Source organism: Pseudomonas caricapapayae (assembly GCF_001400735.1).
Classification (GTDB): Bacteria; Pseudomonadota; Gammaproteobacteria; order Pseudomonadales; family Pseudomonadaceae; genus Aquipseudomonas; species Aquipseudomonas caricapapayae.
This window is the reverse complement of the sequence record NZ_LJPW01000157.1, coordinates 56,918-112,202: the sequence shown is the minus strand read 5'-3', so window position 1 is coordinate 112,202 and position 55,285 is coordinate 56,918. Positions and strand designations below refer to the sequence as shown.

Annotated in this window: 50 protein-coding genes and 3 pseudogenes (1 of these 53 only partly in view); 28 read left to right on the top strand and 25 right to left on the bottom strand. The window is 58.9% G+C overall.

The genetic code is table 11. The features are described 5' to 3' along the window. Both ALO80_RS24220 and hrpL read right to left on the bottom strand, forming a co-directional pair. On the bottom strand, positions 1-2,041 hold a 2,041-nt coding region (locus ALO80_RS24220), incomplete at its 3' end, for a type III effector HrpK domain-containing protein (RefSeq protein ID WP_055010818.1). 85 nt (positions 2,042-2,126) lie between these two features. Beyond that, complete coding sequence (gene hrpL / locus ALO80_RS24215) at positions 2,127-2,681, bottom strand: RNA polymerase sigma factor HrpL (protein ID WP_054984077.1); 555 nt, start codon at positions 2,679-2,681, stop codon at positions 2,127-2,129. Positions 2,682-2,923: 242 nt separating this feature from the next. Between hrpL and sctW the strand changes: the two genes are divergently transcribed. Genes sctW through sctU form a run of 12 tightly spaced genes read left to right on the top strand, consistent with a single transcriptional unit; the run spans position 2,924 to position 13,408 of the window. Beyond that, on the top strand, positions 2,924-4,030 hold the full coding sequence (sctW, locus tag ALO80_RS24210) for a type III secretion system gatekeeper subunit SctW (RefSeq protein ID WP_055010817.1): 1,107 nt from the start codon (positions 2,924-2,926) through the stop codon (positions 4,028-4,030). Beyond that, positions 4,030-6,117 (top strand): type III secretion system export apparatus subunit SctV, encoded by a 2,088-nt coding sequence (gene sctV, locus ALO80_RS24205; RefSeq protein ID WP_055010816.1) that lies wholly within the window; start codon positions 4,030-4,032, stop codon positions 6,115-6,117. The genes sctW and sctV overlap by 1 nt, the downstream gene beginning before the upstream one ends. 33 nt (positions 6,118-6,150) lie before the next feature. Beyond that, entirely contained in the window at positions 6,151-7,122 is a 972-nt protein-coding gene (gene sctD / locus ALO80_RS24200; RefSeq protein ID WP_055010815.1) for a type III secretion system inner membrane ring subunit SctD, read from the top strand. Continuing rightward, complete coding sequence (locus tag ALO80_RS24195; RefSeq protein WP_055010821.1) at positions 7,119-8,468, top strand: FliI/YscN family ATPase; 1,350 nt, start codon at positions 7,119-7,121, stop codon at positions 8,466-8,468. The genes sctD and ALO80_RS24195 overlap by 4 nt, the downstream gene beginning before the upstream one ends. Before the next feature lie 3 nt (positions 8,469-8,471). Continuing rightward, entirely contained in the window at positions 8,472-8,918 is a 447-nt protein-coding gene (locus ALO80_RS24190; RefSeq protein WP_055010814.1) for a hypothetical protein, read from the top strand. Between the two features lie 6 nt (positions 8,919-8,924). Then, positions 8,925-9,494 (top strand): type III secretion system HrpP C-terminal domain-containing protein, encoded by a 570-nt coding sequence (locus ALO80_RS24185; RefSeq protein WP_055010813.1) that lies wholly within the window; start codon positions 8,925-8,927, stop codon positions 9,492-9,494. Beyond that, on the top strand, positions 9,491-10,207 hold the full coding sequence (locus ALO80_RS24180; RefSeq protein ID WP_055010812.1) for a hypothetical protein: 717 nt from the start codon (positions 9,491-9,493) through the stop codon (positions 10,205-10,207). Before ALO80_RS24185 ends, ALO80_RS24180 begins: the two co-directional genes overlap by 4 nt. Continuing rightward, positions 10,197-10,613 carry a FliM/FliN family flagellar motor switch protein gene (locus ALO80_RS24175; protein ID WP_055010811.1) on the top strand — a complete coding sequence of 139 codons (417 nt, stop codon included), beginning with the start codon at positions 10,197-10,199 and terminating at the stop codon, positions 10,611-10,613. The genes ALO80_RS24180 and ALO80_RS24175 overlap by 11 nt, the downstream gene beginning before the upstream one ends. Continuing rightward, positions 10,610-11,263 carry a type III secretion system export apparatus subunit SctR gene (gene sctR / locus ALO80_RS24170; RefSeq protein WP_055005284.1) on the top strand — a complete coding sequence of 218 codons (654 nt, stop codon included), beginning with the start codon at positions 10,610-10,612 and terminating at the stop codon, positions 11,261-11,263. Before ALO80_RS24175 ends, sctR begins: the two co-directional genes overlap by 4 nt. Positions 11,264-11,270: 7 nt before the next feature. Further along, complete coding sequence (gene sctS / locus ALO80_RS24165; RefSeq protein WP_055010810.1) at positions 11,271-11,537, top strand: type III secretion system export apparatus subunit SctS; 267 nt, start codon at positions 11,271-11,273, stop codon at positions 11,535-11,537. Continuing rightward, positions 11,538-12,332: a type III secretion system export apparatus subunit SctT gene (gene sctT, locus ALO80_RS24160; protein WP_055010809.1), complete on the top strand. Its 795-nt coding sequence runs from the start codon at positions 11,538-11,540 to the stop codon at positions 12,330-12,332. Continuing rightward, positions 12,329-13,408, top strand: coding sequence for a type III secretion system export apparatus subunit SctU (gene sctU, locus ALO80_RS24155; protein WP_055010808.1), 1,080 nt, complete (start codon positions 12,329-12,331; stop codon positions 13,406-13,408). Before sctT ends, sctU begins: the two co-directional genes overlap by 4 nt. Positions 13,409-13,669: 261 nt before the next feature. Here sctU and ALO80_RS24150 read toward each other — a convergent pair whose 3' ends face one another. From ALO80_RS24150 to ALO80_RS24085, 14 genes and pseudogenes are all read right to left on the bottom strand, one after another. Next, the gene (locus tag ALO80_RS24150) at positions 13,670-14,029 is read right to left on the bottom strand and encodes a hypothetical protein (RefSeq protein ID WP_054985826.1); all 360 of its coding nucleotides are present in this window, start codon (positions 14,027-14,029) and stop codon (positions 13,670-13,672) included. 2 nt (positions 14,030-14,031) lie between these two features. Continuing rightward, on the bottom strand, positions 14,032-14,235 hold the full coding sequence (gene hrpT, locus ALO80_RS24145) for an HrpT family type III secretion system protein (protein ID WP_055010807.1): 204 nt from the start codon (positions 14,233-14,235) through the stop codon (positions 14,032-14,034). After that, entirely contained in the window at positions 14,232-16,331 is a 2,100-nt protein-coding gene (gene sctC / locus ALO80_RS24140; RefSeq protein ID WP_055010806.1) for a type III secretion system outer membrane ring subunit SctC, read from the bottom strand. Before sctC ends, hrpT begins: the two co-directional genes overlap by 4 nt. A gap of 1 nt (position 16,332) precedes the next feature. Further along, entirely contained in the window at positions 16,333-16,764 is a 432-nt protein-coding gene (locus ALO80_RS24135) for a hypothetical protein (protein WP_054985829.1), read from the bottom strand. Next, positions 16,751-16,975, bottom strand: coding sequence for a type III secretion protein (locus ALO80_RS24130; RefSeq protein WP_055010805.1), 225 nt, complete (start codon positions 16,973-16,975; stop codon positions 16,751-16,753). The genes ALO80_RS24135 and ALO80_RS24130 overlap by 14 nt, the downstream gene beginning before the upstream one ends. 92 nt (positions 16,976-17,067) lie before the next feature. Beyond that, a complete protein-coding gene (sctL, locus tag ALO80_RS24125; protein WP_055010804.1) occupies positions 17,068-17,649 on the bottom strand; it encodes a type III secretion system stator protein SctL in 582 nt (193 codons plus the stop codon). 35 nt (positions 17,650-17,684) lie between these two features. Then, entirely contained in the window at positions 17,685-18,212 is a 528-nt protein-coding gene (locus ALO80_RS24120; protein WP_055010803.1) for a hypothetical protein, read from the bottom strand. Then, the gene (gene sctJ / locus ALO80_RS24115) at positions 18,212-19,018 is read right to left on the bottom strand and encodes a type III secretion system inner membrane ring lipoprotein SctJ (protein WP_055005282.1); all 807 of its coding nucleotides are present in this window, start codon (positions 19,016-19,018) and stop codon (positions 18,212-18,214) included. The genes ALO80_RS24120 and sctJ overlap by 1 nt, the downstream gene beginning before the upstream one ends. 8 nt (positions 19,019-19,026) lie before the next feature. Then, entirely contained in the window at positions 19,027-19,401 is a 375-nt protein-coding gene (sctI, locus tag ALO80_RS24110; RefSeq protein ID WP_054985834.1) for a type III secretion system inner rod subunit SctI, read from the bottom strand. Positions 19,402-19,429: 28 nt separating this feature from the next. Then, the gene (gene hrpZ, locus ALO80_RS24105) at positions 19,430-20,506 is read right to left on the bottom strand and encodes a type III secretion system effector HrpZ (protein ID WP_055010802.1); all 1,077 of its coding nucleotides are present in this window, start codon (positions 20,504-20,506) and stop codon (positions 19,430-19,432) included. A 56-nt stretch (positions 20,507-20,562) separates the two neighbouring features. After that, complete coding sequence (locus tag ALO80_RS24100) at positions 20,563-20,904, bottom strand: hypothetical protein (protein WP_055010801.1); 342 nt, start codon at positions 20,902-20,904, stop codon at positions 20,563-20,565. A 93-nt stretch (positions 20,905-20,997) separates the two neighbouring features. Beyond that, positions 20,998-21,906, bottom strand: a complete 909-nt coding sequence (locus ALO80_RS24095) for a sigma 54-interacting transcriptional regulator (protein ID WP_055010800.1) — start codon at positions 21,904-21,906, stop codon at positions 20,998-21,000. A gap of 11 nt (positions 21,907-21,917) precedes the next feature. Then, positions 21,918-22,876, bottom strand: a pseudogene (locus ALO80_RS24090) (sigma 54-interacting transcriptional regulator). A 1,086-nt stretch (positions 22,877-23,962) separates the two neighbouring features. Beyond that, positions 23,963-25,426, bottom strand: coding sequence for a lytic transglycosylase domain-containing protein (locus ALO80_RS24085; RefSeq protein ID WP_055010798.1), 1,464 nt, complete (start codon positions 25,424-25,426; stop codon positions 23,963-23,965). 252 nt (positions 25,427-25,678) lie between these two features. On the opposite strand from ALO80_RS24085, the gene ALO80_RS24080 reads away from it, so the two are divergent. Then, entirely contained in the window at positions 25,679-30,901 is a 5,223-nt protein-coding gene (locus ALO80_RS24080) for an AvrE-family type 3 secretion system effector (RefSeq protein WP_055010797.1), read from the top strand. 44 nt (positions 30,902-30,945) lie between these two features. Here ALO80_RS24080 and ALO80_RS24075 read toward each other — a convergent pair whose 3' ends face one another. The 3 genes and pseudogenes from ALO80_RS24075 to ALO80_RS24065 all read right to left on the bottom strand — a co-directional run bounded on the left by ALO80_RS24075 (position 30,946) and on the right by ALO80_RS24065 (position 34,115). Further along, positions 30,946-31,335, bottom strand: coding sequence for a type III secretion system chaperone (locus tag ALO80_RS24075; protein ID WP_055010796.1), 390 nt, complete (start codon positions 31,333-31,335; stop codon positions 30,946-30,948). A gap of 77 nt (positions 31,336-31,412) precedes the next feature. Continuing rightward, positions 31,413-33,624, bottom strand: a pseudogene (locus ALO80_RS24070) (restriction endonuclease). Next, positions 33,621-34,115 (bottom strand): CesT family type III secretion system chaperone, encoded by a 495-nt coding sequence (locus ALO80_RS24065; RefSeq protein ID WP_055010820.1) that lies wholly within the window; start codon positions 34,113-34,115, stop codon positions 33,621-33,623. Before ALO80_RS24065 ends, ALO80_RS24070 begins: the two are co-directional and overlap by 4 nt. Before the next feature lie 301 nt (positions 34,116-34,416). On the opposite strand from ALO80_RS24065, the gene ALO80_RS24060 reads away from it, so the two are divergent. Continuing rightward, a complete protein-coding gene (locus ALO80_RS24060) occupies positions 34,417-35,727 on the top strand; it encodes a pectate lyase (RefSeq protein ID WP_055010795.1) in 1,311 nt (436 codons plus the stop codon). 85 nt (positions 35,728-35,812) lie between these two features. Here ALO80_RS24060 and ALO80_RS24055 read toward each other — a convergent pair whose 3' ends face one another. Then, the gene (locus tag ALO80_RS24055) at positions 35,813-37,282 is read right to left on the bottom strand and encodes a hypothetical protein (protein ID WP_055010794.1); all 1,470 of its coding nucleotides are present in this window, start codon (positions 37,280-37,282) and stop codon (positions 35,813-35,815) included. 327 nt (positions 37,283-37,609) lie between these two features. Between ALO80_RS24055 and ALO80_RS24050 the strand changes: the two genes are divergently transcribed. Beyond that, a complete protein-coding gene (locus ALO80_RS24050) occupies positions 37,610-38,554 on the top strand; it encodes a bestrophin family protein (protein WP_055010793.1) in 945 nt (314 codons plus the stop codon). Between the two features lie 106 nt (positions 38,555-38,660). Here ALO80_RS24050 and ALO80_RS24045 read toward each other — a convergent pair whose 3' ends face one another. After that, positions 38,661-39,578: a LysR substrate-binding domain-containing protein gene (locus ALO80_RS24045; RefSeq protein WP_055010792.1), complete on the bottom strand. Its 918-nt coding sequence runs from the start codon at positions 39,576-39,578 to the stop codon at positions 38,661-38,663. 187 nt (positions 39,579-39,765) lie between these two features. On the opposite strand from ALO80_RS24045, the gene ALO80_RS24040 reads away from it, so the two are divergent. The 9 genes from ALO80_RS24040 (at position 39,766) to ALO80_RS24000 (ending at position 47,835) form a co-directional block, all read left to right on the top strand. Then, complete coding sequence (locus ALO80_RS24040) at positions 39,766-40,515, top strand: SDR family NAD(P)-dependent oxidoreductase (RefSeq protein WP_054985848.1); 750 nt, start codon at positions 39,766-39,768, stop codon at positions 40,513-40,515. Between the two features lie 100 nt (positions 40,516-40,615). Then, complete coding sequence (locus ALO80_RS24035; protein WP_055005275.1) at positions 40,616-41,917, top strand: MFS transporter; 1,302 nt, start codon at positions 40,616-40,618, stop codon at positions 41,915-41,917. 18 nt (positions 41,918-41,935) lie between these two features. Then, complete coding sequence (locus ALO80_RS24030; RefSeq protein ID WP_055010791.1) at positions 41,936-42,784, top strand: transketolase; 849 nt, start codon at positions 41,936-41,938, stop codon at positions 42,782-42,784. Further along, positions 42,781-43,803, top strand: coding sequence for a transketolase family protein (locus tag ALO80_RS24025; RefSeq protein ID WP_055010790.1), 1,023 nt, complete (start codon positions 42,781-42,783; stop codon positions 43,801-43,803). The genes ALO80_RS24030 and ALO80_RS24025 overlap by 4 nt, the downstream gene beginning before the upstream one ends. 52 nt (positions 43,804-43,855) lie before the next feature. Beyond that, a complete protein-coding gene (locus tag ALO80_RS24020) occupies positions 43,856-44,809 on the top strand; it encodes an alpha/beta hydrolase (protein WP_055010789.1) in 954 nt (317 codons plus the stop codon). 41 nt (positions 44,810-44,850) lie between these two features. Next, positions 44,851-45,138, top strand: coding sequence for a YceK/YidQ family lipoprotein (locus tag ALO80_RS24015; protein WP_055010788.1), 288 nt, complete (start codon positions 44,851-44,853; stop codon positions 45,136-45,138). 75 nt (positions 45,139-45,213) lie between these two features. Next, complete coding sequence (locus ALO80_RS24010) at positions 45,214-45,699, top strand: AAA family ATPase (protein WP_055010787.1); 486 nt, start codon at positions 45,214-45,216, stop codon at positions 45,697-45,699. A gap of 162 nt (positions 45,700-45,861) precedes the next feature. Further along, positions 45,862-47,607: an OPT family oligopeptide transporter gene (locus ALO80_RS24005; protein ID WP_055010786.1), complete on the top strand. Its 1,746-nt coding sequence runs from the start codon at positions 45,862-45,864 to the stop codon at positions 47,605-47,607. Between the two features lie 66 nt (positions 47,608-47,673). Continuing rightward, entirely contained in the window at positions 47,674-47,835 is a 162-nt protein-coding gene (locus tag ALO80_RS24000) for a DUF2986 domain-containing protein (protein WP_083493395.1), read from the top strand. Between the two features lie 84 nt (positions 47,836-47,919). Here the strand turns inward: ALO80_RS24000 and ALO80_RS23995 are convergent, their stop codons facing one another. The 3 genes from ALO80_RS23995 to hmpA form a co-directional block, all read right to left on the bottom strand. After that, complete coding sequence (locus tag ALO80_RS23995; protein ID WP_054985856.1) at positions 47,920-48,546, bottom strand: glutathione S-transferase family protein; 627 nt, start codon at positions 48,544-48,546, stop codon at positions 47,920-47,922. 96 nt (positions 48,547-48,642) lie between these two features. Further along, entirely contained in the window at positions 48,643-49,059 is a 417-nt protein-coding gene (locus ALO80_RS23990) for an ester cyclase (protein WP_055010784.1), read from the bottom strand. A 78-nt stretch (positions 49,060-49,137) separates the two neighbouring features. Continuing rightward, positions 49,138-50,325, bottom strand: a complete 1,188-nt coding sequence (gene hmpA, locus ALO80_RS23985; protein ID WP_055010783.1) for an NO-inducible flavohemoprotein — start codon at positions 50,323-50,325, stop codon at positions 49,138-49,140. Between the two features lie 311 nt (positions 50,326-50,636). On the opposite strand from hmpA, the pseudogene ALO80_RS23980 reads away from it, so the two are divergent. Then, positions 50,637-52,066 (top strand): annotated as a pseudogene (locus ALO80_RS23980) (sugar porter family MFS transporter). Positions 52,067-52,114: 48 nt separating this feature from the next. On the opposite strand, the gene ALO80_RS23975 reads toward ALO80_RS23980, so the two are convergent. Further along, positions 52,115-52,735 carry a LysE family translocator gene (locus ALO80_RS23975; RefSeq protein WP_055010782.1) on the bottom strand — a complete coding sequence of 207 codons (621 nt, stop codon included), beginning with the start codon at positions 52,733-52,735 and terminating at the stop codon, positions 52,115-52,117. Positions 52,736-52,906: 171 nt separating this feature from the next. Here ALO80_RS23975 and ALO80_RS23970 point away from each other — a divergent pair, with 171 nt between their 5' ends. The 3 genes from ALO80_RS23970 to atzF all read left to right on the top strand — a co-directional run. Further along, complete coding sequence (locus tag ALO80_RS23970) at positions 52,907-53,386, top strand: Lrp/AsnC family transcriptional regulator (protein ID WP_054985861.1); 480 nt, start codon at positions 52,907-52,909, stop codon at positions 53,384-53,386. A gap of 93 nt (positions 53,387-53,479) precedes the next feature. Continuing rightward, positions 53,480-53,860: a glyoxalase superfamily protein gene (locus ALO80_RS23965; protein WP_055010781.1), complete on the top strand. Its 381-nt coding sequence runs from the start codon at positions 53,480-53,482 to the stop codon at positions 53,858-53,860. Between the two features lie 223 nt (positions 53,861-54,083). After that, positions 54,084-55,285: the 5' portion of an allophanate hydrolase gene (atzF, locus tag ALO80_RS23960; protein WP_055010780.1), read on the top strand. Its footprint extends 604 nt past the window's final position; only the first 1,202 of its 1,806 coding nucleotides appear in the window; its start codon is at positions 54,084-54,086; its stop codon lies beyond the right edge, outside the window.

Sequence of the window (55,285 nt, the reverse complement as noted above, 5' to 3'; positions counted from 1 at the left end):
TTGCCCCGGCATCGATGCCGCCCTTGATCGCCTCGCCGCCCAGTTTCGCGCTGTCGATGATGGTTTGTGCGGCACCGACCTTATTGCCCTGGGCGAGCATGTCGGACACCGACGCAAAGCCCATGACCGATTGAAGCGCGCGAGGCCCCATTTCCGCGGCGACCTGACTGACGATTGACGGGCCCTGGTTATCCTCGTTCTTGCCTTCCAGCAGCTTGCGACCCTTTTTCGAATCCTGAAGCTGGGTGACCGTGGCGTTCAGGTAGTCACTTTGCTGGCTCTGGGTAAAATCGCTGGGCAATACGCTGTCGTAAATCGCTTTCTGATCATCAGCCGATTGCAGCGATTCACCGGCGTCGGCTTTCTTTTGGCCGAGCAGTTGTTTCAGTGCGCCGCCCTCGCTGAAGTTGCGAACGTACGAATCAGCGATCTTCGATTGAAGCTCGGGACGATTGCCGATGACCTGATCGGCAGTCGGCACCTGGGTATCGGGAAACAGGTCTTTCTGTAACTGCAACTGAGCGGACAGCCCGCTGATGGCACCGCTGTAATCGGCATTCGGTTTGTGCTTGTCGACGGCCTTGTCAGCGGTCGCCATATCAGTCTGAAGCGCCTGACCGCTGTTAACGTTCTTCGCCTGTTCGGTCACTGCTTTTCGCAACGCAGCGTCGCTGTTTACCAGCTTGCGCTCCTGATCAGGTATGGACTTGTTCAGGTAAGCCTGCACGTCGGGGTCAGACTGCAGCGTTCTGATCCTGTCGTTCAGCTCCGACTCGGTTTTTTCGGTATTGCGTAATTGTCGCCCGGCAATGACGCTCTGCTGGGTTTGCTGCAGCTTGACCATGACTGCGGCTTTTTGCGCGCCGCTGTAGGACTTGGACTTGTTGGGGTCGAACACATCCGCGTTGAGTTTGCTGATATCGATGCCTGACACCGCATTCAGCGTCGCAGCATCGCTGAGCATGCTGGCGAACTGGCCACCATTGGTGGGCGCACTGGTCTTGATCCATTCACTGAGGTTTTTGGCGTCGAATAACTGGTCGGGACTGTGCGCCGCCTTTTTGCGCCCCGACATTCCCGCCTCGTCAAGCTGACCGAGAAAGCCGGCTTGCGACCAAGTGCTGCAGGATTGCTTGAGTGTTCCCGACAGCCCCGGATTACCTTGCGCCAGCCCCTTGAGGTCATCGGCGCTGACGTTGCCATCGACCTTGTCTTTATCATTCGCATCGGCGGCATGGTGGGGGTCGGCAGCCCTGACCAGAGGCATATTGGCCTGCATGACCGAAGCGTTACGAACCATTTCCAGCGACTGGGGATCAGCGTCAGGGTTGTTCTTGATGTAGTCAGCCAGATCGTCGTCGGCCTTGTCTGCGGCCTTCTCCATGTTTTTGGCAAACGCCTTGAGGTCCTTGTTTGTGATCTTGCCGTCGGCATTGCCGCCATCCTTGCCAACGTCCACGGCAGTCTTCAACGCAGGATTGGCATTGATGAACTCCATCGCTTTTGCGGCATTGGGGCCATCTTCACGGGCCATCCATGCTGCTGCGATAGGACGGTTCAGCTCCTTTTCAGCTTGCAGACGTTGCTCGGGCGGCAAATGCGCGACCATCGGTTCCCAGCGTTTCAAGGCTTCGGGCGACGAGTATTCCGAATCGTCGAGAAACGCTGCATCTGCCGCCTTCGGCGCATTGGCCGGGTCGGATGCATCAGTGCCCTGCGCAGCCTCAGTGGGAGCGACGGGCGCAGCAGGCGCGACTTGTGCGGGCGTCTCGCCGCACGGCTGAGGCTGTGCCTGCGGGCCGGCAGTAACTGGCGTGTTTTCGCCACCGCCCTTCAACAGCAGGGCCAGGATCGATGACGCGGCTTGCTCGGTTCCGGCGGGTGTGCCTGCCGGATTTGCAGCCGACTGACCGAACTGTACGCCGGCTTGAGCACCTCCGGCTGGCGTCAGCAGGGCCTTGGCAAGCGGCGACTCACCAGCCAGTTCGCCAGGGTTGGGTTGATTCACGATACCGCTGAAGGGAGAACTGGATATACGCATGGTAAGTTGCCATCCGAGAGTGAGCGATGGCAACTGTGTGGCTGCAGGGTCGGGTTGGTTCCAGAAAATTTATCGAAACCGTCAGTCATGCAAACGGATCGATCTGCTGCTTCAACTGCACCCGCGCCCGCGAAAGGCGTGAACGGACGGTACCAATCGGCACGCCAAGACTGTTGGCGGTTTCCTGATAGTTGCCGTCCATTTCCAGAGAAACTTCCAGCACCTTCTGCATGTTCGAAGGCAGGCAGTCAATGGCCTGGATGACACGTGCCAGCTGTCGATGGCCGTCTACCTGATGACTGACATCGCGGTGTCCATCAAGCTCGGAATGGACGTCTTCCTCCCAGCTTTCCTGGTAAGGCTGGCGATACATTTTACGGAAGTGATTGCGGATCAGGTTCAACGCAATGCCACACAGCCAGGTCTGCGGTTTGCTGGCGTGCTGAAACTTGTGCTCGTTGCGCAGGGCTTCCAGAAACACGCATTGCAGGATGTCATCGACATCATCGGGGTTCATCACGCGCTTCTGGATGAAAGCCCTGAGCATCTGTATCTGATCAGCGGTGAGCTGACGAATGCCGGCTGAGGAAGAGGACTGACGTGGCTGGGTTGCATCAAGGATCACAAGGTTCGGAAACATGGGCTTGTCCTAAGTCAATAGTGTGCAAGCCCTATAGCGATAACTATGCCATCTCAAAAAAACTTATAACTAGTTGATTTATATAACAATTAATAAATGTGTAATTTTTTGTAATACAAATTCTTGCGCAAACCTTTTTTTACGACAACAGCTTTTGGCACAAACCCGCCTCCTCCCTTGCCAAGGGAACCGAACCGGTCTGTGGCCCACTCAGAGGACATGACCCGGCTTAGAACTGCCCTATGAAAATCGTCGCTCCGCCTCCCATGCAGACACTCCCGGTCGCGCCGACCCGCGTCGTGCCGCCTGTTGCGCCGCCGACTCCCGGTGTCGCTGCACAAGGCTCCGGAACCTCTCAACAGCAGGTTTCCCGCTTCGCTGCGGCGCTTATCCAGCACAGCCGCATCCTCCACCAGCGCGAGCTGATTGCCAGCAACAATGCCCTGCAGTCCCGCGCAGTCAAACTGGGGGAGCTCTATCAGTTACTGATGGGAGCCCAGGACACCGGGCTGGATAACGCCGCCAAAATGCTGCGCAAGAAGCTGATGCAGGAAGACTCGTCCAACGATCTTTCGCTGGTCCTGGCTTTTACTGACGGCGATGCCGCCAAGGCTCACGTGGTATTGCAGGCTGCCAGAAAACAAGCCGAAGCCGATGGTGCTACAGGCGAACATGTGGTCCTGACCCAGAAGCTGAAGCTGCTGCGACGGAAATACGGTCCACGTGCGCGCGCGGGGATCAATACCGCAAGAGCTTTCGCCCGTCCGAACATCGATAACAAACGCCGGGCTTCCCTGCGCAATCTCTACAACGTGGCGGTATCCGGGCAGCCGAACATTACCGGCCTGATAGAGGCGCTGCTCAGCGATCAGCAAGAAGCGGGACAGTTCAACCTCGACCTGCGAGACATGCGTATCGCCATCGCCGATGACCTGTCAGCCATGACCCCGTCGGCCTCCCATGAGCAACTGCGCACACTGATGCACGGGCTCAATACCGCACGCCACGTCACCACATTGCTGAAAGGCTGCGAGCACCTGCTGGGGCGCATGCGCAACAAGAACCCCGATCTGAAAGTCGATCCGCCAGCCTTTCTCAAGCACTTGCTGACCCTGACAGCCAACGGAATGAATGTGAATCAGACCCTGCAATTGACCCAACACATCGGTGGCAAACAACTCAAGCACCAACTGGCGTTTCTCAACGGCTTGCGGCCGATGTTGCTGCAATTGCCGATTTTGCTCTGGCGCGACATGAAAAGCCGCCAGACCGCGCTGAGTAACCTGCTCGTGCTGATGGCCGAGCTTACCCAGCAGGAACAGAAGCAGCTTTATGTGGGGCTTGCCTGATGAACAGAGTCATCAACGTACTGAACATGGTCGCCTTGTCGGCCATGCGCCGCTCGGAAGTCGTCGGCGCATTCTTTGTGATTGCCATTGTGTTCATGATGATCACGCCGCTGCCCACCGGGCTGGTCGACGTACTGATCGCCGTGAACATCTGTATTTCCTGTCTGCTGATCATGCTGGCCATGCACCTGCCCAGGCCTCTGGCCTTCTCGACCTTCCCGGCCGTGTTGTTGCTGACCACCATGTTTCGTCTGGCGCTGTCGATTTCCACAACCCGATTGATCCTGCTCAACCAGGATGCCGGGCACATTGTCGAGGCGTTCGGTCAGTTCGTGGTGGGCGGCAACCTGGCGGTAGGCCTGGTGATCTTCCTGATCCTGACAGTGGTCAACTTTTTGGTAATCACCAAGGGCTCGGAACGGGTCGCCGAAGTGGGCGCACGATTCACACTCGATGCCATGCCCGGTAAACAGATGTCCATCGACAGCGACTTGCGGGCAAACCTGATCACTGTTCATGAAGCACGCAAACGACGCGCCGAGCTGAACAAGGAAAGTCAGCTGTTCGGCGCAATGGACGGGGCGATGAAGTTCGTCAACGGCGATGCTATCGCCGGTTTGATCATCGTCGCCATCAACATGATCGGAGGCATCTCGATCGGTGTCGTGCAGCATGGCATGAGTGCTGGCGACGCGTTGCAGTTGTACACCGTGCTGACCATCGGTGACGGCCTGATCGCACAGATTCCGGCGCTGCTGATCTCTGTGACATGCGGCATGATCATCACCCGCGTTCCCAACACCGAAGCCGGCGTGGAAGCCAACATCGGCCGGGAAATCGCCGAGCAAATCACCAGCCAGCCGAAAGCCTGGATCATCGCCGCCGTCGCCATGCTCGGTTTTGCCGCGCTGCCCGGCATGCCGACGGGTGTGTTCATCACCATCGCGATCATCTGCGGCGCGGGCGGGATGCTGCAATTGCAGCGGGCCAGGCCCAAAGCCGAGGAGCAAGGCACCGTCGCAGTGGCTCCGGAAATGAATGGCAAGGAAGACCTGCGCACATTTTCTCCGAGTCGCCAGTTTGTCATGCAGTTTCACCCTGCTCAGGACAGCACGCAGATCGAGGCGCTGATCAGCGAAATACGCCAACGCCGCAACCGGCTGGTGGTGCAGTTCGGCCTGACCCTGCCTTCTTTCATCATTGAGCATGTCGATCATCTGCCACCAGACGAATTTCGCTTCATGGTGTATGACGTGCCCATGCTCAGGGCGACATTCAGCCAGACCCACGTTGCGGTAGATGTCCGCCAGTTGAACGGAGAGACGCTACCTGCTGCCGTGTCCGGCACGACGGATCGCCAGGAAGATCAGTGGGTCTGGCTGCCTGCCGAGCACAGCGACGGCCTTCCTACAGTCGATTCAATGACGCTGATTGTCGAGCGCATGGAGCGCGCACTGCAGGCATGCGGGCCGCAATTCATCGGCTTGCAGGAAACCAAAGCCATTCTCGGCTGGCTGGAGTCCGAGCAGCCGGAACTCGCTCAAGAGATGCAGCGGGTACTCACACTGACACGCTTCTCGGCGGTTTTGCAGCGGCTGGCGTCGGAGTGTGTGCCGCTGCGCGCCATCCGCGTGATCGCCGAAACACTGATCGAACACTGCCAGCACGAACGCGATACCAGCGTGCTGACCGATTACGTGCGCATCGCGCTCAAGTCGCAGATCTACCACCAGTATTGCGGTGCCGAAGGCCTGCAGGTGTGGCTGCTGACGCCGGAAAGTGAAGGCTTGCTGCGCGACGGCCTGCGCCAGACACAGACCGAAACATTTTTCGCATTGAGCAACGAGGTCAGCCAGATGCTCGTGCAGCAAATGAATATTGCGTTTCCGGTGCGTGCGCCCGAGCAGGCGGTTCTGTTGGTCGCGCAGGACCTGCGCAGTCCGCTGCGGACCTTGTTGAGGGAAGAGTTCTATCACGTTCCCGTACTGTCTTTTGCGGAAATCAGCAATGCAGCCAAGGTCCGGGTCATGGGTCGATTCGACCTTGAAGACGACCTTGAACCGCTGGACAACGAGCATGCCGCTTGAGCCTTCAAGGGTTGAGCACAGGGAGAGGGTCAGATGTTTGAATTACGCGTACTGAATGGCCTGCATCAAGGCGCCGCTCTGCCACTGGTGGGCGAGGAGTGGTCGATCGGCTCTGCCGAACAGCAGGATCTGGCGCTGGACGATCCGGGCGTGGAAAGCCTGCATTGCCGTCTGCAGCGCCTGGGCGACAGCTGGACCCTGAGCGCTGAAGAAGGAGCGGTGCACGATGAAGATGGCAATGCCCGGCATGCCCCTGACTTGAACCTCAACAGCGCCTTCATGCTGGGTTCGGTATGGCTGTGTGTTTCCTCCGCTGACGACGCGTGGCCCTCCGTGCCGGCCGTTATACCCGAGCAGCCGGCACAGCCTGATACCCCACGCAACGACCCGCCCCTGAAGAAGGTCAAGTCGCGCTCGCAATGGCTCAATCGCACCACGGGGATCATCGCCGGGTTGCTGGTCGGTGTGATTGGCAGTGCCTGGAGCCTGACTCGCCCTTCACCGGTCACCCTTGATCAGGGGCCTGCGCACATTGCCTCCGCCACCCCGGCCGCACAGGATAAAACACACCCTGCGTCAGAGAAGACCGCCCGTCCTGCGACTGATAAACGCGTACGCCTGAGCAGTGCCGATGCCGTCAGGCATCAGCTCAACAGCATGCTCAGCGATCGTCTGCTGACCGACGTGAGCATTGAGGAGACACCGGACGGGTTGATGCTCAACGGCAATCTCAAGGAAGAATCGCTGCTGGTTTACCAGCGCATGCTGCAACGTTTCAAGGACCGCTACGAATCGCCTGTGACCGTCCTCGACAATGTTTCCGGCAAGCAAAATACCCTGCCGTTCGTGGTCGTGCAGATCATGACCGGGCCACATGCACACCTTGTCACCGCCGATGGTCGGCGCGTGTATGTCGGCGATGAAGTGGACGGCCTGCGTCTGACCAGAATCGACGATCAGCATCTTCAGTTCGACGGTGATCGTCATATAGAGGTGACGTGGTGAACGCCGCGCTGAGCCAATGGAAAGCGACCCATGCAGCACGCCTGAGTCAATACTCCGCAGTTCGCGTCAGCGGGCGGGTCAGCGCCGTACGGGGCATCCTGCTGGAGTGCAAGATTCCCGCCGCCAAGGTCGGCGACCTTTGTGAGGTGAGCAAGGCTGATGGCGGTATGTTGCTGGCTGAAATCGTCGGTTTCACTCAGGAATGTACACTGCTCAGCGCCTTGGGCGCACCGGACGGGATTCAGGTCGGCGCGCCGATCCGCCCGCTTGGCATGGCCCACCGGATTGGCGCTGACGACAGTTTGCTGGGCTGCGTGCTGGATGGTTTTGGACGACCGCTGCTCGGTGATTGTCTCGGCGCCTTCGCCGGTCCGGACGATCGTCGCGAAACACTGCCGGTGATTGCCGACGCCCTGCCACCCACCCAGCGCCCGCGCATCACCAACGCCCTGCCCACCGGAGTACGCGCCATCGACAGCGCCATCCTGCTGGGCGAAGGTCAACGCGTGGGGCTGTTCGCCGGTGCTGGCTGTGGCAAGACCACACTGATGGCCGAACTGGCCCGCAACATGGGCTGCGACGTTATCGTCTTCGGACTGATCGGCGAACGGGGCCGCGAGTTGCGCGAGTTTCTCGACCATGAACTGGACGAAACCTTGCGCGCCCGCTCGGTGCTGGTCTGCGCCACGTCCGATCGCTCAAGCATGGAGCGTGCCCGCGCAGCGTTCACCGCGACCGCCATCGCCGAAGCGTTCCGCGCACGAGGCCAGAAAGTGCTGTTGCTGCTCGACTCCCTGACCCGGTTTGCCCGTGCGCAGCGAGAGATCGGGATTGCGTCGGGCGAGCCGCTGGGCCGTGGCGGCCTGCCGCCCTCGGTGTACACCTTGCTGCCACGTCTGGTCGAGCGCGCCGGTATGAGCGAGAACGGTTCGATCACCGCCCTTTACACGGTCCTGATCGAACAGGACTCGATGAACGATCCGGTAGCGGATGAAGTGCGCTCACTGCTCGACGGACACATCGTGCTGTCCCGCAAGCTGGCCGAGCGCGGGCATTACCCCGCCATTGACGTGTCCGCCAGCATCAGCCGGATCCTCAGCAACGTCACGGGCCGCGAACACCAGCGAGCCAACAATCGTCTGCGCCAGCTACTGGCCGCCTACAAGCAGGTGGAAATGCTCCTGCGTCTGGGCGAATACCAGGCCGGGGCAGACCCGGTGACCGATTGCGCGGTACAGCTGAATGACGCCATCAACGCCTTTCTGCGCCAGGACCTGCGTGAGCCTGTGCCCTTGCAGGAAACCCTGGACGGCTTGCTGCGGCTGACCGCCCAACTGCCGGAGTAGGACATGGACGAAACACTCGAGGAAGACCCGCAGCGGGCGGCGCTGGAACAGGTAATCGGCCTGCTGACGCCCCTGCGCCAACACCGTCAGGCGAGTGCCGAGCGGGCGCATCGCCAGGCGCAGGTGGAACTGAAATCAATGCTCGACCACTTATCAAAGACCCGGGCATCACTGGACCAGGAACGTGACAACCACAAACGACGTCGCGAGAGCCTGTCCAGAGCGCACCTGGCAAAGACCATCAGCCTGAACGATGTAGACCGGTGGCACGAGAAGGAAAAAAACATGCTCGACCGCCTGGCCCATATCCGTCAGGACGTGCAGCAACAGCAATTGCGGGTAGCCGAACAGCAGACGTTGCTTGAACAGAGACGCCTGCAAGCCAAAGCGTCTCAGCGCGCAGTCGAGAAACTCGCCTGCATGGAGGAGACGCTCAACGAAGAAGGTTGAGTGACGATGACCGCACCGATCAAATCCCCTGCCAAGGCACCAGCGCCACCTGTACGCGAAAAACCGGCGGAGTCTCTGCCAACAGCATTCAGCGCCAGGCCGGCAGGTGACAAACGCGCCGCTTCTGGCGGTGCGCTACGCAGCGATCTGCAGGCAAGTCGTTCGGCATTCAACAGATCGACGGCGGACACACCGATAAACGCCGATGGCCTGTTCTTTTCACAACTGCTGGTGCCGCCGGTAGGTGCCCAGTCTGATCAACAGAGCTTCGCAGGCGGCGCAATCGCCTTTTCGGTCAGAGCAGAAAATGTACCGACCGAGTTGATCGATGAGGTCGTACAGCGCCTGCCCGATCAGCCCGAAGGCCCGCTCGCCTTCACCCTGCTGATGCCTAATCTGGGCAGCGTTCGGGTCAACGCCAGCAAAGCCGACAATCGTTGGAGTATCCAGCTGGGCTTTGCCCGGCGCGATGTGCTCAAGCGCCTGCACGGCCACGCAGGCGCATGTCGCGAATCGCTCTCGGAGGCACTGGGCCAGGACGTTGACCTGTCGATGCACGAAGACTTTGCAGCATGAGTGCGCTGCTCCTGCGCAAGGTCGCCCCGCTGTTTGCCCAGGCCACACGCGAGCTGGGCGCCGGTCAGCGTCTGGACTTCGACGTTAAGGGCGGTAACGCCGAACTGACACTTCTGCCACTGCTGGCCGATGTTGTTACACCGCGTGTCGGTGCCTGGCTGAGTACCGCTGCGGGGCCTGTGTGCCTGAGCGATGCCGAGGCAGTGCTGAGCCTGCTCGGCGAGGTGCCTCTTACCCTGGCTGGCGATCAGCAAGCCTGGTACTGGCAGTTGTTCAATCAGTGCCTGAGCCCGGTCATTGCCGATCTGCTCGCCCCCATCGAACCGCTGTCCGACCGCACGCAAGCGTCTTTGATGGCTTGCCGGATTCAGGTCCGGCTCGCAGGGCAACAGGTTCATGCCCACCTGCACGCAGCACCAGAGACGCTTATCAGGATATTGCGCTCGGCGCGCTGGCACCCAGTTCAAAAGCCGGTCGATGAAGACTTTTGTGTGATCACGCCGCTGATCATTGGCGAACTGTCGCTGACGCTGGAACAACTTGCTTCGCTGCGGCCAGGTGACGTGGTACTGCCCGCCCGCTGCCGGTTCGACAGCGCCGGACAAGGCGTGCTGAGCCTTGCCGGGCGGCAGTGGGAGGCACAGACCGAGCTTCAGGCACAGCATCTTTTTTTGCGGCTCAGCCACGAGGAACACAGTCACCATGAGTACTGAAGATCTGTATCAGGACGATGTCGAAAGCCTTGACGATTACGACGAACAAATCGGTGAGCAGCAGTGGGCGGATGCGGACGTCGAAGAACAGCCCGGCCTCTCATCCGATGAGCCCGATGAGCCCGATGAGCCCATTGGACCTGATGAACAGGACGAGCAGGATGAGCACAGTCCATTGTCCGCAGTCGATTCGCTGCCACTGGACCTGACCCTGCGCTGCGGAGAACTCAGGTTGACCCTCGCCGAACTGCGCCGACTGGACGCGGGCACGGTCCTTGAGGTCAGCGGCATTGCGCCAGGCTACGCCACACTGTGCCATGGCGAGCGCGTGGTGGCCGAAGGCGAACTGGTCGATGTAGACGGTCGGCTGGGCCTGCAAATAACCCGACTGGCAGCTCAGCCATGATTATGGAAGGGGCCAACCCGCTCCTTTTGGCACTGTTTCTCGGCGCGCTGTCGTTGATTCCGTTTCTGCTGATCGTCTGCACCGCCTTCCTGAAAATCGCCATGACTTTGCTGATCACCCGCAACGCTATCGGGGTTCAGCAAGTACCGCCGAACATGGCGCTGTATGGCATCGCACTCGCCGCCACGCTGTTCGTCATGGCGCCGGTCGCCCACGAAATGCAACAGCGCGTGCACGACCATCCGCTGGAGCTGGGCAATACCGAGAAGCTCCAGGCCAGTGCCAGAACAGTGATAGAACCGCTGCAACGCTTCATGACCCGCAACACTGACCCCGATGTGGTTGCCCATCTGCTGGACAACACACAGCGCATGTGGCCCAAGGAAATGGCCGATCAGGCAAGCAAAGAAGATTTGCTCCTGGCAATCCCTGCCTTTGTCCTGTCCGAACTGCAAGCCGGTTTCGAGATCGGTTTCCTGATCTATATCCCGTTTATCGTCATCGACCTGATTGTCTCCAATCTGCTGCTGGCGCTGGGCATGCAGATGGTCTCGCCCATGACCCTGTCGCTGCCGCTCAAACTGCTGCTGTTCGTACTGGTGTCAGGCTGGTCGCGCCTGCTCGACAGCCTGTTCTATTCGTATATGTGAGGCGGTCATGGAAGCATTGGCACTGTTCAAGCAAGGCATGTTTCTGGTCGTCATCCTGACCGCACCGCCTTTGGGTGTTGCGGTACTGGTCGGGGTCATCACCTCGTTGTTACAGGCGCTGATGCAGATTCAGGACCAGACGCTGCCCTTCGGCATCAAGCTGGCTGCCGTGGGCATGACGCTGGCGGTTACCGGGCGCTGGATCGGCGTGGAGCTGATTCAGTTCATCAATATGGCCTTCGATCTGATTGCCGGGTCCGGAGTTGCGCACTAGATGCCTCTGCACGCCCAGGATTTCTTCGAATTCATACTGGGCATGGGCCTGGCGATGGCGAGGCTGGTGCCGTGCATGCTGCTGGTGCCGGCCTTCTGCTTCAAATACCTCAAGGGACCGCTGCGCTACGCGGTAGTCGCCGTGGTTGCGATGATTCCTGCGCCGGGCATCAGCCGCGCGCTGACGTCACTTAATGAGGACTGGTTTGCCATAGGCGGTCTGCTGCTCAAGGAAGCGGTACTCGGCACCCTGCTGGGCATGCTGCTGTACGCGCCGTTCTGGATGTTTGCGTCCGTGGGCGCCTTGCTGGACAGCCAGCGCGGCGCACTCAGCGGCGGGCAGATAAATCCGGCGCTGGGGCCGGACGCAACGCCGCTGGGCGAGTTGTTTCAGGAAACACTGATCATGTTGGTGATCCTTACGGGGGGGCTGTCGACGATCACCCAGGTCATCTGGGACAGCTACAGCGTCTGGCCGCCGACCTCATGGCTGCCAGGCATGACGGCGAACGGCCTGGACGTTTTTCTCGGCCAGATCAACCAGACCCTGCAACACATGATGCTGTACGCCGCGCCCTTCATTGCCCTGTTGCTGTTGATCGAGGCGGCGCTGGCGATCATCGGCCTGTATGCGCAGCAGTTGAATGTCTCGATTCTGGCCATGCCCGCCAAGAGCATGGCCGGTCTCGCGTTCCTGCTGATCTACTTGCCGACGCTACTGGAACTGGGCACAGGTCAGCTATCGAAGCTGGCTGATCTCAAGTCGATACTCGGCTTTATGGTGCAGGTGCCGTGAGCGAAAAAACAGAAAAGGCGACGCCCAAACAGATTCGCGACGCGCGGGAAAAAGGTCAGGTCGGGCAGAGTCAGGACCTCGGCAAACTGCTGGTGTTGCTGGCCGTCAGCGAAGTCACCCTGGGCCTGGCCGACGAAAGTGTGAATCGCCTGCAAGCCTTGCTGGGGCTTTCGTTCAAGGGTATCGACCGGCCGTTCATGGCATCGGTGGAACTGATCGCCAACGAAGGCTTTTCCGTGTTGCTCAGCTTTACGTTGTGCAGCGTCGGCCTGGCAATGCTCATGCGCCTGATCAGCAGCTGGATGCAGATCGGCTTCCTGTTCGCCCCCAAGGCCTTGAAACTCGACATCAACAAGATCAACCCCTTCTCCCATGCCAAGCAGATGTTTTCCGGGCAGAACATTCTCAACCTGGTGCTCAGCGTAATCAAAGCCCTGGCGATCGGAGCGACGCTGTACTCACAGGTCAAACCGGCGCTGGGCACGCTGATCCTGCTGGCCAACAGCGACCTGACGACCTACTGGCATGCACTGGTCGAGCTGTTTCAGCACACCCTGCGGGTGATTCTGGGTTTGTTGCTGGTCATTGCCATGGTCGACTTTGCCATGCAGAAGTACTTCCACGCGAAAAAACTGCGCATGAGCCATGAAGACATCAAGAAGGAATACAAACAGTCCGAAGGCGATCCGCACGTCAAGGGCCACCGTCGGCAGCTGTCCCATGAAATCCTCAACCAGGAACCCAGTGCTGCGCCCAAACCGGTGGAAGAGGCGGACATGCTGCTGATCAACCCGACCCACTACGCGGTGGCGCTGTATTACCGGCCGGGGGAGACGCCACTGCCGATGATCCATTGCAAGGGTGAGGACGCGGACGCACTGGCGCTGATCGAGCGGGCCAAGAAGGCTGGCATTCCGGTTGTTCAGAGCATCTGGCTGGCGCGCACCCTGTACAAGGTCAAAGCCGGCAAATACATCCCCCGCACCACACTGCTGACCGTCGCTCATATCTACAAGGTCGTCCGTCAACTGGACGAAGTCACCAGCGAAGTGATTCGCATCGAAGACGAGCAGTAGCCCCGCAGAGCATCACACACCGCAAACCCGCACTGAACGCAGGAATCCACCGGCATGAACACGCGCGTGCAGGGCTATGGCGTTTTGTGCTGGTGTGATGGGCAGCTCATGAAGAACCCGCAAGACAGGGCTCAAACCACGAGAAGTGCCGTGACCATACGGGTAGGGACATGAGTGCGAAGAGGCATTACGAAGGGGGAAATCCGGAAGGCCGTGTTGATGGGCCCTGATCGGGCCCACCCACACGGGTAAATCAGGCGGTCAGTGCAGCTCCTCATTCAAATGTTCAAGCCCCGCCAGCATCAACTCGTGTCGACGGATTTCATCCAGGCTGGCGAACGAGTCGGGCGTGTCGTTCACTGCGTGCCACACCACAAAGTCGCGCCGTACATCCAGAAACAGAAAGTAACGACTAAACCGTTCGGCTTCCATGAAGCGGCGTTGCAGTGCCTCGCGCAATTGCTCGGGGCGCAGCGCGCGGCCTTCGATATGCAACGCTATACCCCAGTCGTGGTGCTCACGCCGGCTGACGAAAGCGACACCCTTGGCGACCGGCCATACGGCCGGGCTCTGGGCGGCGACCTGGGCGTAGAACGCTGCTTTTTCCATTACCTCGATCATCTTCAGTCCTTTAACTGCACAACGGTGTAATCCAGCTCATGATCACGATCATCCAGCCCCTGACGCATGTCAGGCGGCCACCAGATCACCAGCTCGCGGCTGTTCGAGTCGGGACGCTTGCACGCATACCCGGCGCAACCATGGGTAGCACAACCCGTCAGAGTAGCGACCAGCAAAAACATGACAGCAAGATGACGCATACTCATGGTGTCGCTCCCTTTAGCAACGAAGGTCGGCTTTCTTTGGCCATTTTCGATATCTGTGGCTGGCGTACAGCGATATACACCTCGCTCTCCTCGCCCGGCTGCAGCCATGCGTGAGGCCACGCGGCAACGCCAATGACCCAGCGGCCACCACAGCGACTTTCGTCGATCCGTACCGGCTTGTCGGTATTGTTGCGTGCGACCACCACTGCAACGCCCCAGTCTTTCTTGACGAACCACTGCGAACGTTGGCGATCGAGCGTCAGTCCTTCGCCCGGGTCACACAGGCTGTCGGTTTCAAAGGGCAGTGTTTCGCCCGTGCGCATGCCTACCGGCGCGGCACCGTCGACCATCTGGGTGAAGACCTTCTGGATGTCACCACGGGTCGGCAATTCTCCCCCGTCACGACGGTCCTTGATCTTCTTCATCTGGTCATCGATGTCATGCGGGTTGCCGTTTTCCACATAGCGGGCCGGATTGACCTGATCGCCGATCAGACGCGGAGTCAGGATGAACAGACGTTCACGCTGGCTCAATTCACGGCTGCGGGACTGGAACAGCAGCTTGCCGATGTACGGGATGTCGCCCAGCAACGGAATCTTGTGAATCCGGTCATTGGCCTCCAGCCCGTGGAAGCCGCCGACCACCAGCGAGCCATGCTCGGCGATCACTGCCTGGGTGCTGACGTTTCCTCTGCGCACACTTGGCTGCGTGTCATTGATGGTCGAAACATCGATCTGACCGTCTTCGATGTCCACGATCATTTGCACCTGGGGCTTGCCGTCGTGGTCCAGCGAACGGGGGATGACCTGCAAGCTGGTGCCGGCAGTGACCGGCAGAATTTCAGCCGCGCGTTCGGACGTGGCGGTCAGGTATTCAGTACGGCTCAGGTCGATTACCGCTGGCTGATTCTCCAGTGTCAGGATCGACGGATTACCGATGACCGACGCAGAACCATTGCCTTCCAGCGCGTGCAGCTCGGCGGAAAACTTGCTGGCGTTCTGAATGAACATGGTCGAACTGGTCCCGGCGTCAAACAGGCTGGCACCGCCACTTACATTGCCTGCATTGAAATTCCAGCGGCTGGACAGCTCCGCCAGCTCGTTGCGGTCGATGTCGAGAATAACCGCATCGATTTCGATCAGGTTGCGAGGAACATCGAGCTCCTTGACCAGCTTCTCGTACATGGCCTTGCGCTCTGGCAAGTCATAGATCAGTACCGCGTTGTTACGCACGTCGGCGCTTACCCGAATGCTTGTGCGCCCTGCGGAATGACCTTTACCGGATCGTTTGCTGCCGAAACTCAATACGCGGTCAATGCCTTGCTGCAAGGCACCTGTATCGATCCCGTTGGAACCCAGGTTGTAAGGCAAGGCCGCTGCCGAAGCCCCGGCACCGCTCGAAATGCCACCGCCCTGCCCCGGCAGCAGGTTCACACTGTCGATGCTCTCGCCACGTGCACGACTTTCCAGCAGGTCCTGAAGAATACTGGCAACACCGGCCACGACCAGTTGCTGGTCGCGATAACGAATAGTGCGATCGGCGGCGTTGGCGTACCTGAGCGGCAGGACGACAACGTCCTGCTTATCGGCTTTTTTATCCGGCTTTTCGACTTTCTTGCTGTAGTCGCGCACGAACTCCACATATTTGGCCGGACCGCGGACCAGCACCACACCTTCATCGGGCAGAGCGCCCCAGCCGAAGCGTTTGTCCAGCAGGCCCACGTCGGTCAGGGCCGTCTGCAGGTCATCCACGGCATCGGGAGAAACCTCGATACGCGCCGATGTGCGCTCGCTGGAAGGACTGATGTACAGCGTGTCGTTATAGACGAACCACTGAAAGTGATACTCCTGACCCAGACGGTCGAGAAATTCCTCGGGGTTCTGGGCGCGAATCCGGCCATCCAGCTTTCCCGGCATTGATGGCATATCCAGTGCCATGCCGAACTCTTTGGCAAAGTCAGCCAGTGCCGTACCCAGCTCAGTCTGCCGGGCATCGTAGGCGTAGGCAGTGTGCTTCCAGGCTTCGGGGGTGACCGCCCAGGTAACAGGGGTCACCCCGATCAACAGTAAAGGCAACCACATTAAGGCCTTGCGCATTTCACACTCCCGGTTGCCGGTTGTTGAGGTTCGCACGCCCGAGCAGAGTGGGCGCCGTATTGCGAATTGAGGTCTGCATCAGGCTGAGCAAGGCCGCGCGCTGATTGGCCAGGCTTTCCAGGCGACTGAGCAGGTCGTTGAGATGAAAGGGGTCGGGGATCCAGCTGACCAGGACTACACAACGTGTTTCTGGATCGATACCCAGTGCGCCCTCGCAGGCACACGCCAGGCTCGCCCCGCCTTCACTGAGCAGGGCTTCCAGACGTTGCGGATCAGCGGCATCGTAGGGATCGAGCAGCTCGATGCTGCAACATATCCCGTTGACGTGTGCCGCAAGACGCACGTTGGCATCATCGATCCAGCAATCCAGCGGAGTCGCCGGACGCTGTTCAGCCCACTGGCCGAGGATCTCGGTGAAGTCACTGAATTCCATCGATGATCGCTTTGGTAATGCCGTGTTTGGCGCGCAAGCTTTCGTTGACGGCAATACCTGCGACGTCCACCTGCTGCTGCGCATCGTTGAAAGCCTGAAGATCATCGATGGAGCCACTTTCCGAGGCGTCCATTGCCGCGTCTTCCATGTGGGTCTGCGCGCGGCTCGCGGAGTTGTCGAGATGGCGTTGCAAGCTGTTGAAACTGATCATGTCCTGGTGCTCCAGCAAAAGGGTTCATACCTTGAGTGGAGCAAACCTGCGGCACGGTTCCATCTTCGACTCTGCGTGCGCTCAAACCTGTGTCAGGCAGACTGTTCGGCCCCCAGCAGGCCATTGCGCAACGTCATCCAGTCGATATCGAAGGCACCGTTGGCGTCGCTCAGGCGCAGGCTGCCTGATGCTACCGATGCATCTCGCTTGAGCTGCCAGTGCTCGGCGAAACGGCTTTCCGCCAGCCACTCGGCGACCGGTTCAGCCATGTCGGGGTGCACGCTGAGCGTTGCGATTGCCTGGTTGAGCTGGCTGGCAGCCAGGTTTCTGGCCAGAGCCCGCGCCCGCTCGGCCAGCGTGGTGTCGTCCAGCAAGTGCCGCAGTGACTCGCTCAACAGCGCCTCCACGGCAACCATCGACTCCTGTTGCAGGGTTTCGCGCTGCTGCTGAAGCTCGCAGAGAAATGCATTGGCGTTTTCCCAGAACTGCGCCAGCGCCTGCTGGTTGAGACGATCGGCCTCCTCCTGCGTGCGGACAAGCATCTGCTCGGCCTGCTGACGGGCGTCAGCGAGGATGTCGCGGGCCAGCAGACTGTCGGCGATGTCTTCGCGACGCAAGATCGGTTCAGGCAGCAGCGACGCGGTCGTCAAGGCAATACTGCGTTTGGCAAGCATGGGCAATTCCTGACGCAGAAGGTATGAGGTTCAATTCAGGCTGCCGTGACGCGCCACAGGATGGCGCGCCACAGTGTCTGAAGCTTGTTCTCCGGTGCCTCGCAGGGCACATCGGCAACTTCGCCCGGAGGCCAGGCCAGCCGCAGACGCGACCAGTGCTGCGACCCGAGCCAGGCACCTAACAGCAAGCGCGCATCGTAGACATCGGCGGGCAGCCATACCGCCGGACGCAGCGCCTTGGCGAGCGCCCAACACCACGGCCCGTCCGGCCCGTCACTTTCATAGCGGGTAAAACAGATCAACTGCGCCAGGCCTATGGCCTGTTCACGCTGAACGGGTGTCAATGTCAGCCAGTCCAGCACCGCCGTGTCGGCAACGGCCGGTTGAGCGGGCGCAATCCCCACGCTCTCCAGGAACACGCTGTGGCGGCAAGCCATGAGCGCGTCGCATTCGCCCACCGTCAGTCCGCAAGACTCGGCGAATCTGTGCTGCCGGACCGGATGAGCCCACGACCAGGGATTGCACCACCAGCGAACCCAGAGCGCTTCGACCGTCGGATCCATTACGTACGCGCCGGCAGGCCGGTACGACTGCGCGCGCCGAAACCTGTGCGGCGCAGCAACCCGTTACGCCAGTCACTGCGTACTGCCAGCAAGACAATCAGCAGCAAAAGAGCAAAACCTGCCGGGATGACCCAGAGCATGACGTTCCAGAATGGCAGGTTTGCGCTGTCCAGCTTGAAAGGCCCGAAACTCACCCATTGGGTGGTTTCCTGAAACTCGACAGCGGGCACGAACACGATGGAAAACTTCTTCGAATCCGCAGACTGGGTAGACATGCCAGGAATACTGCTGGCGACCATCTGTTGAATTCGCCCACGCACACTGTCGGGGTCAAGCGATGCAGAATGCTTGATGAACACGGCTGCGGACGCAGGTTGCACCGGCTCGCCCGGCGCTATGCGCTCCGGGAGCACCACATGCACCCTGGCGACAATAACGCCGTCGATTTGCGAAAGAGTTGCCTCAAGCTCCTGAGACAAGGCATAGATGTAACGAGCACGTTCTTCGAGCGGCGTCGAAATCACGCCTTCCTTCTTGAAGATTTCGCCCAGGCTGGTGCGCGAATGCCGCGGCAGACCGGCAGCGTCCAGAACACGTACGGCGCGGTTCATGTCGCTGGTAGCGACAGTGACCACCACACCGGTTTTTTCCAGGCGTTTGCGCGCATCGATATGCTGATCCGCAAGCCGCGCCACGACTTCGTTGGAATCCTGTTCGGAGAGTCCAGTGAACAAATCGGTGTCATCACTGCAGCCGCCGAGCATCAGAATGCACATCAGCAGCAGACCTGCGCTGAGAAATTTCACGTAGACCTCTACTGCAGGTTGGTCAGCTTGTCGAGCGCCTGAGCGCTCTTGCTCACAACTTTGGTTGTCAACGCCATCTGTAACGAGCATTGCGACAGCGCACGGCCCATCTGAACAATATCAGCACCGTCTTCGGAACCTGCGACTCTCTTCATCTGGCGCAGCGCCTGTTGGGAAAGTTTTGCGGTATCGCCCAGGCGCTCGGACAGCGCACTGGCAACCTTGTCTGACAGATGAGAAGACGAAGGCCCACTGTCCGGGCGCATGGCCGCCGTAAAAAGATCGACATCCGCCTGAACGGGCTCGGAAACGAGCTCCTGATGCACATTGGGCCCAAGCTCTGAAGACAGGCTCTTGAGGTGGCTGATATGGGAAATGCTCATACAGGTTTCTCCGTCAGGCGGCGGTCGGTCAGGCAACAGCCTGGTTATTGCTGCTTTGCAACAGGGCATTGAGGATCTGGGCAACAGTCTGCGCAGCGCTTGCCTGCAAATCATTGCCAGCGCCGGTAGCATCCTTGAGCGTGGCCTCCAGCCCCTTCTGCAGCAAGCCTTCCAACAATTGCCCCAAGTCCTGATTGGACAGGTTGCCATTGGTGGTGCCCGGCTGCGTAGAGTTGTCAGTCGGCGTACCCAGACCTCCGCCAGACGCCTGCAGACCGCGGTCGATCAGTTGCCCGATCAACTGGCCCACATCGATGTTGCCGTTGCCGTTCGCGGCAGGCCCGGTGTTGGCATCGATTGCAGGATCGCCCAGCGAAGCCGGAGCGCCTGCCGAATCACTCACGGGTGACCCCAGGCCACCGCCGCCACTGCCCGAAAGGCCGCTTGCATCACTCTGTTGCTGGCCAAGCTGCTGACCGAGAATGTCGAGGGCCGAGCGGAATTGGGCGGTTTCCTGACCGTCAAGACCATTGTCTTCCTTCAACTCGTCCATCCAGGAACCACCGTCACGGGTGGGGAACTGGGCCTTGTTGTCGTCCATGAACTGAGCGACTTTTTCCAGAATCGGCATATCGTCGCTGGAGAACGTTGTTCCGCCTTCCCCGCTAGGAGTCAGCAGATTGTCCAGCACGGCTTTGCCGAGGCCATTGAGCACCTGATTCATCAGGTCAGACTGTCCACCACCCGCGCCGTCCAGCTGGCCGCCACCAGCACCCGAACCTGAACCCGCGCCACCACCGATGCCTGCGGAAGCGCCGAAGTTGTCACCGAGCTTTTCGTGGATCAGTTTGTCGAGCGCTGCCGTGATATCGGCAATGCTACCGCCCGACTTGCCGTCCGCAGCCATGGCCTTGGCGAGCATCTTGCCGAGCGGCGAGGTGTCATCCAGCTGGCCATTTTTGGTCAGGGCCTGAACCAGTTGGTCGATGACGGCCTTGAGTTCCTTGCTGGAGGTGCTGGTGCTGCTGGTTGCGTCGTTGTCGAGCGACACAGGGAACAGTGAAGCCGAGGTTTGCAGGGAATTGAAGCTATTGAGAGCTTGCATAGAAACGCCCGTCCTGAGATAGCGGCCCCCTCTGGCGAGGGGGCAATCAGAAATAATTAGTAACTGATACCCTTAGCGTTCTGCGCTGTGGCACTGATCTTTTTGTTGGTGGAGTCTTCCTTGCCCGCTTCGATGGCGTTCAGCACGTCCATCGTCTGCTTCTTCTTGGTTTCTTCGGCTTGCATGGCAATCAGTTTCGCGCCATTGGCGTCGGTCTCTTTACTGGCCTTGGCCTGTGCGGCAACCGACAGACTGTCGCCCGTGCCCGAAAGAATATTGCTCTGCAGGCTGGCGTTGGACGCAACGGTGTTGGCGCCTTGCAACGCGCCACCGACACCGTTGACGGCACCGTTGCCGAGGTTGGTGAGTTTCGAGGTTAGACTTGAAAATGCGACCATGACGTGATGCCCCTTTTATCTACACCAGCGTTATTGCTTGGTACAGCTAGGTGGCAACGACCCGCAGATCGGTTCCAGCGGGTTTGCAAAAAATCAGATCTGCAATTCCTTGATACGTCGATAAAGCGTACGCCGAGGCATATCCAGCTCCAGGCTTGCGGCGTCAATGCAATTGCGGTGACGCTTGAGCGCCTGTTGAATCAAAGCCTTTTCAATCGCCCGCAACTGGGATTTGAGACCGCAGGCCAGGTGTTCTTCACTTTGCGGATCGACGCCCAGCACGGGGAAACCCAATACATGGCGCTTGGCTGCCGCCTTGAGCTCACGGATATTGCCAGGCCAGTCATGCCCCAGTAACACCTGCTGAAGCAGGGGGCAGACATCGGGCGGGACAGCCTCCAGTTCTTTGGCGGCAGCCGCAACGAATCGCTTGAACAAGGGCAGAATACGCTCAGGCTGGGTACGCAACGCCGGCAGCTGGAGGGTCAGCACGTTGAGGCGAAAGTACAGATCGCGACGAAACCTGCCCTGCTCGACGGCATCGTCCAGACACGACTGAGCCGACGCGATCACGCAAACGTCCAGCTTGATCGTCGACGTTGAACCCAGTCGTTCCAAGGCGCGGGTTTCCAGCACCCTCAACAGCTTGGCCTGCAGGCTGAGCGGCATGCTATCGATCTCATCCAGATACAGCGTACCGCCTTGCGCCGCTTCGATGTAACCGACCCTGGAACGGTCGGCACCGGTGTAGGCACCGCTGACCACGCCAAACAGCTCGCTCTCGGCCAGTGACTCCGGAATCGCAGCGCAATTCATCGCGACCAGGCGGCCTTTACGGCCAGACATTGCATGAATTCGCTGGGCGATAGTGTCTTTGCCGGTCCCGGTCTCGCCTGACAGCAACACATCGATGCCGAGTTGCGAAATGCTTTCAGCAACGATCCCCAGATTCGGCACACACTCCTGGTCCAGATCATCATCAAACCCATCATCAAGCTCCATCCCACAACTCCCTAGACATCAGCTTTTCGGACTCCAGCCGTTGCTGCAATCAAGCAGCAACTCCCAACTCCTTCATGCGGTGGTAAAGCGTACGTCTGGGCAGTTCAAGCTCCTGAAGCACGGCGTCTACATTGTGTCGGTGCCGCTTGAGTGCGTCCTGAATAAGCATTTTCTCGATCACGCGCATTTGCATGCGCAGACCTGTCGCGGGGTCGCGTGCGTCCACCGGCTCGGCGCCCAGCAGAGGGAACCCCAACACAAACCGCTTGGCTGCGGACTTCAGCTCACGTACGTTGCCCGGCCAGTCATGGCTGAGGAGGATCTGCACACGACCGTTGTCCAGTACAGGAACGGGACGTTGGAACTCAGCGGCAATCTCCTGGGTGAACTGGTCGAACAACGGCAGGATCTGCTCGCGACGTTTGCGCAAGGCTGGCAAGTGAAGCGTCAGCACGTTGAGCCGAAAAAACAGATCGCGACGAAAAAGTCCTTGTTCCACCAGTTCATCCAATGGGCGCTGGGCTGAAGCAATCACGCGCAGATCCAGTGGAATGAACTCGGTCGAGCCCAGCCGCTCGACTCCCCGGCTCTCCAGCACGCGCAGTAATTTGGCCTGAAGGCTCAGCGGCATGCTGTCGATTTCATCCAGGTAAAGCGTGCCGCCGCTGGACGCCTCGATGTAGCCCTCACGAGCGCGGCAGACACCGGTAAATGCGCCATTGACGACACCGAACAACTGGCTTTCTGCCAGCGACTCCGGAATGGCGGCGCAATTCATGCCGACAAAAGGCCCGGACCGGCTGGACAGCTCATGAACACGATTGGCCAAGGTGTCTTTGCCGGTTCCGGTTTCCCCGCACAGCAACAAATCCATATCCAGAAACGCGCTGTTCATTGCAATTTGATGACCAGCGGATAATGCAGTTACGTCCCAACACTCTCGGACGTCCTTATCAATGCCTGTGCTCATCGTTCACTCTCACTGTGGGTGGCAAGCGGACTATTAATACCACGTCTTACAAGGCAGACATATAGTAATTTAGTTCCCCTGCGAATGAGAAAAAGCTCACAAAGTTGAGAATTATTATCATAGTAATACCATCATCTTATGGAAAAATCTGGCATAGAGCCACTCTGTTGGGATGATTACTTTAATCTATCGTTATTCCATCCTGATCAAGCATTTACGACCAGAAAAATCCGCTTGCCCTCCTGCCTGCGGGCTTCAAGACCGGATGCCCTGTCTTGGAGCCAGGCAAAAAACCATGTAACCGCACGGTTTTATTATTTAAAAAACAACCGACGCAAGAACAGGTTTAATCGAACCTGTTTAAAAGCCAGGACACTACCCAGATGGAACACTCAATCACCACATCACCTGAACAGGCACAACGGACATGACGCGTACAAAAGACACTTCTTACAGACTAAACAGACTAAGCGATGCACACACTAAAATAAGAAAGTGCTTAAGAAAACTTGTTACTTTGAGCGTTAAAACAGAGGGCTTGTCCGGCACCTTGAACAACAAGACTGCCACGGCTCTTTTCATTCGGTTTTCCGAACGCCGCCCACACTCCGTTCTGGAGGCCGCACAAACCTCCCGTATTCCGGGCACAAGCTTAGGCGGCTTTATGCCATCACCCCATTCGGCTATCCGAACGAGTGGGCGCATACGCATACAAGCAAAAAAAGCGGCGAGGTAAATAGCCAACTGAAAGGATTCAGTGTAGGACAATCCATCAATCGTCAGCTTAGGCATCGATGGAAGTGACGACCATAAAGATCACTGATACCCGGTCATGGCGCTAGAATGTTTCTAAATGTGTGTAAGAACTAGCTTACAAATATTTACAAAAGTTCAGTGAAAATAGAGACGGCACGAGTAGATAGTTCATGGCGACCTGCCACGAGCGAGAACAAAAAAAGGGGAAATCCGCGTAAAGATAGAGCACTTTGAGACTGGATCAAGTACGCGTGAAAACGAGAAAAAGCACCAAAAAAGCGCATTTTAAAGGGGATTTGCGCAGTCGTAGCGCCTCAAGACCGCAGATTTTTAGCGCGATTCGCTGGCGTAGACCACCACTCGCGGTCCGCTCGGCAGCTCGCGCGGACCGTTGCGATCCTCGATATCATCGCGCTTGCGCGGCGACGAACGGTCATCTATGTAATGCCGGGCTTGTACGCCATTTGATACCAATGATGGGTTGCCTGCCGGAACCGGCGCTGTGATCGTCGGCAACTCTTCAGGCTTCACAGCCTGCCCTGAGGGCTGTATCTGCGCTACGGATGCCTGTTCTGCTACCGGCGCGGATTCCACCGGGCGTGGCGCAGGCACCTGCTCAGCCGTTTGTACTGCCTGGACAGGCTTTGGCACAGGTGTTCGTTCGACCACTTGCACCGGCCGTGCAGGTGGGGACGTGGGCAAGCGTTCGATCACAGGCTTCTCAACGCGTTGAGGGCCTGTCGTCACTGGCGACTCACCCGTTATTCGCGCAATACCCGCTGTCAGCACCTGCTTCTGAGTCTTGGGCAGCAGCAACCGCCCCGGTCCATCCGGCGTTTTTTTGCGCAGAAACGCCGAGTTGAGTCTGACCAGTTGCCCCTCATCCACGCCGGCTGTAGCCGCCAGCTGGGTAAGATCCACTGCATGGTTAAGCTCGACCATGTCGAAATAAGGCGTATTGGCGACCGGAGTCAGCTTTACCCCGTAGGCCTCAGGGTTGCGAACCAGAATCGAGAGTGCCAGCAAACGAGGTACGTAATCCTGGGTTTCCCTGGGTAACGTCAGGTGCCAGTAATCGACAGGCAGACCGCGCCGACGGTTGGCTTCGATCGCCCGCCCGACAGTCCCCTCGCCCGCATTGTAGGCGGCCAGCGCCAGCAGCCAGTCATTGTCGAACTGATCATGCAGACGTGTCAGATAATCCATTGCGGCCTTGCTTGAGGCCACTACGTCACGGCGAGCGTCGTAGGTAGCGCTTTGATTCAGATTGAAACTGCGCCCTGTGGAAGGGATGAACTGCCACAGCCCCGCCGCCGCAGAGGGTGAATTGGCCATCGGGTTGTAAGAGCTCTCGATCATCGGCAGCAGCGCCAGCTCCAGCGGCATGTTGCGCTCGTCCAGACGCTCGACGATGAAATGCAGATAGGGACTGGCCCTGCCACTCGCTCCGGTAATAAAGCCGCGATTGCTCAACAGCCAGTCACGTTGCCGGGCAATACGCTCATTCATGCCCTGGCTATCTGCCAGCCTGCAACGCTGGGCCACCCGCTGCCAGACATCTTCGCCATTGTAGACGGGCAAGTCGGAGATCTTTTGCGAAGCCCTTGAACCTGGCTGCTCATCGTCCACCCAGGATGTCAGCCCTGCAACAAGACGCGGCATGCGATCCATACGCGGTTGTGCATAGTCGACTGACTGACAGCCCACACACAGCGAGCCCAAAGCGAGGACGGCGATCTGGACCGAGCGAGCCAGCGAGCGTGGACGGGAATCAGGTAAGGCGACGGCGGGCATGGGCGGGAATGTCCTGAACGTGTCCACTCTACGTGGCGTGCTCGCCATTCCGGTTCCCTGTCAGGCAGATATTCCCGAAAAAGCCCCGTATATCTCCAGACGACGAAGCGCTGAATCATTTCAGCCTTTGACTTTCATTACCGCCATTTCTTATGGAACCGGCCTGCACCCCATGACACTCAGCTTGTGAAGGATTTTTCTCAGGGCTACATCAGGCGGCTATCAGCGTCAAAACGGACAGGGAGATTCACCGTGCAAGCACCACCTATCAACCGGACCACCGGAAACCCCCTACAGTCATCAAGCACTGCAAGCACGCACACCGCCACGGGGCTACAGCAGAAAAACGAGCAGCCGACACAACGCGCTTCGCACTCATTGAGCAGCATCGGCAAGCGAGCACTGAAGAGTGTCGGCAAACTGTTTCAGAAGTCCAAGGCACCGCAGCAAACAGCGGCCAGACCGCTCAGCAGCAAAAACACCACGCCCGCTGCATCTGCATCCCATTCTCAGACCGCAAAACGCTCTCAACGCGAACCGCGCCTGGCGGAAAACCTGACGCCGCCCTCTGCCACTCCCCTCAAGTCAATCCTGCGTAACAGTCCGAACACGACAGGAAGCGCCGAGGCAGACGCCCATGAAATCGAACACACGTCGCCGCGTATCGACATGGCCAGGCGAAACAATCTTCACGTCAGATTCGATCTGCCGGGAGAACACCAGAACGAGGCAAGCAGTTCCGGCACCAAAGCCGGAGACTCCAAAGAAGCGCCGGCCCCTTATGCCCGGCTGGGACCCAGCAACGGCGGCCGCTTTGAACTCAAGGCCGGGGAGCTGGTGCGCAGCTCACAGCCACAGGGCACGATTGGACTGGATGCCAAAGGCAAACCCGACTTTTCCACGTTTGATACGCCTGGCCTCGACCCGTTGCTGGAAGACATTCTTGCCAACTCCGGCCAGACCTATCTGGCCCAAGAGAGCAAACAGGGCGTGTATGGCCACCAGTTGTTGCAAACCAACGGGCATCTGTTGCATCTGGCACAGGACGACAGCGCGCTGGCGTTGATCCGCAGCAGCAACGAGGCGCTGCCTATAGAAGGAAGAAAACCCGCAGCCGTAAGCCTGGAACGGGAAGATGGTCACCTTCACATCAACTCCCCCAGCGGGCGCACAACTCAGGAATTACCGGGCAAGGCCCATCTCGCGTACCTCACCGATGTACACCTCACAGAGGCCAGTGATCGCCTGCGCGTGCACGAAGACCGGCTGTATCAGTTCGACCCGATAAACATCCGCTGGAAAGCTCCCGAAAACACGGAGGACATTGCCTTCAATAGTCTTGCCATGGGCGGCAACGGCTCGGTCTATGCAAAAAGTGATGATGCCGTGGTCGACCTTTCGAGTCCGTTCATGCCGCATGTGGAAGTCAAAGACCTGCAGTCATTCTCGGTCGCGCCGGACAACAGAGCGGCGTTGCTCAGCGGCAAAGACACTCAAACGATCCTGCTGACCGACATGACGCCGGTGATTGGCGGGCTGACGGAGAAGAAAACCAAAACCCTGGAGCTGGATGGCGGCAAGGCGCAAGCGGCTGCGGTTGGCCTGAGCGCCGACAAGCTGTTCGTCGCAGACACTCAGGGCAGGCTTTACAGCACAGACCGTAGCGCCTTTGACAGCGACGCCGCGCAGTTGAAGCTCATGCCCGAGCAGACCGGCTATCAGTTGGCAGGCCTGCCTCTTGGTGGCCACAACAGCGTCACCGGTTTCATCAACGGCGACGACGGCCGTATTCATGCGCTGATCAAAAACCGTCAGGGCGAAGTTCACTCCCACGCCCTGGACGAACAGGGCTCCAGACTGGAAAGCGGCTGGAACCTGACCAATGCACTGGTGCTGGACAACACTCGTGGCCTGACGATACCAGCAGCTCCCGCCGCTCCTGACCGGCTCAATCTCGACCGCTCCGGGCTGGTCGGCCTCAGCGAGGGGCGCATTCAGCGTTGGGACGCGACACCACAATGCTGGAAAGACGCCGGGATCAAAGACATTGATCGCCTGCAACGCGGGGCCGACAGCAACGCTTACGTACTCAAGGGCGGCAAGCTGCACAAGCTGACGGTTGCTCCCGAACACCCCAACATGGCCTTTGACCACAATACGGCGCTGGCCCAGACGGCACGCTCGACCAAAGTCGCCGTAGGCAAGGAAATAGAGGGCCTTGATGATCGGGTGATTACCGCTTTTGCGATGGTCAGCGATAAACGCTTTGTCGCGCTGGATGACAAGGGTTGCCTGACCGCCCACAGCAAAGACCATAAGCCGATTACGCTGGACATCCCCGGACTGCAAGGCGATATCAAGAGTCTGTCGCTGGATGAAAAGCACAATCTGCACGCGCTCACCGGCACTGGTGAAGTTTACTCCCTGCCCAGAGAGGACTGGCAGGCAGTGAAGTTCGGAGACCGCCTGCGCGCCCGCTGGACGCCGGTTGCCACACCTGAAGGCCAGCCCGTCAAGGCACTCTTCACCAACGATGACAACAGGCTGAGTGCACAGATCGAGGACGCGCCGGGACAAGGCCTGATGCAACTCAAGGGCGGAAAATGGCAAGCGTTCGAGCCACGCCCCGTGGAAGAAAACGGTTTGAACGATGTGCATGCGCGCATCACACGTTCCAACAAGACCTGGCGAATTCCTAAAACCGGACTGACCGCCAGACTCGACATCAATGTCATGGGCCGCGGTGGGATGGAAAAAACCCACACAGCCAGCACCAGCGAGTTCATACGCGCCAACGTTTATAAAAATACTGCAGAGCCACCACGCTGGATGAAGAACGTTGGTAACCATATTCAGCATCGCCATCATGGTCGTGTCGGTCTGAGAGAGGTATACGAGAGCGAGTCGATCCTGTTCAAGCAACTGGAGCTGATTCACGAGGCAGGCGGCCCTCCCCCGGAGCCGGGTAACGACCTGAAGGCGCGCATCGCCCGACTGAACCTGGGCTCTGAAGGAGCGACGCTGGTCAAGGAACTCGAAGCGTTGCGAGACGAGCTCGAAAACCATACCTACACAGCGCTGATGGCCATCGGTCAGAGTCATGGCAAGGTTAAAAATCTGAGGCAGCAGGACGGTCTGCTCAATCAGCACGGCGAACTGGCCAAATCATCGCTGCGCATGCAATTCGGCAAAAAGCTTGCCGAACTGGGCACAAAGCTCAACTTCAAAAGCTCCGGGCACGATCTGGTAAAAGAACTGCAGGACGCCCTGACCCAGGTTGCGCCATCAGCGGAAAACCCTACCGGAAAACTGCTTGGCACTCTCAAGGACAACGGGCTGAAACTCAGCCATCGCAAAGCGGATATCCCCTTGGGACAGCGCCGTGATGCCAGCGAAGATCAGGGTTTGAGCAAAGCGCGGCTCGCTCTGGATCTGGTCACCCTGAAAAGCCTGGGTAATCTGCTCGACCAGGCCGAGCTGCTGACCCCGCACAGTGACATGAGCGTGATACAGAAGAAACTGACGACGCTGCGTGATATCACCTACGGGGAGAATCCCGTCAAGCAGGTGACGGACATGGGGTTTACCGATAATGCGGCGCTGGAGAGTGGCTATGATGCAGTCAAATCATTCCTGAAGTCGTTCAAAAAGCCTGATCATGCGGTCAGCGTCAATATGCGCGTGGCAACCGGCAGCCCTGACCAGGCCGAGCTTGCCGACAAGTTCAAGAGCATGCTCAAACAGCTGGAACACGGTGATGATGAAATCGGGCTGCAACGCAGCTACGGCCTGAACCTGACCAGTCCTTTCACGGTTCTGGCCGACAAGGCTACCGGCCCATGGCCGACGGCAGGCGCCACCGGCAACCGCAACTACATTCTCAACGCCGAGCGTTGCGAAGGCGGCGTTACCCTGTACTTGATGAGCGAAGCCGCAGGCAACGCAAGTATCGGCGTGGGGGCCGGCAAGGACTACTGGCCGGGCTTTTTCGACGCGAACAATCCGGCCCGCAGTGTCGATGTCGGTAACGATCGTACGCTGACACCCAACTTTCGCCTCGGCGTGGACCTGACGGCCACCGCAGGAGCCAGTCAACGTGCTGGCGTGGTCTTCAATGTGCCGGACGAAGATATCGACGGGTTCGTCGATGACCTGTTCGAAGGCAAACTGAACCCGTTGCAAGTATTGAAAAAAGCAGTGGACCATGAAACCTATGAAGCACGCCGCTTCACGCTTGATATCACGACGGGAGGAACCGCAGACTTACGCGCGGGAGTCAACCTGACAGAAGATGGCAGCAATCCGTTCTCTGCCGTCGTGCGCGGCGGGTTTGCCACGAACATTCTGGTTAACCTGATGACATACACCGACTATTCGCTGACGCAGAAAAACGACAAGACCGAATTGCGTGAAGGCGGCAAGAACCGACCAAGGTTCATCAACAACCTGACGGGTGGCGGGCAGCTTCGTGGGCAGCTCGGTGCCACCCACACCGATCCAACCAACACACCCGCCTCTGCCGCTGGCCCGACACCGGCCACCCAGACCGCCGCCAACAACCTTGGCGTTGCCGCGAACATGAGCGTGGAAGCGAGAACCGTCAAAAGGGTCAAGTTCCGCTACAACGTGGCGAAACCAATGACTGCCGAAGCCTTGAGCAAGCTGTCCAAAAGCCTGGGGGACGTGTTCAAGGACAGCACTACAAAAGCACGCCTGGCAGAACTGGCCGATCCGCTAAACGCTCGCTACACCGGCAAGAGTCCGGCAGAGGCCATTCAGGCACAGCTCGACGGGCTGAACGAGCTGTTTGCCGGTGTGCCATCGCAGAACGATAACCAGTACAAGGCATTGCGCGGTTTGAAACGGGCAACCGTTGAACAGCAAGCGTCGGTCAACAAGCACAGCGTGCTGGATAACGCTCGCTTCGAGACCAGCAAAACGGATCTGTCGGGCCTGACCCGAGAAAGCATCCTGACCAGGATCATGGCTTCGGTGAGAGAGGCCAGCGCACCTGGCAATGCGGCGAGGGTTGCCGAATTCATGCGCCAGGACCCAAAACTCAGCGCCCTGCTCAAGGAAATGGAAAACAGCCAAGGTACATTGGCACGCGTACGGCTAGAGCCGAAGGACGAATTGATCGACCTGATCGATGAAGGTAGCCGTAACGGCACAATGACTCAGCACGATCTCTCCAGCCATCTCGAAGACCGCAACAAGATGCGGATCAAACGTCTGGTGGTGTTTCATACCGCCACTCAGGCTGAAAACTTCACGTCCCCGTTACCGCTGGTCAGCTACAACAGCGGAGCCAGTCTGAGCGTCACCAAAACACTTGGACGCATCAATTTCATTTACGGCGAAGACCAGGACAAACCGATTGGTTATACATTTGACGGGGAGATGTCACGGCCATCCGAATCCCTGAAAAAGGCGGCCGACCAGTTGCAAAAGGAGGGTTTTGAACTGAAAAGCTGACACTCGAAGTATCAAACAGCGCCGCCTGCAGCGGCGCTATTCATTCAGGCCATCAGAAACGCGCGTGCGTCACGTGCCTGGGAAATGAAGCCGCGAGTGACGTCACAGAATGCTGGTTCATCAAGCGATGCCAGCTCGCGCTGGGCGCACAGACGCACATCACCCTGATCGACGGCAAACCAGCAACCGTGCAGGCGGGCAACGTCGAAGTTCAGGCTCAACAGGCGCTGCAGATCGGCAGCGCGTTCCGGAGAGCGGCCCACTCGACAGTGAAAGATGACCATCTCGCTGTGCTCGGGTAATTCAATGATTGCAGCTTCGTTGTTCTGGCCGTCATACAAGGCACAGACGCCATTCTGCAGTACCAGTGAGGTGCCGAGCTGCGCACCCAGAGAGTGAATGAAACGGCTGAAATCGGGTTTCGGGGTTTTCATCTTCATAGTCCTTTAAGGGTAAAGCGATGTGAATCAGCCGGGCAGCAGACATCTGCAGTCTGCGCCCGGCATCGCGATCAACGCGGGGCGAGCAAGCCTTCCTCCAGCGCCCTCAACTGATCATCGTCGAGCGGCACGGAAGGTGCCGGTCGTTGCACTGTAGGCGGTGGTGGGTAGGCTTCGGCCACGGTCTCTTCGACAGGCCGGCTCGCCTCGGACGGTTTGGCTGGCGCAAGCGCAGCGCGTGCTGACGACACGCCGTTCAGCACACCTTCCTCTACGACCCGTACGGTATCCACCGCCATCTGGGTCGGCAGTTGCAACGCGCCTCGTGCCACGTGATAAGCACTTTCCAGGGCTCTGGGGATGCCGCTCAATGTGCTTGGCTGGAATGTATGTGGCAGTGACGCCCTGTTCGGGTGCCGGATGTTGTTCAAGGCTGTTTCAGTACGCTCCAGCATGGGCGTTGCACCGCCCATGCCCGCATCTTTCAACGCTTTGGCTTCAGCGGTGACCGATTGGTTGGTGTACAGCGTGGACAGGTAGGACACAGACCCCGTCGCCGCCAGGGCCATGTTGCGCAGGATATTGCCCGCACTGAGCGTGCCGCTTGATCCTGCGGCTTGAGTGGTCACAGGTGGCAGTGCCGAAGTCAGTGCCGAGCTCTGGATACCCGATAGCGCCTTGCTGTAGAACGTGGTGCGTACCGACGGCTCGCGCAGGTCCATACCCTTGGCCAGATCTTTTTTCAGTTCGCTCTTGGCTCGGTCCGGTGTGAAGACCGGGATTTCGCGCCCCTGCGGATCGACATACGTCGACTTCAACTGCAGGAGTGTTTGCGAACTGGCAGACACCGCGCCGCCGAACCCGGATGCCAGAGCCCTGGCACTCAGCGTCTGACCATTGATCTGATGTAGATCGTTGAGCATCTGACGTACGGCCTGAGACCCGCCAAAAGCGCTGTAAGCCATCAGTTCACCCACGGGATGAGTGGATGAACCCTGCACTTTTTTCTGGTTGAAGACCGCCCGTTCGCCCTTGACGAACGCCTTGTCCTGAGTGATTTCCTCAGGTGTTTTTCTGACCAGCTCACCGTGTTCACTTTTCAGCTCAAAAGGGTCCGGAATGACCGAGTTGGTATCGACAGCCTTGAGTGGAACCATGTTCAGGCGTTCGTTGAAGCCCGTCTTCTGCAAGGCGGCCTGAAACATCGGTTTTACCACGCTGTTGACCGTCTCGTGGGCAATGCCCGCCACCATTCCGGTTATTGCAGCCTTGAGCATGCTGGCGTCACTGCTGGTCTCGGGTACAGCCTCTCGTAGCTTGTCGCTGGTAGACAAACGCACATAACCCAGGTGCGTCATCGAGGACAGGAACTGCGGAACCGCAGCCGCGACAATAGGCCCTGCCCCTTTCCAGCCGCCCACCGAGTTACGCGCAGTGACAAGATCACTGACAACGGTGTCCAGTTGGGTATGTGCAGCGACCGAAGCAAGGCGTTTGGCCTCTGGCGATTTGACGAAATCGGCGTGCAGATCGGTCAGCGTGGCTTTGGCATCAACCAGCGCTTGCCGGTCAGCGTGCAGGGCCTCCTTGTCGCCTTCCTCAGCACCTTGCAGCCTGACATCCAGCGCAGTGATGTGCTCGTCCAGCGAATCGATGCTTTTACTCAGCCCTTCTCCGATTGCCTTGCTTGCACGGCCTGCGTATTCACCAAGAGCAGCCTGACTGGCAGCCAGAGCCGCTCGGTCCTCGCTCGCGTTCTGGCCTGCGGGAACAGGCGCAGAAGTGCTCCAGTTGATCGGCAACCGATTGAGCAAAGCCCTTGATCAGTTTCCCGACTTCGGCCTTGTCGGGTGCCTGACCCGGCTGCGCAAACCTGCTCAGCAACTGCTGCACATCAGAACCCTGAAACTGCTTCAGCTGATATCGCTCAGGGGAAAGCCTTTCAGCCATGACTTCGAAAGGCAGTTGTTCAGCCTGCAGCAAGCTGCCGATCAACAATGCGGCACGCGAGCTGATCATCGGCGCGCCGCTGACCGGAGCCGTCGCCTGCTCCGCCCTGAATGCCTGCAAAAGCGTCGTATGCCGCGCAGCAACATTCAACCGCGCAGCGCCGGCAGCCGAGCTTTCTGCCGCATGCGGTGCCGACTGAGTGGCAGTCAGCGGCGGGTTCATGCCTGGCGTCACCGCATTCGGGTGAGCTGTCTGGGCGGGAGCAGTAACGCTTTGCTGGTTTATCGGGGTGAGCTCGACACTGCCTGATCCACCAACACGCGAACCGATCATTGGAACCTCCCCGGAACCGCCAGGCTCTCGCGTTTGAGCACAGGTGCAACAGACTTGTCTGTCGCGGAGGCCGTCGTTGCGGATGGCCCGATGAAAGCATGATCACGCCATTCTTTCGCCAGCTCGGCAAACGACTTCATCAACAGCAGAACACCTTCGGCGGATGCTCGTTCCAGGCCCACCGAGCCCATCAGCAGCACCCGGCCGGTCTGGGCATTCCAGGAAAAAACCGGGCTATGGGCGCCTGAAAACATATGAAAATTGATGTCCATCAGTGCCAGCAAGGCGGCGTCACGGTTGCGCGTGGGCAACGTGCCCATGTCACCGTAGATCAGGACCGCACGGCCCTCGTCGCGATCCAGATACTGAAGAGTGAAGTCCACTTCACTGATTTTGAAATTGGCAGACTCGTAGAAACGTTCAGGCGTGGAGATAAGGCTGAGTGCGCAAATTTCGTTGATCAAGGTGTGGTACGGGTCATTGTTGTTCATTTCACGGCCTCTGAGAGCGATATCAAGCCACACCGTTTCTCTGCCGGTGTGTGCGGACTGAGTCGAAGGCAAAGGCGTTCTGGTTCCTTCCATTCGTCAAGCAATCCACAAGGCGCATTGAAAACACCCGATCCGATTCAGGCGAAACGGGAACCCATCACCTCGCGTTACCACTCACTTCGAGCAACATCAAGGCGAAGTCCTCGTCGACTTATAGAACTGACAGGGACGCGGCGACCGATACGGGTAAATCCGGAATACGACGCTGGTTCATATGTCCACCCCATCGAGGTAAAGCACCATGAGCATCGGTATCAATCCCACGCCCTACCAACCCTCACCCGCCCAGCTGGATTTTTCCGCGCTGAGCGGAAAAAGTCCGCAACAAAACACGTTGGGCGAGCAGAACACTCAGCAAGCCGTAGACCCGGGTGCCCTGCTGTTCAGCAGCGACAGTCAGAAGGACGTCAATTTCGGGCAACCCGACAATACCGTGCAAAATCCGCAGGACAGCAGCAAGACAGACGATAGCCAGTCCAATATCGTCAAGTTGCTCAGCGCGTTGATCATGTCGCTGCTGCAGATGCTGATGAATCCGAATAAAAAACAGAATGCCGATCAGGAACAGAACGATAGCCAGACCCCGTTTCAGAACAATGGCGGGCTCGGCACTCCCTCGAGCACCGATAGCGGGGGCGGTACACCGGATGCAGCAGGCGGCGGAGGCGGCGGCGGTGATGCGCCAGCAGCGACTGGCGGCGGTGGAGGCAGCACGCCAGACGCAACTGGCGGCGGTGGAGGCAGTACGCCAGATGCAACTGGCGGCGGTGGAGGCAGTACACCAGACGCAACTGGCGGTGGCGGTGCGCCGACTACTTCAGGCAACGGAACAGGAGGCGGCGATAGCACCTCGCCTCAGATCACGCCACAACTGGCCAACCCCGGTCACACCGGCGGTACTGGTCAGGTTTCAGGCACCGCAGGCTCTAACGACGACGCCGGCAAGGTCAACGTCGTGAAAGACACCATCCATGTCGGTGCCGGTCAGGTCTACGACGGGCACGGCGCGACCTACACCGCCGACAAGTCGATGGGTAACGGAGATCAGGCGGAAAATCAGAAACCCATGTTCGAACTGGCTGAAGGTGCCGTGCTGAAGAATGTGAACCTGGGTGAAAACGAAGTTGACGGTATCCACGTCAAGGCCGCTGACGACAGGAAAGTCACTATTGATAACGTGCACGCCCAGAACGTCGGTGAGGACATGATCACTGTCAAAGGCGAGGGAGGCGCAAAAGTTACCAATCTGGACATCAAGAACAGCAGTGCTGAAGGCGCAGATGACAAGGTGGTCCAGCTCAATGCCAATACCCACCTGAGCGTCAAAGGTTTCAACGCCGATGATTTCGGTACGATGGTCCGTACCAACGGGGGCAAACAGTTTGACGATATGAGCATCGAGCTGAATGACATAGAGGCCAACCACGGCAAGTTCGCGCTTGTCAAAAGCGACAGCGAAAACCTGAAACTGGCCACCGGCAACATCGCCATGACCGACGTCAAGCATGCCTACGATAAAACCAAGGCCTCTACCCAACACACAGAGATTTGAGTCCGCACACCTCAACCCCAAAAAAGAGGGGGCGAACTCTGCGAGTACGCCCCCTCTTGCTGACTAAGTGCCGCTTACAGGTTGTTTACGACCGCCCAGGCTGAAAAGGGGTTTCGCTCGGGGAAAATGCCGCAACACCGCCCTCTTCGATATCGGCTTCACGCACAGGCCGACGACGCAGGTTATCGACCGTATTGCGCAAGGTGGCTCCGGTAGCGGTGATTGCCTCCCCGCCTTTGTCCTTGACTGTTTTCGCCAGTTTGACGGTCTGATCCGCAACGTAGCCTGTCGCATTGGAGGTTGTCGATTTCACCGTGTCCTGAAGGAACGATTCGGCTTTTTTCACGACCGGATCGGTGGCCACCGCAGCCGTTGTCCATCCGGCGAAAACGCCTGCCGAACCAGCCAGATTGGTCAGTTGACTGACCGCTGCCTTGGTCGCCGGATCAGTAATGTTCCTGGTCGCCATTTCCTGCAGCTTGCCGACCCCGGCAAAACCGCCCGCCAGTGCCAGACCGTTTTGTGCCAGGCTGGTTGCCGAGACAAGACTTCTTACCGCTTTAAGGCCATCGGTCGCGATGTCCAGCGGCAAGCCTGCGACCCGCTTGCCAGCATTCAGCGCAGCACCCGAGTAGCTGGCCGACTGGATCTCCCGATACGCAGTAAACCAGTCGTTTTCTGCGCTCAGGTCAGCTTTGGGCTCTTTGTCCTTCAAACCGAGCACAAATGCACCACCACGCAAGTGATCGCGCGACTGTACGCTGAGCATACGGTTGCCAAAGCCTGCGTTGGCGGCCAGACCGCCCGCCGCCGAGACACCGATGTCGACAGCGCCCTGCACGGCAGGCCGGGACGCCAGCGCAGGCGCCAGCACGGTGCGTACTGCGTTACGCGCAGTGTATGTCTGAACAGCGATCCCCATGTCCACCGCTTGCCGGGCTACGCCGGGAGAATGTCGTTTTACCGACGCGGCCATCGCATCGTGAAGCTTCTCCGGTGCAGTGCTCAGATAATGAAGGTCGCCTGTAGCACGGTTCATGACGCCAGTACCGACTTGATCCATAGCCCCCGACAGCGCTCCGGAAATAAGCGGTGCCAATGGTTTGAGCGGCGTCGGCAGCCAGTCGCCCTTGTTGATGGCAGGCTGCATGTACTGCAGCACCGAAGCCGCTGCGAAAGGCGTCGCGCGCAAGGCGCTGGAGGACAGGGTCGCCATACGGTCGAGCTTTTCAGCCTTGGCAAAGGTTTCGGCAATGGTTGCCCGGGTCTCTCCCTCGTTGCTTAGACGTCTCGCGCGAGCATCGATAAGCGCATCGATTTGCGCGTTATGCGCGTGAATCGCGCTCTGATCACCCGCCGAATCGGTCAACGGAAGCTTGTGTGCAGCAAACACATGGTCTTTCAGGTAATCGATAATAGGTTGCGGGTCGTCCTGCGAGGTCGAACTGACAGACCGTACGGAGCCGGAAGCAAGAGACTCCGGCGCGGACCGAAAGCTCTCACTTTCAATCTCGAGTGGTTGAAGACTGGGTCGATTAGTAATGGTCGGGTGCATGGAAAATCCCTCTCTGTCGGCGGAAGTTCAAGTAGCAACGCGCTGAGACGGGCTTGTCCGGGACGGCTTTCTTGCGAAGGCAAGGCATTGGCATATCGATCCCACAGCGCAGAAGTTGCGACCGTCCGGGCATCCGTCAGTTGGGCGGGATCGATAAGGCTGTGTGGTCCTTGATGGGTTGACGGTTCCACAAGTGGCCCGTGTGCACCCCGCTGACGCTGTCGAAAGAGGAATTAAGCGAGTTTTAAGGCAGCCCACGTAAGTTCGCGGCATAGCGTTTCACTGAACATGTGAAGCCATTTTCCAATCCAGCAAGGGAGTGCCGCAATGCCTGGTCTTTTCGAAAAAAAATGGCGGTGCATCAGCAGAACCGTGACCTACGTCGGCTGGTCGCTGTTCTGGCTTCTGCTGTGGGACCTGGCCGTGACCATGGATGTCATGCTGATCGAAGGCAAAGGCATCGATTTCCCGCTCATGCCACTGACATTGCTATGCTCGGCGCTTATCGTGCTGATCAGTTTTCGCAACTCGAGTGCCTACAATCGCTGGTGGGAAGCGCGCACCCTGTGGGGCGCAATGGTCAACAGCTCGCGCAGCTACGGTCGTCAGGTGCTGACTCTGATTGAAGGTAACGCCGATGAGCGTGACAACCCCGTGAAAGAAGTGCTGTTTCGTCGCCATGTGGCCTACCTTCGGGCACTGCGGGCTCACCTCAAAGGTGACGTCAGCAGCGCACAGCTCAACGGTCTGTTGTCGGATTCCGAAATTCGTCAGGCGTCCGACAGCAACAACTTCCCCAACGACATTCTTGGCGGCTCTGCCGCACTTCTTTCGCAGGAGTTTGCGGCAGGACGAATCGACAGCATCCGGCTGGCCCGACTGGAGTCGACAATGGTCGAGTTGTCCAACTGCCAGGGCGGCATGGAGCGAATTGCCAATACGCCTTTGCCCTACCCGTATGTCTATTTTCCAAGGCTGTTCAGCACCCTGTTCTGCATCATCATGCCATTGAGTATGGTGACGACTCTGGGCTGGTTCACCCCGGCAATATCCACTGTGGTCGGTTGCCTGCTGCTGGCAATGGACCGTATCGGCACAGACCTGCAGGCACCTTTCGGCAGCAGCCAGCACCGGATTCGTATGGAAGACCTGTGCAACACCATCGAAAAAAACCTGCATTCGATGTTCCGTGCACCGGAAAGACAAGCGTTGTCGACAGACGCGTCAGGCCAGGAGGGTGGCGCCTGGCAGTCGCATCGGCTAGCCGTCTGAAGATCGTCTGACTACCGTGCCAATGCTGCGCATTGGCCGGTAGTTCCTGAAGCTGCGCGGCACATCTCCAATCTGCTTCGCTATGCAAACGTACAAGCACGGTGGCTTAAAACACAAACCCCTGCCCCAGCTCACCTTCCATCCATTCGAGGAATCTTCTGACTCTGGGGAAACTGGAATGGGCTTTGGGAAACACCAGATGATGCGCCGCGACCGGGGCGGTCAACGCTTGTGGGGCAACTTCGAGCAGTTCTCCAGTGGCGAGGTACTTCTGCGCCAGCAACGTACTTTCCAGGGCAAACCCAAGCCCGTGGCTGGCTGCTTCGAGGGTCATGTATGAGCGATCAAAACTCAGCGCGTAAGGCTTTTCCGGGCGAGCCAGACCATGCCGGGCAAACCATTCGGGCCATTTCAATAAAGTGGCTTCGGAAAGAATCAGCTCGCGGTCGAGCAGGTCAGCGGCGCAGGCAACCGGGCGTCGCGCCAGCAAGGCCGGAGACGCCAGCACCGCGAACTTCTCGTCGCGCAGAGTGCGAACTTCATAACTCGGCCAGTTTGGCCTGCCATGCCGAATATCGACATCGATCTTGTCCCGGCTGAAATGCAGCGATTCATAAGAACACGACAGGTTGATCTGGATATCCGGATGGCTTACCCGAAACGCTTCCAGCCTCGGCATCAGCCAGAGCAGCCCGAAACTGGGTGCGGAATGCAGGCGCAGACAATCGAGGCTGACATCGCTGGCGGCCCGCTCGGTGGCGACGGCAAGGCTGTGCAGCACGCCCGAGACATCTTTCAGGTACTGCTCGCCGACCGGCGTGAGCGTGACCCCGCGCGCGGCCCGGACGAAGAGCTGGCGGCCAATCAAGGCCTCCAGTCTGGCCAACTGGTGGCTGACTGCCGACGGCGTGAGGTCCAGCACTTCGGCGGCTCTGGCCAGATTGCCGAAGCGGGCGGTCTGCTCGAAGGCCTGAAGCGCTTTCAGCGGTGGCAGGCTAAAGGGGGCATCGTCATCAGGCCGCATCAGCGCTCCGGTGTGTGCGATTGTCCGGGTTTGGTGCATTCAACCATTCACACGCACGATTGACGAGAGGTGAATTTTTTTCAGCATCCAGTGATTTTTGCAGCATTGCTCAGCAGCCGTGTCCGGAACACTCTGAATCGTCGATCACCTGAATCGAACCCATAAAAATAATTCAGAGGTATCCCTCATGCTTCTTCACGGCAAAATCGCAATTGTCACCGGCGCTGCCTCGGCGCGTGGTATCGGCCGCGCAACCGCAGTCACGTTCGCTCAGCATGGCGCGCGGGTCGTTATCATCGATCTCGATGAGTCCGCCGCACGTGATGCCGCTGCTGCGCTGGGCGAAGGTCACCTTGGAGTGTCTGCCAACGTCGCTGACGAGAAACAGGTTCACGCGGCCGTCGCCAAAGTCATCGAGCACTATGGTCGCATCGATATCCTGGTCAATAACGCCGGCATCACTCAGCCCATCAAGACCCTCGACATCCGCCCTTGCGATTATGACAAGGTCCTCGACGTCAGCCTGCGCGGCACCTTGCTCATGTCGCAAGCTGTGATCCCGAGCATGCGCGCCCAATCCTGCGGCAGTATCGTTTGCATGTCTTCGGTTTCCGCTCAGCGCGGCGGAGGCATTTTCGGTGGCCCTCACTACAGCGCAGCGAAAGCGGGCGTGCTGGGTCTGGGCAAGGCGATGGCACGGGAGTTCGGCCCGGATCAGGTACGTGTCAACTCTATTGCCCCCGGCCTTATCCACACCGATATCACCGGCGGCCTGATGCAGGATGAGCGACGTCACGCGATCATCGACGGTATTCCGCTGGGCCGTCTGGGCGCAGCGCAGGATGTGGCCAATGCGGCGCTGTTTCTGGCCAGCGACCTGTCGTCCTATCTCACCGGTATCACGCTGGATGTGAACGGCGGCATGCTGATTCACTGACCGCGCGTGAACGGGCCGACAATCTGCCCGTGTTTGTTCTGGATCTACGATATGCCAGGCGCTCGCCTAGCGGTCTATAAAAACAAGAGATCAGACCATCATGATAACCACCATGACGCTCGACGCGGTTTCGACCACGCGCGCAAACGCCTACCGCAAGACCGCCTGGCGACTGATGCCGTTCCTGATGCTGTGCTATCTGTGCGCCTATCTGGACCGTGTCAACGTCGGCTTCGCCAAGCTGCAGATGATGAACGACCTGGCCTTCAGCGAAACCGTCTACGGCCTCGGCGCCGGAATGTTTTTCATCGGTTATTTCCTTTGTGAAGTGCCCAGCAACCTGATCCTCCACCGGGTCGGTGCAAGGCGCTGGATCGCCCGTATCATGATCTCCTGGGGCATCATTTCTGCTCTGTTCGCCTTTGTCGAAACAGCCTGGCAGTTCTATACCCTGCGCTTTCTGCTCGGGGTGGCGGAAGCCGGTCTGGCACCCGGCCTGCTGCTTTACCTGACGTACTGGTTTCCTTCCTACCGCCGTGCGCGCATGACGGTGCTGTGGTTCATCGCCATTCCGCTGTCCGGCATGATCGGCGGTCCGCTGTCGGGATACATCATGACCCGCTTCGCAGGCGTTCATGGCTGGGCCGGCTGGCAATGGATGTTCGTCCTCGAAGCCATCCCCACGGTCATCGTCGGGTTGCTGGTGCTGAGCTATCTGAAGGACGGCGTGCATCAGGCGACCTGGCTTTCGGATCAGGAAAAGGACCTGGTGCACAAGGAACTGGAGGAAGACAACAGCCAGAAAGTCGTACATGCCTCGATCGGCGCATTTATTCGCGACCGTCGGCTGTGGCTGCTGGCCTGCATCTATTTCTGCGTGGTAATGGGCCAGTATGCGATCACGTTCTGGCTTCCGACGCTGATTCGCAATGCGGGCGTTTCCGACCCGCTGCATATCGGCCTGATGACCAGCCTTCCTTACGTGTGCGCCATCGTCGTGATGGTGTTGATGGGGCGCAGCGGCGACAAGCATCGCGAGCGCAGATGGCACCTGGTCGGCCCGATGATCGCAGGCGCGCTGGGGCTGAGTCTGGCCGCGCTGTTCGGCGGCAATCTGCTGCTGTCAGTGCTGAGTCTGTGCCTTGCCGCAGCGGGCATTCTTTCTGCGTCGTCGATGTTCTGGATGCTGCCCACCACCTTGCTGGGTGGCGTGTCGGCCGCCGCCGGGATCGCCGGAATCAACAGCTTCGCCAACCTCGCCGGTTTCTGCTCACCCTATCTGATCGGCTGGATCACCACCACGACCGGCTCAAGCGCGATCGGCATGTACCTGATCACGGGCGTGCTGTTCATCGGCGCCTGGCTGGTGCTGCGCATCCCTGCCGCCTCGGTCAATCGTTGAGTCAACGGAGTAACAAGCATGACAGCCACTACGTTATCCAACCCTTCCACCTCGCTGGCGCAGCGTGCCCACAACATCCGCCGCCACGCGTTGCGCATGGGCCAGGTTCAGGGCCAGGGTTATGTCGGACAGGCACTGGGGGCCGCAGACCTGCTCGCGGTTTCCTACTTTCACGCCATGCGCTACAAGCCCCAAGACCCTGAATGGGAGCAGCGCGACCGCTTTTATCTGTCGATCGGCCATTACGCCATCGCTCTGTATGCAGCCCTGATCGAAGCCGACATCATCCCTCTCGACGAACTGGAAACCTACGGCTCGGATGACAGCCGCCTGCCCATGTCGGGAATGGCCACGTATACGCCGGGAATGGAAATAACCGGGGGTTCTCTGGGTCATGGTCTGGGCATTGCGGTGGGTGCCTGTCTGGGCCTGAAGCGCAAGGCTTCCAGATCTTTCGTCTACAACTTGCTGTCGGACGGCGAACTGAACGAAGGCTCGACCTGGGAAGCGGCCATGTCGGCCTCGCACTGGAAGCTGGATAACCTGATCGCGATCATCGATGTGAACAACCAGCAGGCCGATGGCCACTCCAGCGAAGTGCTGGCTTTCGAACCCATCGTGGATCGCTGGCAGGCGTTTGGCTGGTTTACCCAGCGGGTCGACGGCAACGATCTGGACGCGCTGGTCGAAGCGTTCGACAACGCTCGCCAGCACACCGGCACGCAGCCAAGAGTCATCATTTGCGACACAAAAATGGGCAAGGGCGTGACGTTTCTGGAAACCCGTGAAAAGACCCATTTCATCCGTGTGGACGAACATGAATGGGACGTCGCCCTGAACAACCTCGACGAGGGGAAATCCGTATGAGTTCGACCCACGACAATTCGACATCGGCAGCCGCTCCTGCGAAGAAAAAGCTGACCACCTCGGCGATGATTGCTTCCATCGCTTCAGAAGGCCAGGCCACCCGCCCGGCACCGTTCGGCCACGCGCTGGCTGCGCTGGCAGAGCAACGGCAGGATATCGTCGGGCTCTCGGCTGACCTGTCGAAATACACTGACCTGCATATTTTCGCCAAAGCGCATCCTGAACGCTTCAACCAGATGGGCATGGCCGAGCAGTTGCTGATGAGTGCGGCTGCGGGCATGGCTCGGGAAGGCTTCGTGCCATTCGCCACCACTTATGCGGTATTTGCTTCGCGGCGCGCCTATGACTTCATTTGTATGGCAATTGCCGAAGACAACCTCAACGTCAAAATCGTCTGCGGCCTGCCAGGCCTGACGACTGGCTACGGCCCCAGCCACCAGGCAACGGATGACCTGGCAATCTTTCGCGCCATGCCCAACCTGATGATCGTCGATCCATGCGATGCGCTTGAAATCGAACAGGCTGTGCCGGCCATTGCCGCGCATCAGGGGCCGGTATACATGCGCTTGCTGCGCGGTAACGTGCCGCTGGTGCTGGACGAATACGGCTACACGTTCGAGATCGGCAAGGCCAAAACGTTACGTACGGGTAACGATGTGCTGATCATCTCCACCGGCCTGATGACCATGCGCGCACTGGAAGCAGCCAGGGAACTGCAGGCCGACGGTGTCGATGTTGCGGTGCTGCATGTACCTACCATCAAACCGCTGGACGAACAGACTATCCTGGCCGAGGCCAGAAAACCGGGCCGCCTCGTGGTGACCGCCGAAAACCATTCGATCATCGGCGGGCTGGGCGAGGCAGTGGCCACCGTGCTGCTGCGCAATGGCGTTACGCCAACATTCAGGCAGATCGCGCTGCCGGACGCGTTTCTCGATGCGGGGGCTTTGCCTACACTGCATGATCGTTATGGCATTTCCACACCTGCAGTCTGTGCGCAAATCAAGGCGTGGCTCTAGGTTCTGAGACGCGCAGGGCCATCATCCCGGCCCTGCGCATCGGGGGTAACCGTTGAACGCAAATGAATTGCTGGACCCGGCCTATCGCTCCTTTCTGGACGAACCATCAAATAGCTGGACGTACCAGACCCTCCCCGGGATCAGGGCGCGCGTCGGTTCTGCCTGGAAAACAACGGGGGCGTCTCGCAGTGAGCAGCACTGGACCACCGGCGACCCGGCCAGCGGTGTCAGGTTGTGTCTTTACCGGCCTCACCTGCCGCTCGATCACAGCAAACTCCCCGTCGTCCTGTATATCCACGGTGGCGGCTTTGTTCTGGGCAGCCCGGAAATGGCCGAGGACTACCTCACAAAGCTGGCAATCGAGCTCAAGGCACTGGTGGTTGCCGTCGATTATCGGCTGGCGCCCGAGCATCCGTTCCCGATTCCGCTGGACGACTGCCATGCAGCACTGAAGTGGATACTCTGCAACGGGCCGACGCAGGGCATGAACACCCGCAACGTGGTGGTCATGGGCCACAGTGCCGGCGGCGGGCTTGCTGCCGCGCTCGCCATCCTCGCAAGAAACAAAGGCCTACGGGCAATCGCCGGTCTGGTGTTGGTCTACCCGATGCTGGATCACCGCACAGGCGCGCCCGACGCTCCGCCAGGCAACCCGACTACCGGCACGTTCAGCTGGTCGCGCCAGGCCAATCATTTTTGCTGGGAATGCCTGCGCGGTGCGTACGCACTGGACGATAACCGCTTGGCCTTGTTCTCCCCCGCACTGGCCACCGACTTGAGCGATCTGCCACCCACCTTTATCTGTGTTGGCGCACTCGATCTGTTTCTGGAAGAGGACCTGGCATTCGGGCTGACCCTGTCTCGTTCCGGGGTCCCTGTGGAAATGCACGTTTACCCCGGCGTGCCGCATATGTTCGATCAGTTGCCCGGTGAGCAGACCGCGCAAGCAGAGCAAGACATCACCCAGGCTGTACGCAGGATGCTCGCCGCGGGATTGTGCGATTAGAATGACGCACACGTTGCATCAATCCGGAAGCAAGGGAATGTATGTTCAAACAATGCCTGTTACTTGCCACGTCCATATCACTGAGCGGTTGCTGGAGTCTGATGTATCACCTGGAGGGCGAGCGGTGTGTCTATCCCGGCACACGCCACGGCTGGGCATGGGGTACTAAAGACGTAGCATCGACCTGGCCCTGGCTGATAGACGTGCCGTTCTCTCTGGCGCTGGATACGCTGTTTCTGCCCTACGACCTCACCGCTTTTCTGCCGCAAAACCTGGGTGGCGATGATCGAGAATGTCATTTCAATGACGGACTGAATGTGCTTGGCTGACAGGCTCCCGTAGCGTTCAGGACTCCCCCTCTCCAGGAGTGCATAGCTTGCGATCCGACAAAAGGACACTTCGTCATGCCTGACACGAAACTTCACCTCCTGTGCGGCAAGATCGCATCCGGTAAATCGACGCTCGCGAAGTCACTCGCGGCTGAATACTCAGCGATCCTGCTGAGTGAAGATCAGTGGCTGTCACGGCTCTACCCGGACGAGATCGAGTCAGTGTCGGACTACGTGCGGCTGGCACATCGAATTCGCGAGATCATCGGCCCTCTGGTCATCGACCTGCTGAAGTCCGGCACGTGCGTGGTTCTGGACTTCCCTGCGAACACGCTTGCGGATCGTCAGTGGCTTCGCCGCCTGGCTGAGCATGCGCAGGTCATACATCGTTTGCACTACCTCGACGTGGACGATGATACCTGCCTTGCCAGATTGCACGCCCGCAACGAAAAAGCCGAGCATGACTTTGCCGCTACAGATGCCCAGTTCAGGCTGATCACGGGTTATTTTCGTGTTCCCGATACTGAAGAAGGGCTGGATATTCTGGTTCACCGCCTGTAGTTCATCGGCAAACCGGCAAAACCCTTGCCGCCTTTATCTGTGGGGTTGCTGCGCCAGATATCAGCGCCAGCCCAGTCCGCAGTCAACCCCGCTCTATGAACCTTCGACCGATATGACGCTCACTTTATAGGTTGCCGTGTCTTATCGCCGAAAGGAACTCGCATGCTTTCAACCTCGCCCTCTGTACCTCTTGATAGCCCTGTCGAGCGCGAGCTCAGTCTGCGTGCGGTCGTTACCGGGATCGTGCTTGGCATTCTCTTGACGTCCTCCAATGTATACGCCGGGTTAAAGATCGGCTGGTCCTTCAATATGTCGATCATCGCGCTGTTGATCGGTTATGCGATCTGGCAAGGGCTGTCGAAACGCTCGTCCGGGCATCTGCCTTGGACCCTGCATGAGAGCAACATCAACCAGACTGTGGCGTCGGCGGCGGCATCGATCATTTCCGGCGGGCTGGTCGCACCGATTCCGGCTTATACCTTGCTGACGGGGCAGCAACTGAACGCCGTCCCGATGATCGCCTGGGTATTTTCGGTGAGTTTCCTGGGTATCTGGATTGCGTGGTACTTGCGACCGTCATTGCTCAACGACAAATCACTGAAGTTTCCCGAAGGCATGGCCACACTGGAAACCCTGTTGCACATCTACAACCACGGGCGCGAAGCCGCGGTACGCTTGAAAGTGCTGCTCGGCACCGCGCTGCTGTCAGCGCTGGCCAAGTGGATCGACACGTTCATCTGGGCATTCCCGCGCTGGTCGCCTGGCGTCCAGCTGGAGCGTCTGACGTTTACCGCTGATCCATCACTGCTGCTGGTGGGCTTTGGCGCAATTATCGGTATTCGAGTCGGCATGACCTTGCTGCTGGGTGCCTTGCTGGCCTGGGGCGGCCTGGCACCGTGGCTGCTGGGGCAAGGTCTGGTGATCTTGCCGGCCAACAGCGACGGCCCGCAGTTCGCAGCGTTGGTGGAGTGGTTGTTGTGGCCGGGCGTGAGCCTGATGGTCTGCTCGACGCTGGCCTCACTGGCGATTCGGTTGTGGGCATTGCACGCCTCTACCAGAGCCAGTGGCGGAACGACCTGGTCAATGCCCAAGGCCGGGCCTGCGGCCGGTTTTGCACTGGCTATCGTAATGGTCGTGAGCCTGCAGGCGCTGTTGTTCGGCATTAATGTGTGGATGGCATTGCTGACCATTCCACTGGCGATCTGCCTCGCAGCCGTGGCGGCTCGAGTGGTCGGTGCTACCGGCATTCCGCCCATCGGCGCGATCGGGCAGTTATCCCAACTGAGCTTCGGCATCGTTGCGCCAGGGCAGGTGCCGATCAACCTGATGAGTGCCAACACGGCCGGAGGCTCGGCCGGCCAATGCACCGACCTGATGAATGACTTCAAGGTAGGCCGGGCAATTGGCGCCACGCCGCGCAAACAGTTGATCGCCCAGACGCTGGGCATTTTCGTCGGCAGTATCGTCGGGGTCCTGGCTTACATGGCACTGATCCCGGACCCGCAATCGATGCTGCTCACCGAAGAGTGGCCAGCCCCGGCGGTCGCGACCTGGAAAGCGGTCGCACAAACGCTGACACACGGTCTGGACTCGCTGTCCGCGAGCATCCGCTGGGCGATTTTCATTGCGGGTCTGGTCGGGCTGTTGCTGGGAGTCCTCGACAGCACCCTGCCCGCCCACCGTGCCCGATACATGCCTAGCGCCGCAGCCTTGGGTCTGGCCTTTGTCTTGCCGGCGTCGGTGTCGCTGATGATGGCACTCGGTGCGGTGCTCACCTGGCTGGTGAACTGTCGCTGGCCGTCACTGACCGAACGCTTTGCCATTACTGCAGCGGCGGGACTGATCGCTGGGGAGAGCATCACCGGTGTAGGTGCGTCGTTATGGCAGATGGCTGGAAACGCGGGGTGATCGTCGCTTGTGTGGCCCGATATTCGAGCTGATATCATTGGCGCATCTGCACGCGAGTTGATGAACATGAACCGTCGTAAAAAAATACAGCAGTTGCTGAAAGCTCATGCGAAGAAGGCCAGCGCCAAACTGGCCCCGCAAAGCAAGCCTAAATACATCAGTAAAGCCGACCGCCTGAAACTGGCGAATGAGCCCTGCCAGGAACCGGTCAGCTCTACCGAGGGTTGATCCAGAACGCGTGCGCACCCACGGCGTTGCTTGCGCTATTGAGTCCGATGGTGCGCATCACGAAAAACCCGTCAACCGCTGGCGTTAGCGGGCGAACGAGTATTCCCCGCCTTTCTCCAGAGCCTTGCGGTATGCAGGCCTGCTCTGGAGCCTTTCAACCCAGGCGGTAACGTTCGGGTATGGCTGCAGCATTCCCTGTGCCTTGGCGAATTCGCCAACGAAGCTCATCTGAATATCTGCGCCGCTCAGCTCTTCGCCCAACAGATAAGGGGTCAAACCCAGGGCCTCGTTCAGATAGCCGAGGTAGTTGGCCAGCTCCGACTGGATGCGAGGATGCAGCGGCGCGCCAGCATCACCCAGGCGTCCGACGTACAGGTTGAGCATCATCGGCAGAATGGCCGAGCCTTCAGCGAAGTGCAGCCACTGCACGTATTCATCGTAGGTGGCACTGGCGGGGTCCGGTTGCAGACGGCCATCGCTATGACGGCGAATCAGATAGTCGACAATGGCACCTGACTCGATGACCACATGCGGCCCCTCTTCAATGACGGGCGATTTGCCCAGCGGGTGAATGGCCTTGAGTTCAGGGGGTGCCAGATTGGTTTTCGGGTCGCGTTGGTAACGCTTGATCTCGTAGGGCAGGTCGAGCTCTTCGAGCAGCCACAGAATGCGCTGCGACCGTGAGTTGTTCAGGTGATGGACCGTGATCATGTAAGGCTCCGCCGGGTGAGTGTGTCTAAAAAAGACTGCACTGCCACCGGGGAGTGCCCTGAAATGATTTTACTTCGATGAACGTACCCGACTCGTTCAGGCGCTTCTGTCACTGGAAGCAGCCGCATGCTCTCCACGAAGTTCGCGTTCCACTGCGGCTTTATCGATGACCGACCAGACGCTGACGATCCTGCCTTCGCGAAAGGTGTAGAACACGTTTTCGCTGAAAGTGATGCGTTGACCATGTGCCTCCAGCCCCATGAAACGGCCTTGCGGCGAGCAGTTGAAGAGCAGACGTGCGGCAACCTGTGGCGCTTCGACCACCAACAGGTCGATATTGAACCGCAGATCGGGGATGATTCTGACGTCGTTTTCCAGCATCGACCGGTAACCGGCCAGACTGATCTGCTCACCGTTGTAGTGCACGCCGCTGTCGACGAAATCGCCCAGGTCCTGCCAGCGACGTTCATTGAGGCAGGCGATGTAGGCAGCGTACTGCTCGGCCAGGTTCATGTTGCGTCCTCCTCTTCAAAAGATAACGAAGCAGCCTCGTCGAGAAGGCCGCACACATCTGCTGGCTTACTGTAGCGCTTATGCCAACGCCTGCGCCGGCCCAAAAAACTCGTAATGACTTTGCCGGTCCGGCACGCCCAGCTCGTGCAGCGCACGTTTCATGAACGCCATGAAAGGTTGCGGACCGAGAAAGTAGGCCTCGATATCCCGATTGGCAGGCAACCACTGCCTCAGGTGCGTCAGCGAAGCAAGCCCGGTCAACTTTCCTGCAGCCCCATCGCCGGGCTTCACGTCGCTGTACACCACGTGTGCAGTAAACTGCGGATAGCGCTCGCGCCATTCATCAATGACCGTCTGAAATGCCTGCGCACTGGCGTTACGCGCGTAGTGGATAAACACGACATCTCGATTGCCTGCCTGCAACGCTGTTTCAGCCATGGCCAGCGTCGGGGTGATGCCGACACCGCCGCTGATCAGCACCAACGGCCTGGCACTGTCGATCAGGACAAACTCGCCCGAGGGCGGAAACAGCTCGACGGTGTCATTCACCATGATCTGGTCGTGCAGGTAAGCGGAGGCAACCCCGCCTTGCTGGCGCTTGACGCTGATGCGATAGCCGAGTCCATTGGCGGGCGCAGACAGCGAGTAATTTCGACGAACCTCGCCGCTCTCGGTATTCAGACGTACACCGATGTACTGACCGGCCTTGTGCGCGATAACCGGTCTTCCATCCACAGGTTGCAGGTAGAACGAGGTAATTTCGCTGCTTTCCGGAACCTTGCGAGTGACAGTGAATTGCCGTGCGCCACGCCAGCCGCCAGGTGCGGCGGCGATGCTTTCGTACACACTGTGTTCGGCATCGATCAGCATGTCCGCCAGTTGCTGATACGCCGCAGCCCAGGCATCAACCACTTGATCCGTGGCCGTCTCAGCGCCCAATACCTCGCGAATGGCGCGCAGCAGGCAGGTACCGACAATCGGGTAATGCTCGGGCAGTATTTGCAGCGCGACATGTTTGTTGACGATCTGACTCGCCAGCGGGCCGAGATTCTCGAGGCGATCGATATTGCGCGCATACATCAAGACCGCGTTGGCCAACGCTCGCGGCTGTGCGCCACTCGCCTGGTTGGCCTGATTGAACAGGGGACGAACCTCGGGATAGCCATCGAGCATGATTCGGTAAAAATGGCTGGTCAGCGCTTCACCGCCCGTCTTCAGGATCGGGACGGTGGCTTTGATGATGTCGCGCTGGGCGGTGGTAAGCATGATCGACTCCAGGGTATTCAGTCAGGTTCCTATAGTGATAGCAACGTGCATGCCAGACAAAAACCGCTTTAAAATCAATGTAAAAACCCCATGCACAGTCAAAAAGACCTGGTCTTATTGACTCTAAAAATTTAAAAAAAGAGTCATTATGACCAATTAGAGTTAATCGTTTAAGCCGCCTCACGCTCAAGGCTTTTTCCAGGAAAGTAATCCTGAGCGGGTTTGTAGGGAACTCACGCGGCCGACATCGCCCTAAGCCTCACATCTACGTACTGGCGCGACGCTGGTTTCAAGCGAAGGACTTCAGATTCATGTCTTCAAGTAGCACCTCAGCAGCGGCTGATCAGCAAGGTCGGCAAAGCGCTTCACCGAATCGACTCATCTTTATCTCTGTGCTGGTGGCAACCATGGGTGCCCTGGCGTTCGGATATGACACCGGTATCATCGCCGGTGCATTGCCGTTCATGACGCTACCCGCCGATCAGGGCGGGCTGGGTCTGGATGCTTACAGCGAGGGGATGATCACGGCTTCACTGATCGTTGGCGCTGCATTTGGCTCGCTTGCCAGCGGCTACATCTCCGACCGTTTCGGGCGTCGCCTGACGTTGCGTCTACTGTCGGTGCTGTTCATCGCTGGCGCACTGGGCACGGCCATCGCGCCATCCATTCCGTTCATGGTCGCTGCGCGCTTCCTGCTGGGTATTGCGGTGGGTGGAGGCTCGGCAACGGTGCCGGTGTTCATCGCCGAAATTGCGGGGCCGTCACGCCGTGCGCGACTGGTCAGCCGGAATGAACTGATGATCGTCAGCGGCCAGCTGCTTGCCTACGTACTGAGTGCGGTCATGGCTGCGCTGCTGCATACACCGGGAATCTGGCGTTACATGCTGGCCATTGCCACGGTGCCCGGCGTGTTGCTGCTGGTCGGTACGTTCTTCGTACCACCGTCGCCGCGCTGGCTGGCCTCCAAAGGTCGCTTCGATGAAGCGCAGGACGTACTGGAGCAACTGCGTACCAACAAGCAAGATGCACAGCGCGAAGTGGACGAGATGAAAGCGCAGGACGAGCAAGCTCGCCATCGCCCGAAAGCCAGAGAGTTGCTGCGTCAGGGCTGGGTCATCAAGTTGCTGCTGATCGGCATTGGTCTGGGCTTTACCGCCCAGCTCACAGGCGTCAACGCCTTTATGTATTACACGCCGATCATCCTCAAGAATACCGGCATGGGCACCAACGCCGCGCTGACGGCCACGATCGGCAACGGTGTGGTATCGGTCATCGCCACCCTGCTCGGCATTTGGGCAATTGGCCGTTATGGACGCCGGCACCTGCTGATGACCGGGCTGGTAATGGTCATCCTGATGCAGGCAGCGCTGGAGCGCTGGGTTGCGTGTTGCAATTCATGCCGCAGAACCTGACCCAGAGCTACACTGCCCTCGCCTGCATTCTGGTATTCCTGCTGTTCATGCAGATGTGCATCTCGCCAGTGTACTGGCTGCTGATGTCGGAACTGTTCCCGATGCAGGTAAGAGGATTGCTGACGGGTACAGCCGTATCAATGCAGTGGTTATTCAACGCATCGGTGGCATTCACTTTCCCGATTGCAGTCGATACCATCGGCAACCCGACGTTCTTCATCTTCGCGGCCATCAATGTCGGCTCACTGATATTTGTCTTCCTGTGCCTTCCGGAAACCAAAGGCAAGTCGCTTGAGCAGATCGAGAAGCACCTGAAGAAAGAGCTGTAACGGCGACCGGATGAGGCCGTCAACGGCCTCATCTTCCCTCCAGGCAGATCAGCGCACCAGCATCGAAGCTGCCGCCGCTACCATGATTGCCGCCGCACCGCGAAACAGTTTCCTCTGCGCGCGCTCACTCGACAGCAAATGTCGAATGCGCAAGGCGGCAAATATGAACACTGCCCCAACTCCCAGCAGCACCAATACAGTCAGCGGCACCAGAACCAGCCCCCACGTCTGCAGAGAGACCGTTTCAAGATTGATGACCAACGGTAAAAGCGCCAGATAAAAAGCGATGGTCTTGGGGTTGCCCAGGGTTATGGTCAGTCCGGATGCGGCCGCAGACAGCAACTCTTTCTTTTTTGCCGGTTTTCCGATTTCTATGGCTTGATGATCTGCGAACCAGAACTGCCAGGCCAGGTAGCACAGATAAATCGCGGCCCCCCAACGCACGACCTGAAACAACGCATTGAAGTGCTCGGCGATCATGGCAAGACCAAATACTGCAAATGAAAGATAGGTCAAGTCACCCAGAATCAGCCCGGACAGCAGGCAGAACCCTGACACTGCACCGCCACTGACGCTTCGCGCCACCAGCGCGGCCATACCGGGGCCAGGGATGGCGGCGGCGATGCCCAGCGCTGCCGAATATGTAAGAATCTGGGTCAGATCAAGCATGTCGCACTCCTTGAGACGTGGCGTTGATTGCAGAGCTCGCTTGAGATCCATCAGACAAGCCCTGTGCCGAAAAATACTACGCGTTTCAACGCGGAAAAAATGATCTGTTCTTACTGGCTGAATGGCTAAAACCGGTATAAATTTCCTGCTCCATGCGGAGCAACGGTATTTATGACCAAGCCGACGTTAAGCCCGATTGATGTAAGGATCCTCACGGCTCTGCAGCAGGACGGCCGGATCACCAATCAGACCCTGGCCGATCAGATCGGCATGTCTGCCTCGCCCTGCTGGCGACGGGTCAGGCAGCTCGAAGAACATCGCTATATACAGGGTTACCGAGCCGTACTGGACCGTCGCAAGATCGGGCTTGGCGTCATGGTGTTCATTCGTATCAGCATCGACAGTCATAGTGAGGCCGAGGCCAGAAAATTCGAGAAGGAAGTCATGCAGCTGGAAGATGTAGTGGCGTGCTACAGCATCGGTGGCGATGCGGACTTCCTGCTTCAGGTCGTCGCGCCCGATCTGGATTCCTTTGCTGACTTCGCCATGACCGTGGTCAGACGATTACCCGGCATCAAGGAAATGCAGAGCATGTTCGTCCTCAAGGAAATAAAACCGTTCGTCTCGTTCCCGGTAAAGCAGCCTGCATAGCCAGGCCTGCTGTCGCCGCAGATGACCGCCATGTATAAATGTGTGCATGGGCGTCGATGACTGCCCGCCAACCATCTCGATAAAGGAATAGCAATGCCTGCAAAGGAGCCAGCCACCGTGACCTTCACCAGTGCCATCCCGATCCTGCGGATGTTCGATGAACGCAAAGCGCGTGAGTTCTACATCGACTTTCTCGGTTTCAGCATCGAGTTCGAGCACCGCTTCGAGGCTGATCTGCCGTTGTACCTGGGGATCAGCCGCAACGGACTGCACTTGCACCTTTCCGAACATCACGGTGACGCCTGTCCAGGGGCGGCGGTGTTTATCCCCACGCAAAACATCGAACAGCTGCGCGATGAACTGATCGGCAAACAGTACGGTTATGCAAGACCGGACATCGTTCAGCAGGGCTGGGGACAGGTACTGGAAGTCTGCGACCCGTTCGGCAACCGGCTCAGGTTCTGTGAGAGCTGAGAAACCTGCATTTAATATCGGTCGCAGGTCGAGATATTCGCCCTGCGGCTGACATGACCTATCTTTGTGCACGCAGGCACGTTCAAGCGCAAACATGACGCACCACTGCCACGCAATGCCCTGCCAATAGCCAGTAATCCCGCCGTAAATCGCCCTCAGGCTGACCTTGGCCCGTAACGTGCAAACGCGTCAGTTCATCTTGTATACATGAATGAACACCACCATGACCGCACTCGACATTTCTCAACTTCAGTCGGCGTTACGTTCAGGCCAGACTACCCTGACGACACTTGTGCAAACCTTGGCAGCGCATATTGACGCGGATGACCGGGCAGAGGTCTGGATTCATCGCGTGCCTCTTCCCATGCTGCTGGACCGGGCCAAAACGCTGGAGAGCATTGCCAGCGAACTCGGCGATTCGGTGTATGAGCGACTGCCGCTGTTCGGTGTGCCGTTTGCGGTCAAGGACAATTTCGACGTGGCGCAAATCCCCACGACAGCTGCGTGTCCGGCTTTCGCCTACGTGCCCAAGGAGACGGCTCACGTCGTCCAGCGGCTGCTCGACAGCGGCGCGATCCTGATGGGCAAGACCAACCTCGATCAGTTTGCCACGGGCCTGGTGGGCGTCCGTTCGCCCTACGGCGCGGTGCGCAATGCCCACGACCCTGCCTACGTCAGCGGCGGATCGAGCTCAGGCTCGGCAGTGGCCGTCGCGCGCGGCTATGTGAGCTTTGCGCTGGGCACGGACACCGCAGGGTCAGGCCGGGTACCTGCCGGTTTCAACGGCATCGTCGGGCTCAAACCCAGCCTTGGCTTGTTCAGCAGCCGGGGACTGGTGCCCGCCTGCCGGACGCTGGATTGCCCGTCCATATTTGCCGGGGATGTGCTGCAAGCCTGGCAAGTGGCGCAGGTTATCGCGGCTTACGACCCTCTCGATCCGGCCAGTGTGGCCGTGTCGGCACTGCCGGTGCAGCGCAGGGTCCGGCGTGTCGCCGTCGCGCGACACTGTGAGTTCTTCGGTGATGAGCAGGCAAAGGCGGCTTATCTCAAAACCCTGGAAGCCCTGCAAAACGACCCGCTGGTGACTGTCAGCCAGGTCGAGTTCGACGTCTTCGCCGAGGCGGCTGCCCTGCTGTATCAAGGCCCGTGGGTGGCCGAACGGCGTGCAGCGGCAGGCAAGTTCTTCACGACCAATGCAGCCGATATTCACCCGGTGGTACGCGGTATTCTGCAAAGTGCTGCTTCGTTCGATGCAGTAGACACGTTCAACGCTCGCTATCGCCTGGCAGAACTGACCCGCGCTGCGCAGCAGTTGCTGACCGACATCGACGTGCTGGTGGTGCCGACCGCGCCGTGCATGCCGACCATCGACGCGGTGCTAGGCGATCCGGTCGCACTCAACTCACAGCTCGGCTATTACACCAA

Coding starts and splice junctions, on each gene's coding strand:
- ALO80_RS23975 (WP_055010782.1), bottom strand. CDS start 52,735: ATGCTTGATCTGACCCAGATTCTTACATATTCGGCAGCGCTGGGCATC.
- ALO80_RS24030 (WP_055010791.1), top strand. CDS start 41,936: ATGACAGCCACTACGTTATCCAACCCTTCCACCTCGCTGGCGCAGCGT.
- ALO80_RS24040 (WP_054985848.1), top strand. CDS start 39,766: ATGCTTCTTCACGGCAAAATCGCAATTGTCACCGGCGCTGCCTCGGCG.
- ALO80_RS24065 (WP_055010820.1), bottom strand. CDS start 34,115: ATGAACAACAATGACCCGTACCACACCTTGATCAACGAAATTTGCGCA.
- ALO80_RS24130 (WP_055010805.1), bottom strand. CDS start 16,975: ATGATCAGTTTCAACAGCTTGCAACGCCATCTCGACAACTCCGCGAGC.
- hmpA (WP_055010783.1), bottom strand. CDS start 50,325: ATGCTTACCACCGCCCAGCGCGACATCATCAAAGCCACCGTCCCGATC.
- ALO80_RS24055 (WP_055010794.1), bottom strand. CDS start 37,282: ATGCACCCGACCATTACTAATCGACCCAGTCTTCAACCACTCGAGATT.
- ALO80_RS24150 (WP_054985826.1), bottom strand. CDS start 14,029: ATGATCGAGGTAATGGAAAAAGCAGCGTTCTACGCCCAGGTCGCCGCC.
- sctW (WP_055010817.1), top strand. CDS start 2,924: ATGAAAATCGTCGCTCCGCCTCCCATGCAGACACTCCCGGTCGCGCCG.
- ALO80_RS24120 (WP_055010803.1), bottom strand. CDS start 18,212: ATGGATCCGACGGTCGAAGCGCTCTGGGTTCGCTGGTGGTGCAATCCC.
- ALO80_RS24175 (WP_055010811.1), top strand. CDS start 10,197: ATGAGTACTGAAGATCTGTATCAGGACGATGTCGAAAGCCTTGACGAT.
- hrpL (WP_054984077.1), bottom strand. CDS start 2,681: ATGTTTCCGAACCTTGTGATCCTTGATGCAACCCAGCCACGTCAGTCC.
- sctC (WP_055010806.1), bottom strand. CDS start 16,331: ATGCGCAAGGCCTTAATGTGGTTGCCTTTACTGTTGATCGGGGTGACC.
- ALO80_RS24000 (WP_083493395.1), top strand. CDS start 47,674: ATGAACCGTCGTAAAAAAATACAGCAGTTGCTGAAAGCTCATGCGAAG.
- ALO80_RS23965 (WP_055010781.1), top strand. CDS start 53,480: ATGCCTGCAAAGGAGCCAGCCACCGTGACCTTCACCAGTGCCATCCCG.
- sctR (WP_055005284.1), top strand. CDS start 10,610: ATGATTATGGAAGGGGCCAACCCGCTCCTTTTGGCACTGTTTCTCGGC.
- ALO80_RS23970 (WP_054985861.1), top strand. CDS start 52,907: ATGACCAAGCCGACGTTAAGCCCGATTGATGTAAGGATCCTCACGGCT.
- ALO80_RS23995 (WP_054985856.1), bottom strand. CDS start 48,546: ATGATCACGGTCCATCACCTGAACAACTCACGGTCGCAGCGCATTCTG.
- ALO80_RS23990 (WP_055010784.1), bottom strand. CDS start 49,059: ATGAACCTGGCCGAGCAGTACGCTGCCTACATCGCCTGCCTCAATGAA.
- sctV (WP_055010816.1), top strand. CDS start 4,030: ATGAACAGAGTCATCAACGTACTGAACATGGTCGCCTTGTCGGCCATG.
- ALO80_RS24185 (WP_055010813.1), top strand. CDS start 8,925: ATGACCGCACCGATCAAATCCCCTGCCAAGGCACCAGCGCCACCTGTA.
- hrpT (WP_055010807.1), bottom strand. CDS start 14,235: ATGAGTATGCGTCATCTTGCTGTCATGTTTTTGCTGGTCGCTACTCTG.
- sctS (WP_055010810.1), top strand. CDS start 11,271: ATGGAAGCATTGGCACTGTTCAAGCAAGGCATGTTTCTGGTCGTCATC.
- ALO80_RS24035 (WP_055005275.1), top strand. CDS start 40,616: ATGATAACCACCATGACGCTCGACGCGGTTTCGACCACGCGCGCAAAC.
- ALO80_RS24025 (WP_055010790.1), top strand. CDS start 42,781: ATGAGTTCGACCCACGACAATTCGACATCGGCAGCCGCTCCTGCGAAG.
- ALO80_RS24190 (WP_055010814.1), top strand. CDS start 8,472: ATGGACGAAACACTCGAGGAAGACCCGCAGCGGGCGGCGCTGGAACAG.
- ALO80_RS24005 (WP_055010786.1), top strand. CDS start 45,862: ATGCTTTCAACCTCGCCCTCTGTACCTCTTGATAGCCCTGTCGAGCGC.
- ALO80_RS24180 (WP_055010812.1), top strand. CDS start 9,491: ATGAGTGCGCTGCTCCTGCGCAAGGTCGCCCCGCTGTTTGCCCAGGCC.
- ALO80_RS24100 (WP_055010801.1), bottom strand. CDS start 20,904: ATGGTCGCATTTTCAAGTCTAACCTCGAAACTCACCAACCTCGGCAAC.
- sctI (WP_054985834.1), bottom strand. CDS start 19,401: ATGAGCATTTCCCATATCAGCCACCTCAAGAGCCTGTCTTCAGAGCTT.
- ALO80_RS24060 (WP_055010795.1), top strand. CDS start 34,417: ATGAGCATCGGTATCAATCCCACGCCCTACCAACCCTCACCCGCCCAG.
- ALO80_RS24015 (WP_055010788.1), top strand. CDS start 44,851: ATGTTCAAACAATGCCTGTTACTTGCCACGTCCATATCACTGAGCGGT.
- ALO80_RS24085 (WP_055010798.1), bottom strand. CDS start 25,426: ATGCCCGCCGTCGCCTTACCTGATTCCCGTCCACGCTCGCTGGCTCGC.
- sctD (WP_055010815.1), top strand. CDS start 6,151: ATGTTTGAATTACGCGTACTGAATGGCCTGCATCAAGGCGCCGCTCTG.
- sctT (WP_055010809.1), top strand. CDS start 11,538: ATGCCTCTGCACGCCCAGGATTTCTTCGAATTCATACTGGGCATGGGC.
- ALO80_RS24095 (WP_055010800.1), bottom strand. CDS start 21,906: ATGGAGCTTGATGATGGGTTTGATGATGATCTGGACCAGGAGTGTGTG.
- sctL (WP_055010804.1), bottom strand. CDS start 17,649: ATGCTTGCCAAACGCAGTATTGCCTTGACGACCGCGTCGCTGCTGCCT.
- ALO80_RS24050 (WP_055010793.1), top strand. CDS start 37,610: ATGCCTGGTCTTTTCGAAAAAAAATGGCGGTGCATCAGCAGAACCGTG.
- hrpZ (WP_055010802.1), bottom strand. CDS start 20,506: ATGCAAGCTCTCAATAGCTTCAATTCCCTGCAAACCTCGGCTTCACTG.
- ALO80_RS24135 (WP_054985829.1), bottom strand. CDS start 16,764: ATGGAATTCAGTGACTTCACCGAGATCCTCGGCCAGTGGGCTGAACAG.
- ALO80_RS24045 (WP_055010792.1), bottom strand. CDS start 39,578: ATGCGGCCTGATGACGATGCCCCCTTTAGCCTGCCACCGCTGAAAGCG.
- ALO80_RS24075 (WP_055010796.1), bottom strand. CDS start 31,335: ATGAAAACCCCGAAACCCGATTTCAGCCGTTTCATTCACTCTCTGGGT.
- ALO80_RS24010 (WP_055010787.1), top strand. CDS start 45,214: ATGCCTGACACGAAACTTCACCTCCTGTGCGGCAAGATCGCATCCGGT.